52 protein-coding genes, 1 tRNA gene and 1 pseudogene (1 of these 54 only partly in view) are annotated in these 56,967 nt (G+C 68.2%); 33 read left to right on the forward strand and 21 right to left on the reverse strand.

From position 1 onward, the window contains the following. From GOARA_RS20450 to ramB, 5 genes and pseudogenes are all read right to left on the reverse strand, one after another. A pseudogene (locus GOARA_RS20450) lies at positions 1-360 on the reverse strand (hypothetical protein); the annotation flags it as partial. Beyond that, positions 357-707: a hypothetical protein gene (locus GOARA_RS17120; protein ID WP_007323690.1), complete on the reverse strand. Its 351-nt coding sequence runs from the start codon at positions 705-707 to the stop codon at positions 357-359. The pseudogene GOARA_RS20450 and the gene GOARA_RS17120, both read right to left, overlap by 4 nt. Before the next feature lie 27 nt (positions 708-734). Then, entirely contained in the window at positions 735-1,373 is a 639-nt protein-coding gene (locus GOARA_RS17125) for an MspA family porin (protein WP_007323691.1), read from the reverse strand. A 364-nt stretch (positions 1,374-1,737) separates the two neighbouring features. Beyond that, complete coding sequence (locus tag GOARA_RS17130; RefSeq protein ID WP_007323692.1) at positions 1,738-3,033, reverse strand: hemolysin family protein; 1,296 nt, start codon at positions 3,031-3,033, stop codon at positions 1,738-1,740. Positions 3,034-3,190: 157 nt separating this feature from the next. After that, positions 3,191-4,654, reverse strand: a complete 1,464-nt coding sequence (gene ramB / locus GOARA_RS17135; protein ID WP_007323693.1) for an acetate metabolism transcriptional regulator RamB — start codon at positions 4,652-4,654, stop codon at positions 3,191-3,193. 24 nt (positions 4,655-4,678) lie between these two features. Between ramB and GOARA_RS17140 the strand changes: the two genes are divergently transcribed. The 5 genes from GOARA_RS17140 to GOARA_RS17160 all read left to right on the forward strand — a co-directional run bounded on the left by GOARA_RS17140 (position 4,679) and on the right by GOARA_RS17160 (position 11,331). Further along, the gene (locus GOARA_RS17140; protein WP_138947759.1) at positions 4,679-5,461 is read left to right on the forward strand and encodes a hypothetical protein; all 783 of its coding nucleotides are present in this window, start codon (positions 4,679-4,681) and stop codon (positions 5,459-5,461) included. A 349-nt stretch (positions 5,462-5,810) separates the two neighbouring features. Further along, positions 5,811-7,103, forward strand: coding sequence for an isocitrate lyase (gene aceA, locus GOARA_RS17145; protein ID WP_007323695.1), 1,293 nt, complete (start codon positions 5,811-5,813; stop codon positions 7,101-7,103). 208 nt (positions 7,104-7,311) lie between these two features. Continuing rightward, positions 7,312-8,184 (forward strand): 3-hydroxybutyryl-CoA dehydrogenase, encoded by an 873-nt coding sequence (locus tag GOARA_RS17150; protein ID WP_007323696.1) that lies wholly within the window; start codon positions 7,312-7,314, stop codon positions 8,182-8,184. Between the two features lie 12 nt (positions 8,185-8,196). Next, complete coding sequence (gene metE / locus GOARA_RS17155; RefSeq protein ID WP_007323697.1) at positions 8,197-10,500, forward strand: 5-methyltetrahydropteroyltriglutamate--homocysteine S-methyltransferase; 2,304 nt, start codon at positions 8,197-8,199, stop codon at positions 10,498-10,500. Between the two features lie 324 nt (positions 10,501-10,824). Continuing rightward, positions 10,825-11,331, forward strand: coding sequence for a hypothetical protein (locus GOARA_RS17160; RefSeq protein ID WP_040523883.1), 507 nt, complete (start codon positions 10,825-10,827; stop codon positions 11,329-11,331). Between the two features lie 152 nt (positions 11,332-11,483). Here GOARA_RS17160 and GOARA_RS17165 read toward each other — a convergent pair whose 3' ends face one another. Both GOARA_RS17165 and GOARA_RS17170 read right to left on the reverse strand, forming a co-directional pair. Then, positions 11,484-12,350 (reverse strand): polyphosphate kinase 2 family protein, encoded by an 867-nt coding sequence (locus tag GOARA_RS17165; RefSeq protein ID WP_007323699.1) that lies wholly within the window; start codon positions 12,348-12,350, stop codon positions 11,484-11,486. Positions 12,351-12,353: 3 nt separating this feature from the next. Further along, positions 12,354-13,172 (reverse strand): SDR family NAD(P)-dependent oxidoreductase, encoded by an 819-nt coding sequence (locus GOARA_RS17170; RefSeq protein WP_007323700.1) that lies wholly within the window; start codon positions 13,170-13,172, stop codon positions 12,354-12,356. A 198-nt stretch (positions 13,173-13,370) separates the two neighbouring features. Between GOARA_RS17170 and GOARA_RS17175 the strand changes: the two genes are divergently transcribed. From GOARA_RS17175 to GOARA_RS17205, 7 genes are all read left to right on the forward strand, one after another. Further along, positions 13,371-14,546, forward strand: coding sequence for a low temperature requirement protein A (locus GOARA_RS17175; protein ID WP_007323701.1), 1,176 nt, complete (start codon positions 13,371-13,373; stop codon positions 14,544-14,546). 121 nt (positions 14,547-14,667) lie between these two features. Continuing rightward, complete coding sequence (locus GOARA_RS17180; RefSeq protein WP_040523869.1) at positions 14,668-16,005, forward strand: DUF445 domain-containing protein; 1,338 nt, start codon at positions 14,668-14,670, stop codon at positions 16,003-16,005. Positions 16,006-16,157: 152 nt separating this feature from the next. Further along, positions 16,158-16,574: a helix-turn-helix domain-containing protein gene (locus GOARA_RS17185; protein ID WP_007323703.1), complete on the forward strand. Its 417-nt coding sequence runs from the start codon at positions 16,158-16,160 to the stop codon at positions 16,572-16,574. A 47-nt stretch (positions 16,575-16,621) separates the two neighbouring features. Beyond that, positions 16,622-17,314, forward strand: a complete 693-nt coding sequence (locus tag GOARA_RS20320; RefSeq protein ID WP_007323704.1) for a hypothetical protein — start codon at positions 16,622-16,624, stop codon at positions 17,312-17,314. A 56-nt stretch (positions 17,315-17,370) separates the two neighbouring features. After that, the gene (locus GOARA_RS17195) at positions 17,371-17,721 is read left to right on the forward strand and encodes a DUF2516 family protein (RefSeq protein WP_007323705.1); all 351 of its coding nucleotides are present in this window, start codon (positions 17,371-17,373) and stop codon (positions 17,719-17,721) included. 2 nt (positions 17,722-17,723) lie between these two features. Continuing rightward, complete coding sequence (locus GOARA_RS17200; RefSeq protein ID WP_007323706.1) at positions 17,724-18,482, forward strand: MerR family transcriptional regulator; 759 nt, start codon at positions 17,724-17,726, stop codon at positions 18,480-18,482. Between the two features lie 3 nt (positions 18,483-18,485). Further along, a complete protein-coding gene (locus GOARA_RS17205) occupies positions 18,486-19,736 on the forward strand; it encodes an alpha/beta fold hydrolase (protein WP_007323707.1) in 1,251 nt (416 codons plus the stop codon). On the opposite strand, the gene GOARA_RS17210 is transcribed toward GOARA_RS17205, so the two are convergent. Further along, entirely contained in the window at positions 19,720-20,775 is a 1,056-nt protein-coding gene (locus GOARA_RS17210) for a UDP-N-acetylmuramate dehydrogenase (protein ID WP_007323708.1), read from the reverse strand. The two genes, GOARA_RS17205 and GOARA_RS17210, sit on opposite strands and share 17 nt — an antisense overlap. Before the next feature lie 56 nt (positions 20,776-20,831). On the opposite strand from GOARA_RS17210, the gene GOARA_RS17215 reads away from it, so the two are divergent. Genes GOARA_RS17215 through GOARA_RS17230 form a run of 4 tightly spaced genes read left to right on the forward strand, consistent with a single transcriptional unit; the run spans position 20,832 to position 23,702 of the window. Further along, positions 20,832-21,326 carry a DUF2505 domain-containing protein gene (locus GOARA_RS17215; protein WP_007323709.1) on the forward strand — a complete coding sequence of 165 codons (495 nt, stop codon included), beginning with the start codon at positions 20,832-20,834 and terminating at the stop codon, positions 21,324-21,326. A 16-nt stretch (positions 21,327-21,342) separates the two neighbouring features. After that, positions 21,343-21,858, forward strand: a complete 516-nt coding sequence (locus tag GOARA_RS17220; RefSeq protein ID WP_007323710.1) for a DUF2505 domain-containing protein — start codon at positions 21,343-21,345, stop codon at positions 21,856-21,858. A gap of 14 nt (positions 21,859-21,872) precedes the next feature. After that, positions 21,873-22,724 carry a carbon-nitrogen hydrolase family protein gene (locus GOARA_RS17225; protein ID WP_007323711.1) on the forward strand — a complete coding sequence of 284 codons (852 nt, stop codon included), beginning with the start codon at positions 21,873-21,875 and terminating at the stop codon, positions 22,722-22,724. 12 nt (positions 22,725-22,736) lie between these two features. Next, complete coding sequence (locus GOARA_RS17230) at positions 22,737-23,702, forward strand: LmeA family phospholipid-binding protein (RefSeq protein ID WP_007323712.1); 966 nt, start codon at positions 22,737-22,739, stop codon at positions 23,700-23,702. A gap of 405 nt (positions 23,703-24,107) precedes the next feature. On the opposite strand, the gene purU is transcribed toward GOARA_RS17230, so the two are convergent. Continuing rightward, entirely contained in the window at positions 24,108-25,010 is a 903-nt protein-coding gene (purU, locus tag GOARA_RS17235) for a formyltetrahydrofolate deformylase (RefSeq protein ID WP_007323713.1), read from the reverse strand. A gap of 26 nt (positions 25,011-25,036) precedes the next feature. On the opposite strand from purU, the gene deoC reads away from it, so the two are divergent. From deoC to GOARA_RS17250, 3 genes are all read left to right on the forward strand, one after another. Then, complete coding sequence (deoC, locus tag GOARA_RS17240) at positions 25,037-25,708, forward strand: deoxyribose-phosphate aldolase (protein WP_007323714.1); 672 nt, start codon at positions 25,037-25,039, stop codon at positions 25,706-25,708. 63 nt (positions 25,709-25,771) lie between these two features. After that, entirely contained in the window at positions 25,772-27,043 is a 1,272-nt protein-coding gene (locus tag GOARA_RS17245; RefSeq protein WP_050947338.1) for a L,D-transpeptidase, read from the forward strand. A gap of 17 nt (positions 27,044-27,060) precedes the next feature. Continuing rightward, a complete protein-coding gene (locus GOARA_RS17250) occupies positions 27,061-27,534 on the forward strand; it encodes an SRPBCC domain-containing protein (protein WP_007323716.1) in 474 nt (157 codons plus the stop codon). A gap of 18 nt (positions 27,535-27,552) precedes the next feature. Here the strand turns inward: GOARA_RS17250 and GOARA_RS17255 are convergent, their stop codons facing one another. Then, positions 27,553-28,311 (reverse strand): SDR family NAD(P)-dependent oxidoreductase, encoded by a 759-nt coding sequence (locus GOARA_RS17255; RefSeq protein WP_007323717.1) that lies wholly within the window; start codon positions 28,309-28,311, stop codon positions 27,553-27,555. Between the two features lie 107 nt (positions 28,312-28,418). On the opposite strand from GOARA_RS17255, the gene GOARA_RS17260 reads away from it, so the two are divergent. Next, positions 28,419-29,564: an ROK family transcriptional regulator gene (locus GOARA_RS17260; RefSeq protein ID WP_007323718.1), complete on the forward strand. Its 1,146-nt coding sequence runs from the start codon at positions 28,419-28,421 to the stop codon at positions 29,562-29,564. A 45-nt stretch (positions 29,565-29,609) separates the two neighbouring features. On the opposite strand, the gene otsB is transcribed toward GOARA_RS17260, so the two are convergent. The 5 genes from otsB to GOARA_RS17275 form a co-directional block, all read right to left on the reverse strand. Beyond that, complete coding sequence (otsB, locus tag GOARA_RS17265; protein ID WP_007323719.1) at positions 29,610-30,422, reverse strand: trehalose-phosphatase; 813 nt, start codon at positions 30,420-30,422, stop codon at positions 29,610-29,612. Next, entirely contained in the window at positions 30,419-31,849 is a 1,431-nt protein-coding gene (locus GOARA_RS17270) for an alpha,alpha-trehalose-phosphate synthase (UDP-forming) (protein ID WP_007323720.1), read from the reverse strand. Before GOARA_RS17270 ends, otsB begins: the two co-directional genes overlap by 4 nt. A 7-nt stretch (positions 31,850-31,856) precedes the next feature. Continuing rightward, a complete protein-coding gene (locus GOARA_RS20325) occupies positions 31,857-32,018 on the reverse strand; it encodes a hypothetical protein (RefSeq protein ID WP_007323721.1) in 162 nt (53 codons plus the stop codon). An 84-nt stretch (positions 32,019-32,102) separates the two neighbouring features. Beyond that, positions 32,103-32,510, reverse strand: a complete 408-nt coding sequence (locus GOARA_RS19555) for an HNH endonuclease family protein (protein WP_083834911.1) — start codon at positions 32,508-32,510, stop codon at positions 32,103-32,105. A 41-nt stretch (positions 32,511-32,551) separates the two neighbouring features. After that, positions 32,552-32,625, reverse strand: a tRNA-Thr gene (locus tag GOARA_RS17275). A gap of 216 nt (positions 32,626-32,841) precedes the next feature. Here GOARA_RS17275 and GOARA_RS17280 point away from each other — a divergent pair. Further along, positions 32,842-33,684, forward strand: a complete 843-nt coding sequence (locus GOARA_RS17280; protein ID WP_212763330.1) for a formylglycine-generating enzyme family protein — start codon at positions 32,842-32,844, stop codon at positions 33,682-33,684. A gap of 15 nt (positions 33,685-33,699) precedes the next feature. On the opposite strand, the gene GOARA_RS17285 is transcribed toward GOARA_RS17280, so the two are convergent. Together GOARA_RS17285 and GOARA_RS17290 are read right to left on the reverse strand one after the other, a co-directional pair. Beyond that, positions 33,700-36,306 carry a helix-turn-helix transcriptional regulator gene (locus GOARA_RS17285; protein ID WP_040523872.1) on the reverse strand — a complete coding sequence of 869 codons (2,607 nt, stop codon included), beginning with the start codon at positions 36,304-36,306 and terminating at the stop codon, positions 33,700-33,702. 53 nt (positions 36,307-36,359) lie between these two features. Further along, entirely contained in the window at positions 36,360-38,684 is a 2,325-nt protein-coding gene (locus GOARA_RS17290) for an arylsulfatase (RefSeq protein ID WP_007323725.1), read from the reverse strand. A gap of 215 nt (positions 38,685-38,899) precedes the next feature. On the opposite strand from GOARA_RS17290, the gene GOARA_RS17295 reads away from it, so the two are divergent. From GOARA_RS17295 to GOARA_RS17320, 6 genes are all read left to right on the forward strand, one after another. Beyond that, positions 38,900-39,295: a RidA family protein gene (locus GOARA_RS17295; protein WP_007323726.1), complete on the forward strand. Its 396-nt coding sequence runs from the start codon at positions 38,900-38,902 to the stop codon at positions 39,293-39,295. A 154-nt stretch (positions 39,296-39,449) separates the two neighbouring features. Then, positions 39,450-40,697, forward strand: coding sequence for a hypothetical protein (locus GOARA_RS17300; protein WP_007323727.1), 1,248 nt, complete (start codon positions 39,450-39,452; stop codon positions 40,695-40,697). Beyond that, positions 40,694-42,040, forward strand: coding sequence for a lipase family protein (locus GOARA_RS17305; protein WP_007323728.1), 1,347 nt, complete (start codon positions 40,694-40,696; stop codon positions 42,038-42,040). Before GOARA_RS17300 ends, GOARA_RS17305 begins: the two co-directional genes overlap by 4 nt. Positions 42,041-42,097: 57 nt before the next feature. Beyond that, entirely contained in the window at positions 42,098-43,306 is a 1,209-nt protein-coding gene (locus tag GOARA_RS17310; protein WP_007323729.1) for a winged helix DNA-binding domain-containing protein, read from the forward strand. 59 nt (positions 43,307-43,365) lie between these two features. Next, the gene (locus tag GOARA_RS17315) at positions 43,366-44,067 is read left to right on the forward strand and encodes a response regulator transcription factor (RefSeq protein WP_040523874.1); all 702 of its coding nucleotides are present in this window, start codon (positions 43,366-43,368) and stop codon (positions 44,065-44,067) included. Between the two features lie 50 nt (positions 44,068-44,117). After that, complete coding sequence (locus tag GOARA_RS17320) at positions 44,118-45,503, forward strand: sensor histidine kinase (protein ID WP_138947763.1); 1,386 nt, start codon at positions 44,118-44,120, stop codon at positions 45,501-45,503. Here GOARA_RS17320 and GOARA_RS17325 read toward each other — a convergent pair. Next, complete coding sequence (locus GOARA_RS17325) at positions 45,482-46,606, reverse strand: NDMA-dependent alcohol dehydrogenase (protein ID WP_007323732.1); 1,125 nt, start codon at positions 46,604-46,606, stop codon at positions 45,482-45,484. The genes GOARA_RS17320 and GOARA_RS17325 overlap by 22 nt on opposite strands. A 118-nt stretch (positions 46,607-46,724) precedes the next feature. Between GOARA_RS17325 and GOARA_RS17330 the strand changes: the two genes are divergently transcribed. Next, positions 46,725-47,153 carry an HIT family protein gene (locus GOARA_RS17330; protein ID WP_040523876.1) on the forward strand — a complete coding sequence of 143 codons (429 nt, stop codon included), beginning with the start codon at positions 46,725-46,727 and terminating at the stop codon, positions 47,151-47,153. Between the two features lie 87 nt (positions 47,154-47,240). Here the strand turns inward: GOARA_RS17330 and GOARA_RS17335 are convergent, their stop codons facing one another. Then, a complete protein-coding gene (locus tag GOARA_RS17335) occupies positions 47,241-48,041 on the reverse strand; it encodes a type IV toxin-antitoxin system AbiEi family antitoxin domain-containing protein (RefSeq protein ID WP_007323734.1) in 801 nt (266 codons plus the stop codon). Positions 48,042-48,162: 121 nt separating this feature from the next. Continuing rightward, complete coding sequence (locus tag GOARA_RS17340; protein WP_007323735.1) at positions 48,163-50,265, reverse strand: RecQ family ATP-dependent DNA helicase; 2,103 nt, start codon at positions 50,263-50,265, stop codon at positions 48,163-48,165. A gap of 86 nt (positions 50,266-50,351) precedes the next feature. On the opposite strand from GOARA_RS17340, the gene purD reads away from it, so the two are divergent. After that, a complete protein-coding gene (gene purD / locus GOARA_RS17345) occupies positions 50,352-51,605 on the forward strand; it encodes a phosphoribosylamine--glycine ligase (protein WP_007323736.1) in 1,254 nt (417 codons plus the stop codon). A gap of 9 nt (positions 51,606-51,614) precedes the next feature. On the opposite strand, the gene GOARA_RS17350 is transcribed toward purD, so the two are convergent. Continuing rightward, positions 51,615-52,586: an alpha/beta hydrolase gene (locus GOARA_RS17350; RefSeq protein ID WP_007323737.1), complete on the reverse strand. Its 972-nt coding sequence runs from the start codon at positions 52,584-52,586 to the stop codon at positions 51,615-51,617. A gap of 158 nt (positions 52,587-52,744) precedes the next feature. Here GOARA_RS17350 and GOARA_RS17355 point away from each other — a divergent pair, with 158 nt between their 5' ends. The 4 genes from GOARA_RS17355 to purB all read left to right on the forward strand — a co-directional run. Next, a complete protein-coding gene (locus GOARA_RS17355) occupies positions 52,745-54,409 on the forward strand; it encodes an acyl-CoA dehydrogenase family protein (RefSeq protein ID WP_007323738.1) in 1,665 nt (554 codons plus the stop codon). Positions 54,410-54,454: 45 nt separating this feature from the next. Next, a complete protein-coding gene (locus tag GOARA_RS17360) occupies positions 54,455-54,862 on the forward strand; it encodes a hypothetical protein (RefSeq protein WP_050947340.1) in 408 nt (135 codons plus the stop codon). 85 nt (positions 54,863-54,947) lie between these two features. Further along, positions 54,948-55,622 (forward strand): TetR/AcrR family transcriptional regulator, encoded by a 675-nt coding sequence (locus GOARA_RS17365; protein ID WP_007323740.1) that lies wholly within the window; start codon positions 54,948-54,950, stop codon positions 55,620-55,622. A 10-nt stretch (positions 55,623-55,632) separates the two neighbouring features. Then, a protein-coding gene (purB, locus tag GOARA_RS17370; protein ID WP_007323741.1) for an adenylosuccinate lyase crosses the window boundary here: on the forward strand, positions 55,633-56,967 show its 5' portion. 93 nt of this gene lie beyond the right edge of the window; only the first 1,335 of its 1,428 coding nucleotides appear in the window; it begins with the start codon at positions 55,633-55,635; its stop codon lies off the right edge, out of view.

Genomic DNA, 56,967 nt, shown 5'->3' on the forward strand with positions numbered 1-56,967 from the left:
GCCCGTGCCGGGACCCGGGCCCGGTGAACCACCCGCATTCGGACCGTTACCGGGTGCGCCCGGAGTGGAACCCGTCGGTGGGGGCGTGTTCTGCGTCGGCTGAGGCGTGTAGGTCGGCACGTTGATGCACGGCCAATGCGGGCCGTGTTCGAGACGCATCTGATCGCACAGCGCATCCGCGTGGGCGGTACCCGAACCACCGGACACGACCGCAAGAACGACACCGATCGCGGTCCCAGCCGTGAGGAGCAGGGCGGCGAGCCCGGCGGCCCACCGCCAGCGGCGCGGAGATACGGCCGCAGGGGTGCTGGCCACGGCGGTTGTGTCGTCCGATCCGGCCGTGGCCGCACTGGTGGTCATGCTTTGCCTCGGATCGCCGAGATGATGGCGTCGGTGCCGGCCCAGAACCAGCGCCCGGCCAGCGACATGACCAGGAAGAACCCGAGGAACACGGGGATGCTCCCGTAGCGGCCGGCCCACTCAGACAAACGCGGCAATGCGACGGCGGAGACAACGAGCAAGACACACCCGGCCAGCCAGGCCACCAGGGTGGCGGTTGGAACACCACTGTTAGCCGCGGGTTCAGCAGATCCCCCCGGCGTCACCGGCGTGGCCGGCTCGACCGGTGACTGCGGCTCGGGAATCGTCGCTCGATCATCAGGACCGACGACGGTGATCACGTCAGTGTCGGTGTTCGGCGTGCTCATGTGGTGGTCCCTTCTCGCATCCGGTGTCTAGAGGTAGTGGGGTTTGCCGTAGAGGTGGTAGGTGTCATCGTTGGTGGGGGTGGACAACGCGACACGCACGTAGGCACGCACCGAGACTGGGCCTAGGCAGCTCGACACTTTGGCGTGTACCCCTTCCAACCCGAGTCCTGCTTTCGGGCCGGCGAGTGGTTTGGTACCGAAGGAGATGTCGTAGATCGCCCCCGGTCGGATCGTGGTGGAAATGTTGCCCAGAGCTTGACCGCCGATAATCGCCGCCGGCGGATACGAGATCGACATCTGCGCGGTCGGACCGGCAATCACCCCTAAGGTCAGACCGGAGGAAATGTCGGTGTTGCAGGCGATCTGAAACCCACTACTGACCGTGCCCGCGTTCACCGGGATGCGACTGGCCCCGGTGATCGACACACTGCCCCGCAACGTCAGGAAACTCTCGCGGGTCCACGGGCTCTGATCCAACGGCGGGACACTCCGAACCCGCTCCCGCTTCTTCGACAGTTTGATCCGCCACCCGTCCTCAGTCACCCGCACAATCGAACGATCAGCAAACGAATTGGCGGCGCTCGCCGACGCCGGCGTCGCGAGACCGGCCAGGGTGGTGACCGCGAGCAGGCCGACGACTGCGGCAGCCCCTTGCTTCCCCCTCATCAACACATTCTCTCTTTGTGTTATCAAATGTCCAGTTGTGTCTGATCATTGCACACACTTCACTATCTTGCACAACAATCAAGGCGACGAGCCGGGGTGACGTAGCGAACTTTGCTTCAACCGCGGCGTGTCGCCACGTCGAGACGCAGGTAACTGGGGACGCGCTTGGGCGCGCACGATCAGCGACGCCCACACCATCGAAGCGGCCGTCCTTCTTTCTTGAGTTCAGAATGACGGCAAGGCCAGGCCCGACTCATCGCAGCGTTCACTCGCCGACAAGCGGGCACTCTGCGCGGGGCTCGTTGATACACGGAGTCCGCGCATAGTTGACGGCATACGAATAGGGCGACTCGGCGAGTGACGGTTACGGCTCCTCGGATGGTTCGCCCACCGCGGTGATCCGCACGGTCCGCACGCGCAGCCCGTCCATCGCGACGACTTCCAGAAGGTGACCCGGAACCGGTACGGCATCCCCGACGCGCGGCACCCGCTCCAGCTCGTGCTGAAGGAAACCGCCAATCGTCTCGTAGGGGCCGTCGGGCAGGTGGGCACCGGCGTCCGCGGCGACCTCCTCGAGCGTGCGCGCACCGTCAACCGTCACGCCGATCCCGTCGTCGGTGACGGCCTCGTCGGTCGGGTCGTACTCGTCCTCGATCTCACCGACCAGTTCTTCGACGAGATCTTCGAGGGTGACGATGCCGTCGGTCCCGCCGTATTCGTCGATGACGACGGCGATGTGGATGCGCTCGCGGCGCATCGTGGTGATCGCCCCGAGGACGGCGTTGGTGCCCGGCAGCACGACGATCTCGCGGACCAGTTCCGCGACCAGCCGGGTGTCGTCGGCGGCGGCGGCGAGCAGCAGGTCGCGCACGTGCACGAATCCCTGGACGTCGTCGAAGTCGTCACCGATCACCGGATAGCGGGAGAACGGATGGGCGGCGATCTCGGGCACCACGTCGGCGAGGGTCCGTTCGGCATGCAGGAAGGCCACCTCGTGCCGGGGCCGCATGACCTCGCTGACCGACCGCTCCGTGGCGCCGAAGACATCGCGCAGAATCTGCCGCTCGTCCTCCGGCAGGCCCTCGTGAGCGATGACCAGGTCCCTCAGCTCCTCTTCGGACATCTCCTCGCCCGCCTGCTTCGGGTCGACGCGCAGCAGGCGCAGCACCGCGTTCGTCGTCACCGACAGCAGCCAGATGACCGGGCGCATCAGAGTCGCGAACCGGGCGAGGGGCGGTCCCGCGGCGAGGGCCACGGCGGACGATTTCTGCAGTGCGAGCCGTTTCGGGACGAGCTCACCGAGGACCAGCGAGCCGAACGCGATGAACAACGTCATGACCAGCAGCGCGACGGTGTCGGCGACCTGTGGGCCGAGCCCGACGGCCTCGAACGCCGGCACGATGTCGGGCGCGATCGTCGAAGCGCCGTAGGCCGCCGAGAAGAAGCCGGTCACGGTCACGCCGATCTGCACCGCGGACAGGAAGGTGTTCGGATCGCGCGCGATCCCGGCGACCCGCTCGCCGCGCCGCCCGCGCGTCGCGAGCCGGTCGATCTGCGATTCCCGCAGCGAGACGAGTGCTATCTCCGTTCCGGCGAACAAGCCGCCGACGAGGATGAAGAAGAGGACGAGCCCGATGTTCATCCAGGTTCCCGCGTCCATCAGCCGTGCACCGCCGGCTCGATCGGACGCGGGCAGGGACTTCGATATTCGTCCATGCATCCATGGAATCGGACATTCGGCACGATGTCTAGCGCGATACGCGTCGACGTCGTCGATCGCGGTTCGCCGGGTCGTCGCCCGGTCGCGTCTCGACCGATCACGCTCCGTAAGGGGAGATGCTGCTGCGGTGCTCGTCGATGTGGAGCGGCACGCCCAGCGGCGGGAAGGCCCGCTGCGGGCATCTCTCCCGCTCACACACACGGCACCCCGAGCCGATCAGCGTGACCTTGGCTTGCGGACCGATCTCCAGGCCGTCGGAGTAGATGACGCGCCCGGCGTGCCGCAGCTCGCAGCCCAGGCCGATCGCGAAGGTCTTGCCCGGTTGCCCGAACCGCGCCGCGCGGCGCTCCACCGTGCGCGCCACCCAGAAGTAGTCCCGTCCGTCGGGCATCTGGGCGACCTGCGTGAGGATCTTGCCCGGCGAGCCGAAGGTCTCGTACACGTTCCACAGCGGGCAGGTGCCCCCGCTGGCGGAGAAGTGAAAACCGGTGGCGGACTGTCGTTTCGACATGTTGCCCGCCCGGTCGACGCGGACAAACGACCACGGGATGCCGCGCAGGTTGGGGCGCTGCAGCGTCGAGAGGCGATGGCAGATCGTCTCGTAGGAGAGCGAGTAGAACGCGGAGAGGCGCTCGATGTCGTAGCGGAAATCCTCGGCGGCGCCGTGGAACTGCTCGTAGGGCATCGCGGCCGCCGCGGCGAAGTAGTTCGCCAGCCCGGACATCGCCAGCGCACGGGCGTCCGCCGAGGTGAAGTTGGCCTCGTCGACGAGCTGCGTCATCAGATCGCCGTATTCCAGGTAGGCCAGCTCCGAGGCCAGCTTGAACGTCCGCTGTCCGGGGCCGAGTGCCCCGGAGATCTCCAGCCTGCGCGACTGCGGGTCGAATCGGTGGAGCAGGTCGTCGCCGAGATCGACGCGGCGAACGATCTGGACGCCGTGCACGGTTTCGAGCCGGTGGGCGATCTCCGCGCGCACGTCCCCGGAATGCATGCGCATGCGGGTGACCATCTCCTCGGCCGCGACGTCGAGGTCGTGCAGATAGTTGTGGTGGGCGGAGAAGAAGTCGCGGACCTCCTCGTGGGGGGCGCTGATGGAACCGCGCATGCTGCGGTCCCCGCGCTCGTCGGTGGCCGCGGCGAGCTGGTCGGTCGCGACGCGGTACCGCCGGTGCAGGTTGACGACGGCCTCGGCGATCGCCGGGTGATTGGCCACCATGTCGGCGAGCTGCTGCGGGTCGGTGGCCGAGTCGGGTGCCTCGACATGCTCCTCGATCAGCGCCTCGCGCAGCTCGGCGACGAGGCGGATGTTGTCCTGCGGGTCGAAGAATTCGGCGTCGACGCCGAACACCTCGGAGATGCGGGCCAGCACCGGTGCCGTGAGCGGGCGCGTGTCGTGCTCGATCTGGTTCAGGTACGACGGCGAGATGCCCAGTTCGCCGGCGAGACGGACCTGGGACAGCCCGCGCTCCGAACGGAGCTGCCGCAGCCGAGACCCGACGTAGTGCGCCGTGCCGCGACGTGTGTCCGCGTCGGGTTTGGAGCGCGCCGATGTGCTGGTCATGGCGTCCCCGGTACGGTGTCGCGCATGGGTTCTCCAAGAACGTGGTCGGCGGTCGTCGCGCTGCTGGCGGCCGTCGGGCTGGTGGGCTGTTCCTCCACGGTAGACCTGGCCCCACCGGAACCGGGGTCCATGCTGTTGGCCCCGTCGGCCCTGCCGTCGGGATTCAGCCCGGTCACCACGACGGTGGACGAGTTGGTGAGGGCGAATGCCGGACCGTTGGATGCGGTCGCCCGGATGAGGTTCGCCCCCCCTGATTGCCGGCCGACCGCCGACGCCGAACTCAACAACCGCATGTCGGACGAGAACGCCGCCGTGCTGGCCGCGCGCAGTCTGGATGCGTCGCTGACGAACATCGTCGTCGCGGGAACCCGCGATATCGACGCCGACGTGCGGGAGCGAACCGGCAACTGTGCCACGACGCGCACGACGATCACCGAGGGAACGCGCACCGGTGCGGTCATCACCGCGGAACACCGCAAGCTGACTCCGCCGAAGCTCACCGGCGAGCGCGCCGGCCGGCTGGGGTTGCTGGGTCGGCTGGAGGTGACCCAGATGTTCGTGTTTCGCACCGATACGACGACGACGATGCCCGACGGCGCGACATCGCGCTCGGTGTCCTTCGCCGGGTACGCGGCGGCGCACACCCCGGGCCCGGACGACGGCAAGAATCGGTTCACCGTCGCGGTCACCGTCGCCGGAGCCGCGACGCCGTTCGCCAAGCCGTTCCCCGAGGTGTCCGAGCCGGTCACCGACAAGGAATTCGTCGAGTTGTTCGGCCGGGCGCTGTCGGCGGCCGGGCGGCTGTAACCGGACCGGATCGCCGCGGAGCCGCGCTGTGACTCCGCACACAAGGCGCGCGCGGCCGGGCGGCCACGGCGGGCGCGAGACGCCGAACCGGGCCCGAGCGCGGCTCGCCGTCGCCGCCGCGAAATCCCAGTACGCGCGTACTTTTTTCTGCGGCGCACGGCGACTTTCACATCCCCAGTTTCGCAAACTTTGCAAAAATGCGCGTCGAGATGGTCTGAATTTGCAGGTCGCAACGATTGGACCTGCGGGTTTGTACTGTGGCACCCTTGCATCAGGCACCGCCTAGAGGCAGCGGATTCTTCGCAATCCGCAGACGCCTTTTCGTAAGTAGAAGAAAGCGAATGCACTAATGAGCAACGTCGGAAAGCCACGTACCGCCGCCGAGATCCAGCAGGACTGGGACACCAACCCGCGCTGGAAGGGCATCACCCGCGACTACACCGCCGAGCAGGTCGCCGAGCTGCAGGGCACCGTCCTCGAGGACCACACCCTCGCGCGTCGCGGCGCCGAGATCCTGTGGGAAGGCGTGACCAAGGGCGACGACAGCTACATCAACGCGCTGGGCGCCCTGACCGGCAACATGGCCGTGCAGCAGGTTCGCGCCGGCCTCAAGGCCATCTACCTCTCGGGCTGGCAGGTCGCCGGTGACGCGAACCTGTCGGGCCACACCTACCCCGACCAGTCGCTGTACCCGGCCAACTCGGTGCCGGCCGTCGTGCGCCGCATCAACAACGCGCTGCTGCGCGCCGACGAGATCGCCGCGGTCGAGGGCGACAAGGCCGTCGACAACTGGCTCGTCCCCATCGTCGCCGACGGTGAGGCCGGCTTCGGTGGCGCGCTCAACGTCTACGAGCTGCAGAAGGCCATGATCGCCGCCGGCGCCGCTGGCACCCACTGGGAGGACCAGCTCGCGTCGGAGAAGAAGTGCGGCCACCTCGGTGGCAAGGTGCTGATCCCGACCCAGCAGCACATCCGCACCCTGACCTCGGCCCGTCTGGCCGCCGACGTCGCCAACACCTCGACCGTCGTGATCGCCCGTACCGACGCCGAGGCCGCGACGCTGCTGACCTCCGACGTCGACGAGCGCGACCGCCCGTTCCTGGACGGCACCCGTACCTCGGAGGGCTTCTACGGCATCAAGAACGGCATCGAGCCCTGCATCGCCCGCGCCAAGGCCTACGCGCCCTACGCGGACCTGATCTGGATGGAGACCGGCAAGCCGGACCTCGAGGTCGCCAAGCAGTTCGCCGAGGCCGTCAAGAGCGAGTTCCCCGACCAGCTGCTGGCCTACAACTGCAGCCCGTCCTTCAACTGGAAGCAGCACCTGGACGACGACACCATCGCCAAGTTCCAGAACGAGCTGGGCGCCATGGGCTTCAAGTTCCAGTTCATCACGCTGGCCGGCTTCCACGCCCTCAACTACTCGATGTTCGACCTGGCTCACGGCTACGCCCGCGAGCAGATGAAGGCCTACGTCGACCTGCAGGAGCGCGAGTTCGCCGCCGAGGAGCGCGGTTACACCGCCACCAAGCACCAGCGTGAGGTCGGTGCCGGCTACTTCGATCAGATCGCCACCACCGTCGACCCGAACACGTCGACCGCGGCGCTGAAGGGCTCGACCGAAGAGGGCCAGTTCCACTAGGAACCCCCCCCAGCCGACGAATGTGGGCTCGCCTCCATTCGTCGAAGGCAGTGCTCAAGGAGCCGGGGCGGTGACGGTCCGCCGTCACCGCCCCGGCTCTCGCGCATCTCGCCCGACCTTGACCGCTTCCCTAGTCTTGAAGCATTAGTTTTCACCACCCGTAGAACCCACAATCCGTAGCCGTTAACCAGCTTTGAGGAGCCGTCCCATGGCAAGCCAGAAGATCACGCGAGTCGGTGTCATCGGTGCCGGCCAGATGGGCGCCGGTATTGCCGAGGTGTGTGCGCGCGCTTCGGTCGACGTTCTCGTGTACGAGTCCACCCGCGAATTGGCCGCCGCCGGTCGCGCCCGCGTCATGCGGTCGCTGGATCGCGGCGTCTCCAGCGGAAAGCTGACCGAGCGGGAACGCGAGCAGGCGGCCTGGCGGCTGCGCTTCACCTCCGATCTCGGCGACTTCGCCGACCGGCAACTCGTCGTCGAAGCGGTCGTCGAGGACGAGGCCGTCAAGACTGCGATCTTCGCCGAACTGGACAAGGTCGTCACCGACCCCAACGCCGTGCTCGCGTCGAACACCTCGTCGATCCCGATCATGAAACTGGGCATGGCCACCCAGAACGCGGCGCGCGTCGTCGGCATGCACTTCTTCAACCCGGTTCCGGTGCTTCCGCTCGTCGAACTGGTGACGACGCTGATGACCAGCCCGGAGGTCTCCGAGCGCGCCGAGTCCTTCGCCCGCGACGTGCTGGGCAAGCAGGTCGTCCGCTCCGCAGACCGCTCCGGGTTCGTGGTCAACGCCCTGCTGGTGCCGTATCTGCTCTCCGCGATCCGCATGGTCGAGTCCGGCTTCGCCACCGTCGAGGACATCGACAAGGCCATGGTTCTGGGTTGTGCGCACCCGATGGGGCCGCTCAAGCTGACCGACCTCGTCGGCCTCGACACCGTGAAGGCGATCGCCGACAAGATGTACGAGGAGTTCAAGGAACCCCTGTACTCGCCGCCGCCGCTGCTGTTGCGCATGGTCGAGGCCGGGCGCATCGGCAAGAAGGCCGGTCACGGGTTCTACCAATACGACGCGAAGTAGCGGGCCTGCGCCATGACTAGCCCGGACGGCATCGAATACGGTTCGTCGATCCTGGGGTACCCCCGAATCGGCGCCCGCCGCGAGCTCAAGTTCGCCCTCGAGGGGTATTGGCGGGGGAGCATCGGCCGCGACGAATTGCTGGCCACCGGCCGGGAACTCGCCGACAGCGTCTGGCTCGAACTCGCCGCGACCGGGCTCGAGCAGGTGCCGGGCAACACGTTCTCGTTCTACGACCATGTTCTCGACACCGCGGTGCTGTTCGGCGCGACGCCTCCGCGTTTCGCCGACCTCGCCGACGAGCTGGAGCCGATCGACTACTACTTCGCGATGGCGCGAGGCAAGCCGGGCCATCCGCCGCTGGAGCTGATCAAGTACTTCAACACCAACTATTTCTATCGGCAGCCCGAGATCGATCCGGCAACGGCGTTCTCGCTGCACGCGGAGACCCTGCTCGACGAGCATCGTCGCGCCAAGGCCGAAGGCATCGAGCTGCGCCCCGTCGTCGTCGGTCCCGTCTCGTTCCTGCTCCTCTCGAAAGCGGCACCCGGCTCGCCGGAGGGTTTCGCGCCGATCGACCGGCTCGACGATCTGCTGCCGGTCTACGCCGAGCTGATGGAGAAGCTCGCCAAGCAGGGCTGCAAGTGCATTCAGTTCGACGAGCCGTGCTTCACCAGCGACCGCACCGACGCCGACCTCGCCGCGCTGCGTCGTGCCTACACGGCGCTGAGCGGCGTGCCGACCGCGTCACGCACCCGGATCCTCGTCACCGGACCGTATGGCGATCTCGGTGAGGCGCTGCCGATCCTGGCCTCGACGAACGTCGAAGCGATCGGGGTCGATCTGGTGAGCGAGCCGATGACCGCCGCCGAGCTGGCCGCGGTGCCCGGGCTGAAGCGCAAGCGCCTCTATGCCGGTGTGATCGACGGCCGCAACGTGTGGAAGGCGGCGAAGGGAGGCAAGCTCGACTTCCTGCTGGAGATCAAGGAGCAGATTCCCGACCTGGTCGTCTCGACGTCGTGTTCGCTCATGCACGTTCCGGTCGACGTCCTCATCGAACCGGACCTGCCGGGCGATGTCGCCGACCGGTTGTCGTTCGCCAAGCAGAAGGTCGCCGAGGTGGTCGCCCTGGCGAAGGCGATCACGCACGGCGCACCCGAACACTGGTACACACGTCCGGCGACCGTGCACTTCAAACTCAAGCACGACGTGCGGCAGCGGGTCGCCAACATCCGCCCGGATCAGCGGCAGCGCTTGCCGTACGACCAGCGGAAGCCGCTGCAGGACAAGGCACTGGGTCTGCCTCCGGTGCCGACGACGACGCTCGGGTCGTTCCCGCAGACCGGTGAAGTGCGCCAGGCCCGCTACTACTACGGGCAGGGGCGGCTGACGTGGGAGGAGTACGCCCAGCGACTGCGCGACGAGATCAAGCGCGTGATCGAGCTGCAGGAGGACATCGGGCTCGATGTGCTGGTGCACGGCGAGGCCGAGCGCAACGACATGGTGCAGTACTTCGCCGAGCTGATGGAGGGTTATGTCGCTACCCACCAGGGGTGGGTGCAGGTCTACGGATCGCGTTGCGTGCGGCCGCCGATCATCTACGGCGACATCAAGCGCAAGCATCCGATGACCATCGAATGGACGTCGTACGCGCAGTCGTTGACCGACAAGCCGGTCAAGGGCATTCTGACCGGTCCGGTCACGATGCTGGCGCGGTCGTTCGTGCGTCAGGACCAGCCGATGTACGAGACCGCCGAGCAACTGGCGCTCGCGGTGCGCGACGAGATCGCCGACCTGGAGAAGGCCGGCATCAAGATCATCCAGGTCGACGAACCGTCGATCCGTGAGCTGTTGCCGTTGCGGGAGCGCGGTCGAGACGGTTACCTCGACTGGGCCGTCAACGCGTTCCGGCTCGCCGTCGGCGGTGCGAAGCCGGAAACGCAGATCCACACGCATCTCGGGTACTCGTCGATCGCCCGCGTCGTCGAAGCGTTCGAGGCGATGGACGCCGACGTCGTCTCTATCGTCGCGACCCGCAACATCGAGTGGGTCTTCACCCAGCTCGCGAAGGGGACGGCCCTGTCGCACGGCGTCGGGCCGGGGGTCTACGAGAGCCGCAGCGCGCTGATCCCGGAGATCGACGAGATCGACGAGCGGATCCAGCGGGCGACCAGGGCGATCGATCCGGAGCGACTGTGGGTCAACCCCGACGGCGGTCTGAAGACGCGCCACTATTGGCAGCTCGAGCCGTCGTTGCGCAACATGGTCGCCGCGGCGCGGCGGGAGCGTCGCCGGGTCGAGTCGGGCGACGACGACTGACCTCTCGCAGTAGTCGCCGAGTGGGCACCTCACCCCCGCCGAGTGGGCACCTGACCTCCGCCGAGTGGGCACCTGACCTCCGCCGACTGGGCACCTCACCTCCGTCGACTGGACCCTCACCCCCGTCGAGTGGGGAGTTACTGGGCGGATAAGACCGGCTTGCGATGGTCTCGATACACCCGACTCGGCTGGCGCCTCGTCGGGCACTCGACCACCATTCAACGCCGAGTGGGCACCTCACCTGCATCGAGTGGGCAGCGAGTCCCCGGGTGTACGGATGAAAACCGGTTGCGAATCGTGGGCGACGGTCTGAATCTGGATCGCGTGGATGTCACCTTCGTCAAGCGCCGAAACGGATACGACGTGCGGATCAGCCGCGCGGCGGGTCCGGAGCTTGCGCCGCGCGGAGGACCGGGCGGCCGACCACCGGTTCCGCATGACGCGGCGCATCTGATCGTCGAGACCGAGGCGGGCCTGCGGGGCGGGGTCTTCGGTCGGCTGGCCGACGCCAACGGTCTTGACGGATTGTTCTGGCCGGTCGATCCCGTGGAGCGGCGCAAGGCCTCTCGGCGGAATAGGAAGCCGACAGCGGCGCAGTCGGCCGATATGGCGCGGTCGGAGTATCTGGCCTCGATGACGGCGGCGCTGTGGGAGGTCGAGCGCGGGCATCGGAAGCCCGATCCTGCGTGGCCTGGACCTCGCCCCGACGCCGAGATCCCACCCGAACTGCGTGAGCGCATCTTCGCGCGATACGACGACTTCGCTTCGCGCTGGGCCGCACTGCCCGAGGGCGGCGCGTTGACGCTGACGTGGATACATCCCACACGCTGACGCCATCCGCGCTGGCACGGGTTGGATGCCCAGTCGGCGCCGGTGAGGTGCCCAGTCGGCGGGGTTGAGGTGCCCAGTCGGCGGGGGTGAGGTGCCCACTCGGCGGGGTTGAGGTGCCCACTCGGCAGGGGTGGGGTGCCCACTCGGCGGATCTACAGGGCGGCTACGCGCGCCTTCTCCTTCTCGACGTCGAAGGTCGCCTTCGGCCACCCCAGATCGAGGCCATCGAGCGCATCGATCAGCAACTCGCACACCGCCAATCGCGAGAACCATTTGCGGTCGGCGCCGAGGACATACCAGGGCGCGTGTGGGGTGTCGGTGCGGTCGAAGATGGCCTGGTAGGCCTCCAGATAGTCGTCCCAATGGCCGCGTTCGTCGACGTCGGACGGGTTGTACTTCCAATGCTTGTTCGGGTCGTCCAGACGATCGCTGAGTCGCTGCTTCTGTTCCTCCTTCGACACCACCAGCGCGACCTTGACGATCGTCGTGCCCGCATCGGCGACCTCGCGCTCGAACTGGTTGATCGCGTCGTAGCGCTGCGACCACACCGACTCGGGCACCAGGTTGTGAACCCGCACGGGCAGGACATCCTCGTAGTGGCTGCGGTCGAAGATCCCGATCCGCCCGGCCGGCGGCAGCTCGCGGTGGATGCGCCACAGGAAGTCGTGCGCGAGTTCCTCCTTGGTCGGCGGGCCGAATCCTTTGATCCGCAGTCCCTGCGGGTCGCATAGGCCGCCGACGTGGCGGACGATGCCGCCCTTGCCCGCGGTGTCCATGCCCTGGATGACCAGCAGCACGCTGCGATGATCGCCGCTGCGCCCGTTCGCGAACAGCATCTCCTGCAGGTCGGCCAGCAGCTCGCCGCGCGCCGCCAGGGCGGCCGTCCCAGTCTCCTTGTCGCCGCTGTAGCCCGGTGTCGACGACGGATCGTAGGCGGCGATCGGTCCCGCATTCGCCGCGCGCAAGGTCTCGCGGGGTGCTGCCGACCATCCGTCGGGCAGTTGCTCCGACTTGCCCATGGCTTACTCCTTCGGGGATTCGGCCGGCGGCGGGAACAGGGGTCCGCCGCCGAATACCGCTCGATGCGAGTCTGGCACGGTTGTGCCGTCGTTGTTCGTGATCCCGTGCCGTGCGCCGTACTCGGCGGTGACGACGGTGTGGCCGTTCAGCGCCCCGAGTTCGGGATCGTCGGCCAGGGCGGCGACGACCCGGCCGACGAACTCCGGGTCTTCTGCCCGGTCCACCGAGAACCCCGCGAAGTCGGTGAGCCCGCTTCCCAGGAGCAGCGGCGTGCGGATGAGCCCCAGCCACAGCGAGACGGCGGTGACCCCGGTTCCGTCCAGTTCGGCGCCCATGTCGAAGGCCATCTTGTCCAGCGCGGTCTTGCCCATCCCGTACAGCACGGAGTGGAGGTGACCGCGACTCCCGAACGACGACGTCGACGCGATCAGGCCGCTGCCCTGGGGGACCATGATCTGCGCGGCGTGGACCGCGGCGACGTAGTGGGCCCGTACGCCGATCCCGATCAGCGAGTCCCAGTCCGAAACCGGCCGTTCGTAGAACTTGGCCGTGAACCCGGCGAAGCCGGGCGGGGAGGCCCACGCGTTGTTCACCAGGAGATCGAGCCGACCGGCCTCGTCGGCGACGCGGGCGAAAGCGGCGGCGACGGGCTCGTCGTCGGCGTGGTCGACGGCCAGCGCGACGGTCCCGTCCGGGCCGGTACCGCGCCGGGACGTGCCGTAGACGCGCCAGCCGGCGTCGCGCAGCGCACTCGCCACACCCCATCCGACTCCGCGGCTCGCTCCGGTAATGAGGGCGATTCGTTGTTCGACAGCGGGCACTCGCCCAGCCTAGTGCCGCGCGCATCGCGGTTGTCGCGCGGACAGCCTAGATCCTCGTGGGGGGGAATCAGCCGCGCGCACGTGGTCGGTCACACCGCGACACCCGTCGTTCTAGCGGAGGGGCTCGGTGTGCCGGATAGAGTCGACTCAGATGAGTTACCCAGTCCACATTGTTTCGAACTGAAGTAGCGACACCCTATGCACGTGAACACAACAAGCATCGCCAGGCGAGAGAGGCTCCACCGATCTGAGGTGGGACCGATTGAACTGTTCTTCGATCTGGTCTATGTCTTTGCAATAATTCAACTCTCACACCTGCTCCTTCATCATCTGACCTGGTTGGGTGCGTTGCAGACCGCCGTCTTGTTCTTCGCGGTGTGGTGGGCATGGAACTACTCGGCGTGGGCGATGAACTGGCTGAACCCAGGCAATGGTGCCGTGCGCATTCTGAACGCATCGCTTATGCTGCTAGGCCTCGGCATGGCGATCGTGCTTCCAGATGCCTTCGGTGACAAGGGGCTTCTCTTCGCATGTTTCTACGTGGCGGCCCAGGTCATCCGGCCGCTATTTATGATGTTCGCTTTTCGCGGTGAGCAGTTGGCGGCTAACTATCGCAACCTCCTGGCCTGGTCGGCGAGTGCCGGGTTGCTCTGGTTGTTCGGCGGTCTTCTCGAACCGGATCTCCGGCTAGTCGTCTGGATCTCCGCGCTCTTCATCGACTATTTCGCACCTCGCGCCGGTTACCGGTTCCCGTTACTGGGATCGGCGCCTATGCGCATGTGGGATGTCGACGCCGAACACCTTGCTGAACGCAATCGACTCGTCTTCATCATTGCTCTCGGAGAGTCCATCTTGGTGATGGGCTTCACGCTCAGTGGGCTCTCCGTATTCACTCCTGTGGTCATCGTGTCGGCGATTGTGGGCTTTGGATGCCTCTATGTCCTGTGGTGGAACTATTTCGCACTCGACGAGGGAGACACTCGTCACGGCGGGAAGGCGGACACTGGCGTGCTGCGCTCGGCGTACGCCTACGCCCACTCCCTCATGGTCGCCGGGGCGATCGTATTGGCGGTCTCCATCGAGATGCTTTTGACGCGAGAGCAGACCGACCGGGCTTTTCTTGTTGTCAGCGTGGCCGGTCCGATGCTCTATCTGATGGGCAACGTGCTATTCCTACGCTCGCGATCTGATGCCCTTGCCTGTTCGCGTTATGGCGCCATGGGAGTGCTCCTGCTGACCGTCGCTACGTCAGCCTTATTCGGGGAGGACATGTCGCCGCTCGTTCCCGCCGCCGCGATCTTCGTGGTCATGGCGGCACTCGGCATCTACACGCAGTATGTGGGAGCACGGACGAACGGTGCCGAGGCGGTGTAGCCCGCCGACCGTAGTCCTGATCGGCGGAACCTGATTCGTTGCGAACAAGTTGGGCATGCGTATGGAACCGAATTTCCCGGCCAGTGGCATGCCCGCAGGTAAGTAGGAAAGACTGGACGCTATGTCTTCGCCAGTAATGTCACCGGGTTCGGCACCGGACGCGTCGAGTCCGCCGTCGTCGCCGGCGTTGAGCGCGCTCGGCGCGCAGGCCGACGAACAGCGCCGCCGCGACCTGCGGAAGATGAAGCTCGTCGCGACCGGGTTTCTGGTCTTCGCCGCGTGCGTCTACTTGTTCACCCGTTACCTGGAGGCGCGCGACGGGGCGAACCTCGCCGGCTGGGTTCCCTACGTGCGCGCCGCGTCGGAAGCCGGAATGGTGGGTGCGCTCGCCGACTGGTTCGCGGTCACCGCGCTGTTCCGCCACCCGCTCGGCCTGCCGATTCCGCACACCGCGCTCATCAAGCGCAAGAAGGACCAGATCGGTGACCAGCTCGGCGGGTTCATCGAGGAGAACTTCATGGTGCCCGAGCTCATCGAGCAGCGGGCCGCCAGTCTCGAGCTGCCGCGTCGGGTGTCGACCTGGCTCGCCGACCCGGTCAACGCGCCGCGGGTGGCCGACGAGGCGTCCCGGCTGCTGTCGCTGGCCGCGGAGATGCTGGAGGACGAAGACGTCGAACGGTTCCTGATGGCGGCGGTGAAGTGGGCGGCCGAACCGCAGTGGTCTCAGCCGATGGGGCGGATCCTGGAGCAGCTCGTCGAGGAGAAGCGGCTCGAACCGATGCTGCAACTGGGGTGCGACCGGGCGCACGAGTGGGCGCTGGGCAGCCTCGACCTGATCGACCGGTTGATCGACCGCGACGGGCCGCAGTGGATGCCGAAGTTCGCCGCGAACTTCGTCGGCGACAAGATCTACAAGGAACTCGTCGAGTTCACCGCGAAGGTGGCCGCCGATCCGGATCACGAACTGCGCCGCGCGATGCTCGGCGCGATCACCCAGTTCTCCCACGACCTCCAGTACGACCCGGAGACCATCGCCAAGTTCGAGAACCTGAAGACCGAGCTGGTGGGGCGCGACGAGGTGACCGGCGCGGCGTCGACGGCCTGGAAGGCGGGCAAGGCGGTCATCGAGAAGATGCTCGACGACCCGAACGACACGTTGCGCAACACCATCACCAACTCGGTGATCCAGGTGGCCGAGCGCATCCGTTCCGACGAGCAGTTGCAGCAGAAGATGAACGGCTGGGTGGCGCGCGGCGCCCACCACGTCGCGTCGAACTACGCCAACGAGATCATCTCGGTCATCACCGAAACCGTCCGCGGGTGGGATGCGCAGGAGACCAGCGACAAGATCGAGTTGCAGGTCGGCCGCGACCTCCAGTTCATCCGGATCAACGGCACCGTCGTGGGCGCCCTGGCGGGCCTGGCGATTTACACCGTCTCGGTTCTTATCTTCCATTAGCCGGTCCCGGCCGGAATCCTTGTTGCCGTCGACGACGGTTCGTCAAAGACGCTTCTGAGCAGCGGGATGTGGCATTGCTAACAGGGCGCTTGCTTTTGCTAGCACGGGCGGTGATACTGAGTCGGTCGACCGACAACCCAAGGTGGATCGCAATGACCAACGACACGGCTCAAACGCCCCCGGCCTCGCCGGACGGCTCGGCCACGACGATCGACGCGGTGACCAATGCCGCATCGGACATCGGGGCTTTCATCCGGTCGCAGCGCGTCGCCGCCAAGGTGTCGCTGCGGCAACTCGCCGAGCGTGCCGGAGTCAGTAACCCGTATTTGAGTCAGATCGAACGCGGGCTGCGGAAACCGTCGGCCGATGTGCTCGCACAGATCGCCAAGGGGCTTCGCGTCTCGGCGGAGGTCCTCTACGTGCGGGCGGGAATCCTCGAAGAGCGCCCCGCCTCCCCGGTGCGTGACGCGTTGATTGCCGACGAGTCGATCAGCGAACGACAGCGGCAGATGCTGCTGGAGATCTACGAGTCGTTCCGCAACGAGAATCAGGCCAACCACGCCGAGTAGCACCCACGTTTCCCTCGAAACACCGACCTCAGAAATAGGAGACCCGCATGACCGAGAACCCCTTCAACAACGCCGTCGCGCAGGCGACTGCCGTGCTCAACCAGCTTCGCGAGCGCAGCGAGGCCACCATCGAGCAGGCCCAGAGCCGCTTCGAGGACACCCGCGACACCGCGCAGGGCCGTTTCGACGAGACCTGGGAGCAGGCCGTCGCCCGCTTCAACGAGGCCAAGGAGCGTCTCTCGGCGCTGCCCGTCGAACTCCCCACCGACCTGGACGAGCTGCGCGCCAAGTTCAGCCCCGAAGAACTGCGCAAGGTCGCCGAGAGCTACCTGGCCGTCGCCGCCGGCGTGCTGAGCTCGCTCAGCGAGCGTCGCGACGAGGTCGTCGAGAAGCTCAAGGAGTACCCGCTGGTCGAGGAGAACCTGCCCAAGCTGGAGAAGGTGTACAACGATGCCCGCGGCCTGACCGAGGAGGCGCTGGGCACTATCTCCGACCAGTCGCTGAGCGTCGGCGAGCGCGCCGCCGCGCTGGTCAACCTGCCTGCTGACCAGGCCAAGAAGGCCCCGGCGAAGAAGGCTCCGGCCAAGAAGGCCGCCGCCAAGAAGGCTCCCGCCAAGAAGGCCGCCGCCAAGAAGACTCCGGCGAAGAAGGCTCCGGCCAAGACCGCTGCGAAGTCGACCGCGGCCAAGAAGGCCCCGGCGAAGAAGGCTCCTGCTAAGAAGGCCGCGCCGAAGAAGTAGTCCGCGCAGACCGCGTCTGACGAAGTCCACGCCCCGCTCTCGCATAGAGTTGGGGCGTGGATTTCGTTAGCGCCGTCGATTTTGTTGGTTCGCTGGGTCTCGCCCAGGTCTACGTCATACGCACGCTGGGCATCGTCGCGGGGCTGGCCGGCATCGTGACGGTCGTGCATGCCGCACTCCAGCGCCCCGACGCCTTCACCGCGGTCGACCGCCAGACCAAGGGCTTCTGGGTCGGCATTCTGGCGTTGTCGACGCTGTTTCTCGCCTTGTTCGGTGTCGCAGCGGGCGGCGGGCCGATCATCGGCATGATCTGCCTCCTCGGCCTCGTAGCGGTCATCGTCTATCTCGTGGACGTCCGCCCGAAGGTCGACGAGGTCCAGGGCAAGCGCTGGTTCCGGAAACTCTGACCGTGGCCGAGTACCGAATCAACGACCTCGCCCAAGTCTCGGGCGTGTCGGTTCGCAACATCCGCGTCTACCAGGACCGCGGATTGTTGCCGCCTCCGGTCATCAAGGGCCGCACCGGCTGGTACTACGACGAGCATCTCATCCGGCTGAATCTGATCTCGCGGATGCTTGAGCGCGGCTACACCTTCGCCACGATCAGCGAGCTGCTGGCGGCCGCGCACCACGGTATGACCGTCGAGCACGTGCTGCGCGGGAGCACCAAGCGGAGCCGGTTCCAGACGTTCAAACGCGCCGCGACGATCACCATCGCCGAGCTGCGCAAGTCGCTGGGCGCCAGCGACAAGACCATCGCGCTCAGCCAGAAGCTCGGCCTGCTGGCCAAAGAGGGCGCCGGCTTCGCGGTGACCAACCCCGAACTCCTCGAAGGTGCCGAGGCGCTCGTGAAGGGCGGCGTCGACATCGACGTTCTGCTGGACCGGTGGCTGCGCGTGCAGGGGGATCTCGAGGACGTCGCCCACAGCTTCGTTTCGATCATCACCGAACGGTTCGTCGACGAGCGCCTGCTCGGGCTCGACGACGTGCAGGTCGGTCAGATTTCCGAGCTGATCCGCCGGGTACGACCCCTTGCCCACGAGATCGTGGACAGCACCTTCACCAAGGCGCTGGACCGCGAGATCTCCAACGCGCTGGCCGAGGTCACCAAGATCCTCGAATCCGATACCCCCGGTGGTTCGGCCCAATCGGGCGCAGAGCAGGATTGAGGCATGAAGTTCTCCCGTGTAATCGCTGCGGCCGCACTCATCGGCGGCGGTGGCGTGGCAGCCGGCGTCACCCGTCTTCTCGGCGGCACGATCGTCGAGGCGCTCCGCGGGGCGCCGGTTCCGCACGACGTACCCGACCCGGCCCTGGCCACCCCGCCCGCCGCCCCCTACCGCAGTCACGTGCACACCGCCGACGGGGCGGAGCTGAACGTGCTGACCTACCCGGCGAGCGACCCGGGGGACACCTCCGACATCGTGGTGCTCGTCCACGGCTGGACCTGCAACACCGCCTACTGGAATCCGCAGATCAACCATCTCCTCGGCAAGCGCACCATCGTCGCCTACGACCAGCGCGGGCATGGCGAGTCCAGGCTGGGCAGCGCCCGGCCGACGGCGGCGCTTCTCGGGTCGGACCTCGAGGCGGTTCTCGCCGCTTCGGTCCCGCCCGGCCGCAAGGCGGTCCTGATCGGTCACAGCCTCGGCGGCATCACGATCCAGGCGTGGGCCGACCAGCATGCCGACGAGGTGAACGAGCGCATCTCCGCCGTCGTCCTCCAGTCCACCGCCGCGACCGACATCCTCGGCCGCCACCGGCTGTTCCAGGACGACCGCCCGGCCTACACCAAGCCGTTCGAGCACATCACCGGCGTCCTGTTCGCCAGCACGCCGCTGCCGCTGCCGGCGACCAAGGAAGGCCCGCGCGTCGCGCGCTACATCACCATGTCGGAGAACGCGCGTGGCGCACACGTCGCCTTCGTCGACGAGATGGTGCGCGCCTGCTCGCCGCTGGCCCGCGGCCTGCTGGGCAGCGGCATGGTCGGCTTCGACGTGCGTACCGGCACGGCGGCGCTGACCGTTCCGACGACCGTGATCGTCGGGACCGAGGACAGGCTGCTGCCCCCGGTCCACTCGCAGGAGATCGCCGACATCCTCGAGCGGGTCGGCGCGCTGCGGCGCCACGTCGTCCTCGACGACATCGGGCACATGTTGAGCATCGAGGCCTCTGACGCCTTCAACGAGGTCGTCGACGAAGCGGTCGGCCTGGGTGCCCAGGCCCCGGCGAAGAAGGCTCCCGCCAAGAAGGCTCCCGCGAAGAAGGCCGCGGCGACCAAGACGCCCGCGAAGAAGGCGGCGACCAAGACGCCCGCGAAGAAGGCGGCTGCCAAGAAGCCGGCGGCCAAGCCGGCCGTCGCGCAGGCTCCTGCCGAGCAGGCGCAGGCGAAGCCCGCCGACAGCGCTACAGACGGCAGTTGACGAAGACCGGTTCCGGGGTCAGCGCGACCCCGAACCGGGCATGCACGCCGTCGCGGACTTCGCGCGCCAGCGCCAGCAGGTCGGCGGTCGTCGCCGAGCCCCGATTGGTCAGTGCGAGCGTGTGTTTGGTCGACAGGCGGACGGGCGCGTCCGGACCGGGGTAGCCCTTGGTGAAACCGGCGCGCTCGATCAGCCATCCGGCCGAAAGCTTGGTGTCCTCACCGGACGCGAACTGGGGAATGACGACCTCGGGTCCGACGACGACGGCGATCTGTGCGATCACAGCCGCGATCTCGCGGGCCGAGACGATGGGGTTCGTGAAGAAGGATCCGGCGCTGTAGGTGTCCGGATCGTCGGCGTCGAGGACCATGCCTTTCGACCGGCGCAGGCGCAGAACGGCCTCGCGCACGTCGTCGGCGGCCGCGGTCTGGCCGTCGTCGCGGCGCAGTTCTCGCGCCAGCTCCCGGTAGGTCAACGGCGCCGACACCCCGCCGGGCCGCAGCCACAGCGAGACGCGGGTGACGATGCGGTCGTCGCGGAACTTCAGGTTGGAGTGCCGGTAGCGCAGGTCCAGGTCCCGCGGTTCGTGCCAAACGAGGCTGCGGGCCGCGCGGTCGTAGATCTCGACGGCACGCAGCGCGTCGGCGATCTCCACGCCGTACGCGCCGACGTTCTGCACGGGGGTCGCGCCCGTCGATCCCGGAATCCCCGACAGGCACTCCAACCCGCCGAAACCCTCGGCGATGGTGCGCGCGACCAACGCGTCCCACGTGACCCCGGCGTCGGCGGTCACGAACGGCCGGTCGTCGTCGGTACCGAACTCCACCGTGTCCGACCCGATTCGCACGACTACACCGTCGAATCCCTCGTCGGCGACGACGAGGTTGGACCCGCCACCGACGACCAGCACCGCGTCACCGGCATCGTCGGCGCGCGTCAGCGCCTCCTCCATGGCTTCGGTGGTGGTTGTTTCGATGACTTCGCGGGCGGGTCCGCCGAGTCGCAGCGTCGTCAGGTCGGCGATGATCGGGGAGCTCACGGATAAGACGCTAGCGCACACGGTGAACCGGTCCCGGTTGTGATGGGATAGAGCCCATGGCAACGAATCTGGAGCACACCGTCTCCTTCCCGTTCGGCACCGAACGTCTGTGGGAGGTCGTCACCAGCGAGAAGTATTGGCGCGACCTGCTCACCGCGATCAATCGCGACAAGGGCGTGCTGGAATCCTTCGACGTTACCGGCGACACCGTGACGGTCGTGTGTAAGCAGGTCGTCGACGAGGGGAAGCTGCCGTCGATCGTCACCAAGATCCGCTCGGGCGACCTGGTCATTCCGCGCCGGACGGTCCTGCGGCGCGTGGGCAACGAGATCACCGGCGATCTGGAGGCCACCGTCGAGGGTGCGCCGGCCAAGGTGAGCGGAACCCAGGTGAGCAGCGGTGATCCGTCCACCACTCGCTACACCGCGTCGGTGTCCGTCGGCATTCCGCTGGTGGGCGGAAAGATCGAGAAGGCGATCGGCGAGCAGCTCATCGCGCTGCTCGACGCGGAGCGCGACGAGACGCTCAATTGGGAAGCGGGCAACCGCTAACGGTAGCCTGACCGTCATGGCACGACGGCTCAGCTATTCGGCCCGCTACCCGCAGCCCGCCGAAAAGCTCTACCAGGCACAGATGGAACGGCAGTACTGGGACGACATGATGGCGGGGTTCCAGATGCTCTCGCCGCACTGCGAGGTCGCCGACTTCACCGCCGACCCCTCCGTCGGGATGCGCGTGGTGCTCAAGCAGACCATCGGTCGCGACCAACTGCCCCCGCTCGCGCAGACCGTGATGATGAAAGACATGATCATCACCCGCGAAGAGTCGTTCGGCGTCTTCCACCCCGACGATGTCACGTCCGGCAGCTACAACGCGTCGATCCCCGCGGGTCCGGGCAGCCTCAACGGCGTGCAGGAACTCTTCGCCACCGACACCGGCTGCACCATTCGCAAAACCACCGAGGTCAAGGTCTTCGTCCCGTTCGTCAACAGCAAGCTCGAGCAGCTCATGCTGGTGAATCTCGTCGACCTTTTCCGCGCCGAGGCGGAGTACGCGAAGGACTGGATCGACAAGAACCTCTGACTAGGCTGGTCGCCATGCGCGTAGCGATGGCACAGATCACGGCCGGGACCGACCCGGCCGCGAACCTGGAATTGCTCGCCGAGCGGGTCGCGCTCGCCGCCGACGGCGGAGCCGACCTCGTCGTGTTCCCGGAGGCGACCATGTGCCGGTTCGGAGTGCCGCTGCGCGGCATCGCCCAACCGCTCGACGGCCCGTGGGCGGCCGGTGTGCGGGACGTGGCCCGCCAGCACGGGATCGCCGTCGTCGCCGGCATGTTCACGCCCGGCTCGGACGATACCGCGAACGCGCGCGTGCGCAACACCGTCGTCGTCGCCGACCGCGAGGGCGCATTGAGCGGCTACGACAAGATCCATCTCTACGACGCGTTCGGTTTCGCCGAATCCGCGACGGTCGAGGCGGGATCGTCCGCGCTCGTCGTCGACCTGCCGCTGGCGGACGGCACGTCGACGAGGCTGGGCGTGGCGACCTGCTACGACATCCGGTTCCCGGAACTGTTCGGCGTGCTGGCCGACGCGGGCGCCGAGGTGATCGCCGTTCCGACGTCGTGGGGCGCCGGTCCGGGGAAGGTCGAGCAGTGGCGCACGCTGACCGCAGCGAGGGCACTCGATTCGGGAGCCTACGTCGTCGCGGTCGACCAGGCGCCGCCCCCCGACGGCGGACAACAGGCGCCGACGGGAATCGGTCGCAGCCGCCTGATCGATCCGTTCGGTAGCGTGGTGGACGACGAATACGGCGAGTCGCCGGCACTGGGGGTCCATACCATCGACCCGGCCAGGGTGGCGACGGCTCGTGAAGCGCTGGGAATGCGGGCGAACCGACGCGACTTCGCCCATCCCGGCGGACCGACGACCCCGAGCGATCGATAGGAGACGGGGCCAGTGACCAATGACGACGAATGGACCGCTGCAGGCGAACCGCCGAGCGAATGGCCGACGAAGGCGAGGGGATCGGAGGCGCCCACCGAGTCGGTGGCTTCGCAGGATCCGACGCCGGCACCCGATTCGGGTCCAGCCGTGCGACCGCACAAATCCGCGGTCACCAAGGAGGCTCCCTCGCGACGCAACACCAAGCGCTGGGTGACGATCGGCCTGGTCGCGGCGCTCGTGCTGGCCGTCGTGGGACTGGGTGGTTCGGAGTTGTATCTGCGCCACCAGGTGACCAGCTGTCTCAGCAAGGCGTTCGCCTCGATCACCGGAGCGCCGACGAAGGTCAGTCTCAGCGGCAAGCCGATGCTGCTGCAGGCCTGGAGCAAGGAGATCCCGTTCGTCCAGGTCAACTCGACCGGCGACGGCGACTCGGAGGGCGAGCTGGATCTGCGCGTCGAGGACATCCGCAGCACCGGTGAGGCCTCGACGATCGGAAAGATCACCGGGACGGGGTACGTGCCCTTCGACCAGGTCGTGAAATCGGCCCAGGAGGGCGGCGGCATGCTGGGTTCACCCCCGGGCGGTGCCGGCGGCGCTGGCGGACCCGGACAGATCGAACGGATCAGCGGCAACGCCGACGGCACCTTCGATGTCGCCACGACCGTGACCGCCGTGATCATCCCGGTACCGGTGACGGTGACCCTGCGTCCCGGCGTCCGTGACGGGAAGGCCTACTTCGAGGTCGTCCGGGCCGACGTCGTCGGCTTCGGCATCCCGCCGGACTTCGCACAGAACATCGTCGACGAAGTCACGACCGCCACCTTCGGGTCGACGATGCGGAACCTGTCGCTGTCGAAGCTGGGCATGCGCGGCAGCGGAGGCATCGAATTCGCGGTCAACGGCTCCGACATCACCGTCGACGAGAATCTTGTCCGCCCGCGCACCGACTGCGCCGAAGTCACGACAGCGGCTGGCTGATTCACGCGGCGTTGAATGGTGGTCGAGTGCCCGGCGAGGCGCTAGCCGAGTGGGCGTATCGAGACCATCGCAGGCCGGTCTTGCTGGGTGAGTAGCTGCCCACTCGGCAAGGGTAGGGTGCCCAGTCGACGAAGGTGTGGTGCCCACTCGGCGTCTATTCGGTGGTCGAGTGCCCGGCGAGGCGCTAGCCGAGTGGGCGTATCGAGACCATCGCAGGCCGGTCTTGCTGGGTGAGTAGCTGCCCACTCGGCAAGGGTGGGGTGCCCAGTCGGCGTCTATTCGGTGGTCGAGTGCCCGGCGAGGCGCTAGCCGAGCGGGCGTATCGAGACCATCGCAGGCCGGTCTTGCTGGGTGAGTAGCTGCCCACTCGGCAAAGGTGAGGTGCCCACTCGGCGAATCGGTGGCCTAGTCGAAGACGACGGTCTTGTCGCCGTGCACCAGCACGCGGTCCTCGAGGTGCCAGCGCACGCCGCGGGCCAGCACCAGCGTCTCGATGTCGCGCCCTTGCCGCACCATGTCGGCGACATTATCGCTGTGGTCGACGCGGATGACGTCCTGCTCGATGATGGGCCCGGCGTCCAGGTCGGCGGTGACGTAGTGGCAGGTTGCGCCGATGAGCTTCACGCCGCGCGCGAAGGCCTGATGGTAGGGGCGGGCCCCGACGAAACTGGGCAGGAAACTGTGGTGGATGTTGATCGCGCGGCGCGCCCAGCGCTCGCACAGCTCGGCGGGCAGGATCTGCATGAACCGCGCCAGGACGATCGCATCCGGGTCGTGCTCGTCGACGATCGCCGCGACGCGCTCGAAGGCCTCGGCCTTCACCGAATCCCGCGAGGCGCCGGCTCCGTCGAAGGGGACCAGGTGGAACGGCACGCCGAACCGCTCGGTCAGATCGCCGAGAGCCGAGTGGTTGCCGATGACGGCGGCGATCTCACCGGGGAACTCGCCGCGACTCGCCCGTCCGAGCAGGTCGATCAGGCAGTGGCTCTCCTTACTCACCAGGAGCACCACCTTCTTCCGTGTGCCGGAATCGGTGAGACGCCATTCGGTGTCCGGGTGGAACTGCTCGGCGGCCAGGGCGGCGAACCGCTGGCGCAACTCGTCGATACCGCAGCCGACGGAATCGGCGCGCACGGCCTGCCTGGTGAAGAACCAGTTGGAGTCGGCGTCGGAGTGGTAGGCGGCCTCGGTGATCCATGCGCCGGCGTCGGCGAGGAACCCGGCGATCCGCGCCACGATGCCCGTCTCGTCCGGGCATCCGAGGGTCAGGATGAAACGGCGGTCGTCGGCGGCGGTGTCAGGATGCACCCGTCCAGTGTGTCAAGCTGGCCAGCATGACCGCACACGACCTCACCCGGGCGCATGTCGCGCAGCTCGTCGACCACACGTTGCTCAAGCCGGAGGCGACCCGCTCCGACGCGGAAGCGACGGTCGCCGAAGCCGCGGACCTGGGCGTCTATGCAGTATGCCTGTCGCCGTCGATGTTGCCGATCAGTACCGGCGACCAGCGACTGGCCGTGGTCGCCGGCTTCCCGTCGGGCAAGCACCACGCCCTTGTCAAAGCCGCCGAAGCCCGCATGGCGGTTGACCACGGCGCACAGGAGGTCGACATGGTGATCGACATCGGTGCAGCAGTCGACGGCCGCTACGACGAGGTGTTCGCCGATGTCGTGACCGTCGCGCAGGCCATCGGCGACGACGCGCTGCTGAAGGTGATCGTCGAGTCGGCCGTGCTGCTGCGCGACGCCGGCCCGGACGCACTGCAGCGCGTTTGCGAGCAGGCGGTGGCGGCCGGGGCGGGGATGGTCAAGACGTCCACCGGTTTCCACCCGGCGGGCGGGGCCAGCGTGGAGGCCGTCGCGCTGATGGCCGACGCGGTCGGCGGCAGCGCCGGAATCAAGGCGAGCGGCGGGATCCGCGACGCCGCCTTCGCCGCCGAACTGATCGCGGCCGGTGCGACGCGGCTGGGTCTGTCGCAGACGGCAGCGGTGCTCGACGGCTTCTGATCGCCCGGCCGTGACAGGCGATGTTCAGAAACCGTCACTACGCTGGCGTCAGTGAGCCAGTCAATGTCTGATCCAGGTCGCCGGCCGACCGGGCGGCAACCGAATCGCCGCACCGTGCTCGCCGCGGCCGGAGTGGGAGTGGTCGGAGCGGCCGTCGCCGCCTGCACGCGGTCCGATGATCGGCCGGAGGGTCCGCGGGAGCCGACCGTCAAGGTCGACTACTCGGCCGGAAAAGAACCGATCAACCCGACCGAGAAAGTGGCCGTCACGGTTCGCGACGGTGTGCTGAATCCCGATGTGAAGCTCCTGCGCCCGGACGGCAAAGCGGTGACGGGCAGTATGTCCGACGACCGGTCGACGTTCACCGTCGCGGGGCCGCTGGGCTACGGCAAGACGTACACCTGGTCGGGCAGCGCCACCGGGTACGACCGGGTCGGCGTCGAGCTGAGCGGAACCGTCGTCACGCTGACGCCCAAGGCGATCGCCGAGATGACCGTGAACATCGGCGACGGCCAGGAGGTGGGGATCGCCGCGCCTGTCATCCTCAAGTTCAACCGGACCGTCACCGACAAGGAGACCGTCGAGAAGGCCCTGACCGTCACGACGGATCCGCCGACCGAGGGCGCGTGGGGCTGGCTCGGAGAGGACAACGGGTCGCGGGTGCACTGGCGTCCGCGCGAATACTTCAAGCCGGGTACCAAGGTGCACGTCTCGGCGAAGCTCTACGGCGTCGACTGCGGCGACGGGGTCTTCGGCGACAGCGACGTCACCGTCGATTTCGCGATCGCGCGCTCGCAGATCGTCAAGGCGGATGCGAACTCGCACCAGATCGTCGTCGTGCGGGACGGCGCACCGATCATGACGCTCCCGTGCAGCTACGGCACCGGCGATCTGGATCGCAACGTGACCCGCTCCGGCATCCACGTCGTCACCGAGAAGTGGGCGGACTTCTACATGACCAACCCGGCCGCCGGGTACTTCCGGATCCGCGAACGCTGGGCCGTGCGCATCTCCAACAACGGCGAGTTCATCCACGCCAATCCGGAGACGGTCGGCGTGCAGGGGTCGTCGAACGTGACCAACGGATGCATCAACCTGTCGCTGGCGAACGCCGAACGGTACTTCCACACCGCGCTGTACGGCGATCCGGTCGAGGTCACCGGAACCCGGATACCGCTTTCGGAGAGCGACGGGGACATCTTCGACTGGACCTACAGCTGGCCGCAGTGGCAGCGGCTGTCGGCGATCCGCAACGACGTGCCGGTGCGGTCGGCCCCGGCCACGCCCTCCGGCGCTCCCGCGGTCCCGTCGAGGGCTCCCGCGCAACCGCGGTAGCGGGCTACGCTTGGACGGTGAGCTTCGTCCTCGAACATTCAGTGGAGATCGCCGCCCCCGCGGCGACGGTGTGGGCCGTACTCACCGACTTCGACAACTACGGCCAGTGGAATCCGTTCGTCCCCCGCGCCTCGTCCCGGCTGGAACCGGGCGCGCCGATCGACATGGATGTCGCACTGCGCGGCGGCAAGCTGCGCCGCCAGCGCGAGTTCATCAATCGCGTCGACCCCGGCCGTGCGTTCAGCTACTCGATGAAGCCGGCGCCGCTCGGTCTGCTGCGCAGTGTGCGCGAGCAGAGCGTCACGCCGTCGGGTCCGGGGACCTGCCACTACGCATCGCACTTCCAGATCGACGGCCCGTTGTCGCCGGTCGTCTCGGCGTTGCTCGGCAAGGATCTGCGACGCGGATTCGACGAGATGGCCGCGAGCCTCAAATCGCACGCCGAGCATCTAGCCGGCGGCGCGAAACACACCCCGCTGATCGGGCGCTGACCCGACGGGTGCGGCGCGCTAGCCCGTCTTGATGTTGCGGCGGGCGGTGGCCTGGTCGCGCGGCTTGATGACGATCTGGTCGAGGTTCACGTGCGGTGGGCGGGAGGCCGCGAACGCGATCACCTCGGCGACGTCGTCGGCCACCAACGGGGTCAAGCCCTCGTAGACGGCATCGGCGCGCTCTTGATCGCCGTCGAACCGCACCACCGAGAACTCGGTCTCCACCAGACCCGGTGCGATCTCGGTCAGCCGGATCGGCTTGCCCAGCAATTCCAGGCGCAACGTCCGGTGTACGAGCGCCTGCGCATGCTTGGCCGCGGTGTACCCGGCACCGTTGTCATAGGCTTCGAGCGCGGCGACCGACGTCACCGTCACGACGAGTCCGTCGCCGGACGCCTCCAGCGCGGGTAGCAGGGCCTTGGTGATCCGCATCGTCCCGATGACGTTGGTCTCCCACATCCATCGCCAGTCCTCTTCGACCGCCTCGGCGACCGGCGCCAGCCCCTTGGCGCCGCCGGCGTTGTTGACCAGCACGTCGACCCGGTCGAGGTCGGCGACGAACGCGGCGACCGATTCCGGGTCCGTCACGTCGAGGGCGCGGCCGATGCCGCCGATCTCCTCGGCGAGGGCGGTGATGCGATCGAGGCGGCGGGCGCCGACGACGACCAGGTAGCCGTCCGCGGCCAGGGCGCGGGCGGTGGCCTCACCGATGCCGGAGCTTGCTCCGGTGACGACGGCGACGCGGCGTTGGGCGGCTGTTTCCTGGGTAGCAGTCATGGTTTCGGTCTATGCCATGGACTGCGGGGCGCGCAACTCACGAGTGTTTGCGATCCGTGTGCGTGCTATCCCGCGCCGAGCGTGTCGGCGCTGCTAAGTTCAGCCCCATGGGACCGACCACCGGGGTGGTGCCGGCGGCGTTGCGCGTGGGCACGTCGCCGGCGGCGGTGGTATTCGCGCGCGTCCGAAACGCGGGTCCCGTCACGCGCGACCGCCTCGCGAGCAGCACCGACCTCTCCACGGCGACGGTCAACCGCCAGGTCCACGCGCTCACCCAGGCGGGTCTGGTCGTCGAGCGGCCGGATCTCGTCGACGGCGGCGGCATCGGCCGCCCCAAGGTGCCGCTGGCCCTCAATCACGACGGGCTGGCGGTCGCGGCCATGCACATCGGTGCCCGCCGCACCCTGCTGGCCGTCGCCGATCTGTCCGGCCGGACGCTGTACAGCCATGCGGTCCTGACTCCCGCGGGTGGTGCCGAAGAGGCCGTGGCCGAGCTGGCCGGCGCGCTGCGCGAGCTGGTCGGCCGGTTCTCCGGTCGACGATTCTGTTGGGCCGGCGTCGCGGTGGGCGGTGACGTCGACGAGACGACCGGGACCGTTGACCACCCGGTCCGGGGCTGGCGCTCCGCGCCCGTCGGGAAGATCGTGCACGAAGTGCTGGGGCTGCCGGTTTCGGTGTGCGAGCACGTGCAGGCGATGGCGGCGGCCGAGCTGGTGCTGGCGCCGTCGGCCTCTCCAGACCTGCGGGCACCCGGGCGGTCGTCGGTCTACTGGTACGCGCGCGAGACCGTCGGCATGGCGCTGACCGTCGACGGTCACGTCCACGTTCCGCGCACGGGGGCGGGCACCGTCGCCCACATTCCCGTGCGCGCCCCGCGGTTCGCCGGCGATACCGACGGCGTCGGGTTGCAGCAGGTCATCGGCAGTGCAGTGCTCCACGAGGCCGCGCAGCGCCACGGGCTCGCGGTCGATTCCTCCGAACTCCTCGACGAGCGGGCCCGTGCGCTGGGGGAGGCGATCGCGACCATCGGCGACGCCCTCAACCCCGACGCGATCATCGTCGCGGGTGATGCCTTCGCCGAGCACCCACGAGGGCTGGCACCCGTCCAGGCGGCGTTCGACGAGGCGCGACACCTGCCGCACCGACTGGAGCTGACCCCGACGCAGTTCGGGCTGGGCGTCCAGGAGGCGGCGGCGGTCGTCGTCGCTCTGTCGGTGATCTACGCCGACCCGATCACCTCGCTCGCCGAATAATCCTGTGCGTGCCGGTCGCGCGAGCGGCTGGTCGATACGGGGCGGCTAGGCCCGGCGGAAGTCCGCTACGGCGCGCAGCACCGCCCCGACCAGTTCTGGCCCGGCGATGCGGTAGCGCGCCAGCGTCGCGCCGTCGCCGACTTTGATGGCGACGTCGTCGGCGCCGCGAAGGTGGCCGAAGGCCTTCTCATCGGTCACGTCGTCGCCGAGGTACAGCACGGCGTCGGCCCCGGTCCGCTCGCGCAGCAGATCGAGCGCGTGGCCTTTGCTCGTCTCGATGACGGCCAGTTCCAGCACCGCCTTGCCCTCGGTGGCGTGCACCCCAGGGCGGGCGGCGGGTCCTCGGCGGGCTTCCTCCAGCGCCGATTCGGCGTCGGCCGCCGCGTCCACATTGCGGACGTGCAGCACCGTGCTGGCCGGTTTCGTTTCCACCATGGCGCCGGGGAAGCGGGCCGCGATCGCTTCCAGCTCCGTTACCAGGCCGGCCAGCAGCTTCTGCTGCTCGTCGGTGATCGGCGACGAGAATCCGTTGTCGAATTCGGAGCCGTGGCTGCCGACGAGGGTGGCCGACGCCGGGTCCGGCAGCGCGGCCAGGCGGGCGAGAGCAGCGGGGGTGAGCCGTTCGGCGAGATCGTCGCGCGCGCGCCCGGAGACGACGGCGATGGCGGTATCCGGCAGCGCGGCCAGGTCGACGAGGGCGTCGACCGCGGCGGGGTCCGGTCGCGCGTCGGCGGGGTGGGAGACGATCGGGGCCAGGCAGCCGTCGAAATCGGAGCCGACCACGACGCTCGGCAGCGCGGCGAAGGCGCGCAGCGCCGCGGTCAACTCGTCGGGTAGTCCGGCCATGCCGTGCGTCATCGGCCGTCGGTGTCGCGCAGCGTGTCGAGGAAGCTCTTCGCCCACTTCTCCACGTCGTGGGTGAGGACTTGCCGCCGCAGCGCGCGCATCCGGGCGCGACCGTCGGCTTCGGGCTGCTTCACCGCGGCTTCGATCGCGGCTTTCACACCCTCCATGTCGTACGGATTGGCCTGATAGGCCTGCTTGAGTTCGGCCGCTGCGCCGGTGAACTCCGACAGCACCAGGGCACCGCCCAGGTCGCTGCGGCAGGCGACGTACTCCTTGGCGACGAGGTTCATGCCGTCGCGCAGCGGCGTCACGAGCATGACGTCGGCGGCGACGAAGAAGGCGAGGAGTTCGTCGCGGGGGATCGGCCGGTTCAGGTACTGGACCACCGGCTGGCCGACCTCGGCGAACGTGCCGTTGATGTGACCGACGAGCTGCTCGATCTCCGAACGCATCGCCACGTACGACTCGACGCGTTCGCGGCTGGGGGTGGCCAGCTGCACCATCACCGTCTCATGCGGATCGAGCCGGTTCTCGGCCAACAGTTCCGATACGGCCTTGAGGCGGACGTCGATGCCCTTCGTGTAGTCGAGGCGGTCGACGCCGAGCAGGATCGTGGTGGGACTGCCGAGTTCTTTGCGGATTTCGCGCGCGCGTTTGCGGATCTCCTGCGACTTCGACGCGGCGTCGATCTCTCCGGACGCGATGGAGATGGGGAAGGCCCCGACCTTGGCCACCCGGCCGTCGACCTCGACCGAGCCGAAGCGCGATCGCACGCCCACCGACCGTCGGGACGCGTCGTGGCCGCCCAGCCGATTCGCGAGGTAGAGGAAGTTCTCCGCGCCGTCGGGCAGATGGAAGCCGATGAGGTCGGCGCCGAGCAGGCCATCGACGATCTCCGCCCGCCACGGTAGCTGCATGAACAGCTCGACCGGCGGAAACGGGATGTGCAGGAAGAACCCGATCTTCAGGTCGGGGCGCAATTCGCGCAGCATCTTTGGCACGAGTTGCAGCTGATAATCCTGGACCCAGACGAGTGCCCCGCGCCCAGCCGTCTCAGCGGTGGCCTTCGCGAACCGTTCGTTGATGGCGACGTAGGTGTTCCACCACTCGCGGTGGTACTCGGGCTTGGCGATGACGTCGTGATACAGCGGCCACAGGGTCGCGTTGGAGAAACCCTCGTAGTACTCGGCGATCTCGGTGCTGCTCAACGGGACAGCGCGGACGGTGAGCCCCTCGATGTCGGGGTTGTCGTCGGAGTCGGGCACTCCCGACCACCCGACCCATGCGCCGGTGTGGTTGCGCAGAATCGGTTCGAGAGCGGTGACCAGCCCGCCGGGGCTGCGCTTCCAGCGCACCGAGCCGTCGGGAAGGACTTCTTTGTCGACGGGCAGTCGATTGGCGACCACCACGAACTCGGCTTGCGGCGTTGGGGCGGTCATGACCGGCTCAGGCGGTTTCGCCCGGTGCGATCCCCAGCATCGACAACAGCATCCGGCATTCGTCGGCATCGGTCGCGTACGCCGCGACGACTCGGCGGGCGGAGGTGGCGGTCTCGTCGGCCACGGGCTCCAACTCGTCGTCGTTCAGATCGGCGGTCTTCGGGGGCATGATGTCCTCTTCATTTCTCCCTGGATGATTCGACGACGATTCTACCCATCGGGTGCGCAACCGGCGTGCCCGGTGGTGCCGCAGTCAGTAGGACTTCCCATCGGCATACCGACGGCGACGCCAGGCGCGGCCGTTGCCACGGTTTCTGGACTTATAGGTCGGCAACTGCGAGTCACAGTTGGGGCACACCAGACGTAGGTTCTCGCGCCGATTGTTCGTGGAGTCCCCATCGACGTGGTCGAGTACGAAGATAAGTTCGCTCCCGTTCCAATGGTTGGTGATGCCGCATTGCGCGCAGCGACCACTCTGCGCGTCCAGCAGATGCAGCCGAATGAAGTGACGTCTCCGGGAATCCGGTTGCGTCGTGAGGTCCCCGGCGAGCCACAGTTCGGTCTTTCTGCGACGGTCGAGCTCTCGCTGGCACGCGTTGCTGCAGAACTTCGTCTGGTGGCGCCGTACCAATTCGGCTCCACAGCATTGGCAGTGTCCCATGCCGACAGGCTAGGGGTGGCAACCGACAGTTCGTGATCGAGAGCCCCCTGTCGGGATCGAACCGACGACGTTCCGCTTACAAGGCGGACCCTCTAGCCAACTGAGGTAAGGGGGCGTTGCGGGCCGTGCGACCCGCAAACGTGATGGTATCGCGGTGGCGTACCGGAGTAGAAACGCGCCGCCTCCTGGCCGTCGGCGTCGAGGTACGGCACGGGGTGGGCGTGACTCACCCCGGACTGATGATGTTTGCGCCGTGCGCCGTCGTTTCGCCACTAGCCTTGGGCGCGTGAACCTCACCGAACTCGTCGAGATCCCCGGCGGCACTTTTCACATGGGCTCCGACGCCCACTACCCGGAAGAGCGCCCGGTACACGAGCGCACGGTCGAGCCCTTCAGCATCGAGCGCCACCTGGTGACCAACGACCAGTTCGCCGAGTTCGTCGCCGACACCGGCTACGTCACGGTGGCCGAGGAGGAAGTGGATCCGGCTCAGTTCCCCGGTGCCGACCCCGCCGACCTGGTGCCCGGTGCGCTGGTGTTCACGAAGACGGCCGGGCCGGTGAACCTCGGCGACTGGCGTCAATGGTGGCGCTGGGAGCCCGGAGCCAGTTGGCGCAACCCGGAAGGCCCGGACTCGTCGATCGAGGGCCGCGGCGATCACCCGGTCGTCCAGGTCGCCTACCGCGATGCCGCCGCCTACGCCGAGTGGGCCGGCCGGCGGCTGCCCACCGAGACCGAGTGGGAGTTCGCCGCTCGTGGCGGAGTGGACGGCCTCGAATTCGCTTGGGGCGACGACCTGTTCCCGGACGGGAAGGTCATGGCCAACACCTGGCTGGGCAACTTCCCCTACGAGTCCACCGGCTGGGGAGGCACCTCGCCGGTCGGGGCGTACCCGGCCAACGGATACGGGCTCTACGACATGATCGGCAACGTGTGGGAGCGGACCTCCGACGCCTACGCGCCGCGTCACGTCGTCCCGGGCGATCAGCACGTCAGCGCCGACGGCCGGCCCGACCTGCTGGCCCCGACCGTCGACCCGCAGGTCATGCGGGTGACCAAAGGCGGGTCCTTCATCTGCGCGCCGGAATACTGCCGACGATATCGGCCGGCGGCACGCTCGGCGCAGTCGGACGATTCGGCGACCTCGCACCTCGGTTTTCGCTGCGCGCTCTAGTGTATGCCGACCCGGCTACCTGCGGTTCGCCACCGCGGCCACCGCGTCGCGGCGATTGCCGACGCCGAGCTTGCGGTACAGCATCCGGGTATGGGTCTTGATCGTGTTGACCGACAGTCCGAGTTCGGCGGCGATCTCGGTCATCGTCATCGAGGTGCGGAGGAAGCCGACGATCTGCTGCTCGCGCAGGGTCAGGCCGTCGACGGCGTGGGCCGGCGCGCGCAGGTCGGCGATGAACGACGTGTGGTTGGTGCCCCACCGGCTGTGCTCGGCGAGCAGATCGGCCAAGGCCGGATCCGGTTCGAGGAACGGCCTGGTCACCCCGGTGGGCGCGGCGACGTCCAGTGCTCGCTCCAGCACCTCGTGCGCCGCACCGTAGTCGCCGTCGGAGCGGTGGATCAGCGCGGACGTGACCAGCAGCGAGGCTCGTACGTAGTGGGCCATGGGCAGCGGTGCCAACTGCTTCACGATGGCGGCAGCTGCGTGCTTGCCGACGTGGCGGCGGATCAGCTCGACCGCGGCGGTCGCCGCCGCCGGGGCCTCACGGAGATCGTTGCGAATGCTCCGGACCAGCGATCCGGCGCGTTCGTGATCACCGTCGGCCTCGGCGAGCTTAGCGAAGGCCACGGTCCGGTACAGCTCCCACGGAACCCCGCGCACTTCCCGATCCGGTATCTGGCGTACCACCGCCACCGCGTCGCGCCGGTCGCGGGGCCCGCCGTCGATCGCCGCGATGGTCGCGAGGTACTGCCGGGCGATGCTGCTGAAACCCGCGGCCTCGGTGCGGGAATCGATCGCCTTGCCGAATGCTTCGCGGGCGGTGGCGAAGTCGCCGGTCCAATAGGCGATCCATCCGCGCGCCGTGACTTCTGGGACGCCGAGCTGGGTCGACCAATCGTCGGTCGTGCCCTCCACACTCTGGATACGGGCCAGCACCTCGCGCGCCGCCTCGAAGTCGCCGGTGAACGCATAGCAAAAGGAGAGCAGGCCGGCCGCGCGTCGGCAGAGCGTCGGTTCGCCCGCTTCCTTGGCGTGCCATTCGGCCGATTTCAGCAACGAGATGCCTTCGGGGACTTCGTATCTGAGCGTCAGGTGAATTCGTCCCAGCAGCAGCTGGACGGCCGCGTACCGCGCCGGGCCGAGGCTGCGGGCATGGGCCAGGTGTTCGTGGGCTGCGCCCAGTGCTTCGATCAGCTCGGTGCGCTTGTCGCAGAGGAAGAGGCGGGCGCACGCGTTGGTCAACGCGCCGCGCCAGGAATCGCCGGCGTCCTCGTGGGATCGGGGGCCGGTCCGTTCGATCGAGTCGAGAAGGGCCTGTCCTTCGGTGCGGCGGCCGGCCATGTCGACCGCGCATGCGGTGACGGCGAGAACATCGGGCCGGGTGGCGAACGGCTCGGGGAGTCGCGCGATCACCCGGTCCGGTGACTCCTCGGCCCGTCCGGCGAGCAGCAGCACCCACGAGTCGACGAGTATCCGGCACGCCAGTTCGGGGTCGCCGGCCACGAGTGCCTCGTCGACGGCGCGCAGCGGATCCTTGTCGGCCAGCAGCTCCGCGGCCCGGCGATGGAGTCCGCGGGAATGTCCGGCGTCGCGCAGGGCGACGAGCTGGCGGCACCGGCTCGCGAAGACGTCGTGCCACCGGTACTGCTGGACGGCGCCGTCGCCGAATCGCTCGAGGAACAGTCCTCGCCGACGGCACCGCTCGAGCACCGTCAGGGCGTCGTCGCGCCCGGTGAGGCCGATGGCCAGGTGCTCGTCGATGTCGGAGACGGTCGTGGCGTCGAGGACGAACGCGGCGAGATCCTTGGGCAGGCTGTCCAGGACATCGTCGGCGATGATCGACAGCAACAGGTCGTCCGTGCGGGCCGGCGGCCGGGAGCTGAGCGAGTTCGCCTCCGAGGTCGACATCAGCATGGCGAGACGGACCGCAGCGGCCCACCCGCCCGTGCGTTCGGCGACGGCCTCGGTGTCCACGGTCGTCCAGCCGAAATCCTGTGCGACGGCACCGATCTCCTCGGGCGTGAAAAGGAGGCTGGAGCTGTCGAGGCGGATCGCGTCGCCGGCGAGGACCTGCGACGAGATCCGCAGCTGGTCCGGGTCGCGGCCCAGCAACACGAGTCGCAGGTTCTGCGGACCCTGTTCGACGAGCGCACCCAGCACGCTGTCGATGACCCCTCCGCCGGCGAGATGCATGTCGTCGACGACGAGGACCAGGCGCACCTCGGCGAGCCGGACGGCCGAGCAGATGGCCGCGTGCAGTGCGGCGACGCTGGCCTCGTTGACGACGGCGAGCTCGGCGAGGACGTCGTCGCGGTCCATGCCCCACGCGGTGCGTCGCAGCGTGGTCGCGATCCCTTCCGAAAGCGCTGCGGGGTCGTCGTCGTAGCGATTCAACGACACCCAGGCGACGACGTCACCGCTTCGGCGGGCCCACTCGGCTGCGGCAACGGTCTTTCCGTAGCCGCTCGGAGCCGTCAGAGTCGTCACGCGATGGTTCTCCACCGCATCGGCCAGCGTGTCGTCCAGGCGATTCCGGTGCAGCAGACCGGCGAATTCCGGGACGGCGAAGCGAACGTCGAGACCACCGAGCGTCTGAGGGCCTACGCCGAGCACCCGATCCATTGCACGAGTGTATTCCCCGGGGAGTGGATCGGGTGCCGACGGATCGTACGCGGTCAATCGAGTGCGAAGGCGGCTGCCGCCTCCTTCTCCAGGTCGAGATACTGCTCTTCGGACACGTCGACGCCGACACCCAGCAGCTCGCCCCCGGTGAAGGGGAAGTTGCCCTCGTCCTTGTAGAGGCTGCTGACCGGATCCGCGCTGTCGAAGCCGACGCACAGCCCGTCGCCGGAGAGGGTGAACTTGCCGACCTGGACGCGGAGGTCCTTCGAGTCGACGGCCTCGGTTCCCACGTAAAGCGTTGCCGTTCCGAGGGATTCCCCGTATTCGCCGGCCTTCTCCCGCTTGAACTCCACGCCGAGGGTCAAGTCGCCGGTCGGCAGTTCCTTCGATTCGAGGATCTGTTCGTCGACGCCGAGGAAGTTGTACACGTAGTACAGCTTGTGGTCTTTGATGAACAACGAGTGCCCGCCGAACCGGGAGCCGTGGGCGAACAGGACGCCCTCGGAGTCCTCGGTGGCCCGCACGTCCGCGAGGATCTTGTAGTCACGACCGCGGATGTTGGCCGCGACGCCCTCGGGCACCGGCGAGGTGTCCGGATAGTAGACGTAGCGGGTGCGGGGCGGCTCGGACTGCGGGCGCGGTTCGGCGAGCATTTCGACGGCCGACCGGTCGTCGAGGGGCAGCACGTCGTTCTTCTCTGCCTCGGCGAACCACACCTGGATCAGCTTTTCCAGCTTGTCGGGGTGCTCGGCCGAGAGGTCCTTGGACTCCGAGCGGTCCGCATCGACGTGGTAGAGCTCCCAGCGGTCCTTGTCGAAGTGTCCCTTGTTGGAGATCGGCGCGTGGACCGCAGCGGCCTTCCAGCCGTCCTCCCAGATGCCGCGAGTGCCGAGCATGGCGTAGTACTGGCGCTTCTTCTTCGTCGGGGCGTCACCCTCTTCGAAGCTGTAGCGCATCGAGACGCCGGCCACCGGAATCTGCTTGACGCCGCGGTAGGTGTCGGGCATTTCCAGGCCGACGACGTCGAGGATCGTCGGCACGATGTCAGTCGCGTGGTGGTACTGGTTGCGGATCTCGCCCTTGGCCTTGATCCCCTTGGGCCAGCTGATCACCAGCGGGTCGCAGGTACCGCCCGAGTACTGCGAGTAGCGCTTGAACATCTGGAACGGCGTGGAGAAGGCGACTGCCCACCCGGTGGGGTAGTGGTTGTAGGTCGCCGCGCTCCCGAGGTCGTCGAGGTGGCTCATGTTCACCTCGAGCGAGTCGGGGTAGCCGTTGAAGAAGTTGTTCTCGTTGACCGATCCGTTCGGCGAACCTTCGCCGGAGGCGCCGTTGTCCGCGGCGTAGATGATCAGCGTGTTGTCGAGCTGACCGGACTCCTCCAGGTAGTCGATGATCCGGCCGGCCTGCGCGTCGGTGTATTCGGAGAACCCGGCGTACACCTCGGCCATCCGGGAGAAGAGCTTCTTCTCGTCGTCGTTCAGGGTGTCCCACGGGCGTACCGCATCGCCGGGGTTGGCCTGGTCCTCGGGCATCGGGTTGAGCGGGGTCAGCGCGGTGCCCTCGGGGACGATGCCCTTGTCGATCATCTTCGCCAGCACATGCTCGCGGTAGGCCTCGTAGCCGTCGTCGAACTTGCCCTTGTACTTCTCGATGTAGTCCTGCGGGGAGTGGTGCGGCGCGTGGTTCGCGCCGGGGCACCACCACATGTACCAGGGCTTGGACGGATTCGACGAGTTCTGGTCGCGCAGCATGCGGATGGCCTGGTCGGCGAGGTCCTTGGACAGGTGGTAGCCGTCTTCGGGGCCGTACGGCTGCTGGATGAAGCGGTTGTCCTCGACGAGGTCGGGGTACCACTGGTTGGTCTCGCCGCCGATGAACCCGTAGAAGCGGTCGAAGCCCTTGGCGAGCGGCCACTCGCTCTTCGACCCGCCGGAGCACACGTCCTCCTCGGGCACGTTGTGGTTCTTGCCGACCCAGAAGGTGCTGTAGCCGTTGTCCTGCAGTACCTGCCCGATCGTCGCGCATTCGGCGGGCAACCGGCCGGAGGCGCCGGGGAAGCCCATGGTGCCCTCGGTGATCGAGGCGCAGCGGTTCTGGTGGTGGTTGCGCCCGGTCAGGAACATCGACCGGGTAGGCGAGCACAGCGCGGCGGTGTGCCACTGGGTGTAGGTGAGACCGTTGTCGGCCAGCTTCTGCATCGTTGGCATCTCGATGCGGCCGCCGTAGGGCGACCAGGCGGCCAGACCGGTGTCGTCGTACAAGATCACGAGGACGTTCGGTGCGCCCTCGGGAGCCTCTTTGAGCTTGTACGGCTCCCAGTCCGGGGTGGAATCGCGGACGTCGAGTTTGATGACTCCGTTGAACGGCTTGGTCATTCGATGCTCCTCAGGATCGGTCGGGCGGGCGGTGAATCTGACGCTGCCACCGGGATCACCCGTGCCCGCGCCGAGTTCACCCACCAAGGGTGAGCCACTTCACCGCCGGCGACCGGGATTCGGGCGAATCGTCGATGACGCAGACGGGTGACGCGCATGCGTTCGCGTAGGTCGGCGGCCACACCGACGCGGTCATCTGCCATAGACTCGACGTCATGCCGGTACGTCGAGATCGCTCCGAGTCGCTGCCCGACCAGGGCTTCCCCCACACCGCAACGGTCACCGCCGGATCGTTGTTGTTCACCGCGGGCATCGCCGCCATCGACGCCGACGGGAACGTGGCACCGGAGGGTGACGTCGTGGGCCAGACCAAGGCCTGCCTGGCGAATCTCGAGCGCGTCCTGGACGAGCGCGGCGCGGGCCTGCCGGATGTCGCGAAGCTGACCGTGCACGTCGCCGAGCGGCTGGCCGTCGACCTGGCCGTCGCGTGGGACGCCGTCGTCGAGGCATTCGGCGGCGACGTTCCGCCGGCCAGTGTCGTGGGGGTGACGGTGCTCCCGCTGGACAATCAGCTCGTCGAAATCGAGGCCGTCGCCTCGTTGGAGGAATAGGGCGTAAAACACGTCGTGAGACGGATCTAGTGATTCGTCCCACGTTATTGCGAACTTTATTCGCTTGGTCACACATCGGGTCGGGGCCTTGGTTGCGTCGGAAACTTCTGCATAGGTTGAGCACGTTTGTTTCCGCCAACCGATGGAGAGTCCCGTGCGCTTGTCTCTGCGCCGAATCGCGGTCGGTGTCCTCGTTGCCTGTTCGGCGACGACGGCACTGGCCACCGCCCCAGCCGACGCCGCGCCGGTCGACCGCTACCTCGACCTTCCGCTGATCAACCGTGACGCGTCGCGCGGACCCGGCGGTGTGCACCCGGTACTGCCGACCGACCCGAAGAAGCTGCGGGCGCTCCTGGGACAGGCACGGGCCTCGGGTGTCGCCCCGACGCGCTATCAGGCACTTCTCTGGCAATACTGGCTCGCCGACACGACGACCGCCGCCGGGATCAATCTCGCCGCGTGGAATCCGCGAGCGGGGGTCAGCGCGAACCGCGCGAATCTGGTGAAGTCCTACCGGTTCTACGAGAACCTCCAGCTCAAGCACCGGGAACTGCAGTGGGCCGGAATGGGCGGTCTCGTCGGCGCCGACTTCGGCGGCGGCCTACTCGACTTCGAGCTCGCGACCAACGTCTACGACTTCGCCCGCCTCGCCCCGGTCGCCAACGCGATCGTCGGCCAGACCAACCAGGTCCTCGGCCCGGTCTTCGTCGACCGGTTGCCGCGCGGGCTGCGCGCGCTGGCACGCGTCGGCGCGACGATCACCGCCGCCGACCTGCGCAAGATCCAGGGCGACATCCTGGTCATGCAGAAGAACATCTTCTCCGACCTCATGCCGATGCACCGCGCCTACGTGGTCGGCGGACTGCCCGCGCTGACCGAGATGAACCGGGCGGGACTCTTCTCCGACGAGATCCTCGCCGCGTGGACCGGCATCGCCGGAAAGACGCCCGACGGGGTGGCCGCGGGCAACGCCCGGCTGCTGCGCCGCGAACAGGGCGAGATCATCAAGAAGCAGTGGGATGCCACTCGCGCCTACAAGGGCGACGTCGGCGAGGCCATGACCTACGCCAGCACCGCGGCGGGATCGCCGTCGGTCGCCGGCGTCGTCGCCCCCCGCTCGTTCCGTCCGATCCAGATCCACGGAACCGCGCCCGACGGCCGTCGCGCGATCCTGACCGTGCCGCTGCCCAGCTGGAACTGGTCCGTTTTCGACGGCCGCTGGGCCTACATCACCGAACAGCTGCTGCCGAAGTACCGGTTCCAGGTGGAGCAGCGCTGGCCGGCGCTGCGCGCCGAGCTGCTGCGCCCCTATGACCAACAGATCGAGTCGCACCGCCCCATGTGGAACATCCTTCCCACGATGCAGTCGGCGCTGGAGACCCTTGAGGTGAAGTACCAATGACCCGCCGTATCTCTCTGTTCGCCGCCGCTCTGGCCGCTCTCGTCGGCCTCGGTGCGATCGCCGCGCCGGCCACCGCGGCGCCGCGCACGCCGCCCAACCGGACGCCGCAGATCGGCGAAGTGTTCAACGGCTACGTGATCGGCACCTTCCAGAAGGGGCGACTCGCCAGCCCCGAGGAGATCATCAAGCCGCTGACCTCCGGCGACTCGTTCTATCGCGAGCCGAAGCTCACCGGGCACGAGAAGCCGGGCACGCTGCTGAAGGCCAAGAAGGTCGACGTCCAGTTCACCGGCTTCCGCCCGGGGAACGTCGACGCGTTCAAGCTGATGTACGTCACCACCGGGCTGCGCGGCGAACGCGAGATCAGTACCGGCATCGTGATGATCCCGCGCGACGGTCGCCGCAACAGCGAGCGCAAGGTCGTCGGCTACCAGTTCGCCAACGACAGTGTCGGCGCCTACTGCCACCCGTCGACGATGTGGACCGGCGGCGACCCGCTCGACGGTGCGTCCTGGTCGGCGCTGGGCCCCCTGGCGCAGATGTTCGCCAAGGGGTACGCCGTGGCGATCAGCGATGTCGGCAACGACGGCGATCCCAAGCCGCACGGCGTCTTCGCCGGCAAATACGCGGGCAACGCCATGTCGGACATGCTGCGCGCCACCCTCGGCTATCAGCGGCTCGGCCTGGACAAGCAGGCCCCGATCGGGCTGTTCGGCGTCGCCGGCGGCGGCGTGGGTGCTGCCTTCGCGGCCGAGAACGCCGCCGACTATGCGCCGGAGCTGAACATCGCCTCGACCGTCCTCGAAGGCATGGTCATCAACCAGCGCAACTTCATCCGCACGGCCAGCGGGTCGGTCGGATCCGGTTTCGCGTTCGCGACGCTGCTCGGCCTGGAGCCCAAGTACCCGGAGATGCGCGTCGACGACCACCTCACTCCGGTGGGCAAGGCCCTCGCCGACGTCTACCGCACGCAGTGTCAGACGCCCGCGTACTTCACGCTGCCGTTCGTCCCGCTGCAGACGTTGTTCAAGAACAACCAGCACCCGGCCGACATCAAGGCCTTCCAGCGTGTCTACGACGACAACCTGCTGGGCCGCAAGGCTCCCAAGGCGCGCGTGCTGATCGCCTCCTGCGTCGCCGACGACTCGCCGATGTCGCTGGTGCCGGCCGAGGACTCGCGCCGACTGGCCCGCCAATACCGCAGGGGCGGAACCAAGGTGTCCTACCACCCGACCGACTGCAGCATGGTCAAGTTCCTCACCGACATGTACGGCTGGGGCACCGACCTGTTCGGGATGCAGACGATCGACTGGCTGGACTGGTCCCTGCGCGCACCGCGCTGACGCTTCCCGGGGTGTAGGGCGGCGTCCGGTGTCGGGGCGCTGCCCTACACTGGCCGCGTGCCAGCCCGACCGAGGATCACCGACGCGCAGCGCCGCGCCCGGCAGTGGCACCGGCAGCTGCTCGGCCGACACGAGTCGCCGCCGACCGTCGCGGACGTCGCCGACCGACTCGTCGCGCTGCACGCCACCACCGCGTCGACGGTCTATCTCTCGACGTGGGCGCGAACCCCGGCGCTGAAGATCGCCGATGTCGACGCCGCGCTCTACGCCGAGCGCAGCGTCGTGAAACACCTCGGCATGCGACGAACGCTGTTCGTGACGTCGCATCCCGTGCTCGACGAAGTGCTGGGCGCGGTGAGCGAACGCGTCGCGGCGTCGGAGCGGACCAATATGCTGCGCGACTTGCGGCGCAGTCCGGACGTCGACGATCCGGTGGCGTGGATCGACGAGGCGTGTGCCGCGGCCCTGGCGCAGTTGGCGAACGGGGAACCGCAGTCCACGGCACAGTTGCGCGATGCCGTGCCGATCCTCGGGCAGCGGATCGTCGTGTCCCCGGAGAAGTCGTGGGGCGGCCCGGTCGCCATGGCGCCTCGTGTCATGAACTATCTCTCGGCATCCGGTCGCGTCGTCCGCGGTCCCGACGACGCGGCCTGGTACAGCTCGCGGATCACCTGGCTGCCGATGGACCGATGGCTCGGGCGGAGCCCGCGCGAGCTGTCGGTCGACGACGGGCACGCCGGGCTGATCCGACGCTGGTTGCGGGTGTTCGGTCCCGGCACCGAGACCGACATCGTGTGGTGGCTCGGGTCGACCAAATCGGCCGTGCGACGCGCCCTGGCGGCGATCGACGCCGTCGAGGTCGACCTCGACGACGGTCAGGTCGGCTACGTGCTGCCCGATGACGTCGACACGAACGACCCGGATCCCGACGACGACGCGGTCGCGCTGCTGCCGGAACTGGACCCGACGACGATGGGCCACAAGCAGCGCGGGTTCTACCTCGGCGAGCTGGAGAAGCAACTGTTCGACAGCAACGGCAACGGCGGTACGACGGCCTGGTGGCGGGGGCGCGTCGTCGGCGGCTGGTACCCGCACGAGAACGGCGTGGAACTCGCCCTGTGCGAGGACGTTCCGGCGCGGGTCGAGCGCGAGCTGCGCGCCCGCGGCGAGGAGCTGGTGGCCTGGTGCGCACCGTCGCCGGTGCCGCGCGGAATCTACCTCGGCCCGATCCAGAAGCGGGGCGTCGCATCGGGCCGAGCGGGCTGACAGGTTTCTCACAGCTTATTCGCAGGCGAGGGTTGCCGGGGCGGTTCACACTGGGACCCATGAATGCTGCGAAGGATGCCCGGGTGCTGGTCGTCGACGACGAGGAGAACATCCGCGAACTGCTCAGCGTCTCGCTCAAATTCCAGGGGTACGACGTGCAGACCGCGGCGAACGGGCCCGAGGCGCTCGACCTGTGCCGCACGAACCGTCCCGACTTGCTCGTGCTCGACGTCATGATGCCGGGCATGGACGGGTTCGGGTTGCTCAAGCGGTTGCGCGACGACGGTATCGAGGCACCCGCGCTGTTCCTCTCGGCCCGCGACTCGGTGGCCGACAAGGTGAACGGACTGACCATCGGCGGCGACGACTACGTCACCAAGCCGTTCAGCCTGGAGGAGGTGGTGGCGCGCCTGGAGGTAATGCTGCGGCGCTCCGGTTTCGTCGACCCCGCCGAGCGGTCGACGCGCATCGTCTTCTCCGACATCGAACTCGACGACGAGACGCACGAGGTCTGGAAGAACGGTGAACTGGTCGCGCTGTCGCCGACCGAGTTCACGCTCCTGCGGTACTTCATGGTGAACGCGGGCACCGTGCTGTCCAAGCCGCGCATCCTCGACCACGTCTGGAACTACGATTTCGGCGGCGACGTCAACGTGGTCGAGTCCTACGTCTCCTACCTGCGCCGCAAGGTCGACACCGGCGAGAAGCGGCTCATCCACACGTTGCGCGGCGTCGGGTACGTCATGCGCGAGCCCCGCTGAGGCGCGCCGTGTCCCGCCTTCCGCTCCGCGTCTCGCTGGTGGCCCTGACGATGCTGCTCGTCATCGCGGGCCTGACGGTGTCGGGTTTCCTGGTGAGCCGCGCCATGAGCGACGACCTCTACCGCCGCGTCGATTCCCAGCTGACGCAGGCCGTCGAAACCTGGGCCCGGCCGCGCGACCCCAACGTCGGCAACCAGCGGGGGCCGGCGAACGCCCGGCGCCCACCGTCGCAGTACTACGTGCGCATCGCGCTGGGCGACGGCGTGATGGTGCGCAACAACGACTCCGGCTATGAGCCGGACGTCTCGATGGTCGAGGACAACGCCGCCGAGCGCTTCGGCCCGGTCACCGTTCCCTCGGTGGAGCCGGGCGGACCGGATTGGCGAGTCGTCAAGTCCAGCAACCCCGACGGCGAATCCATCGTGGCGATGCCGCTGACGATGCTCGACACCACCCTGTCGAGGCTGGTCCGTCTCCAGATGCTCGTCGGCGCGATCGTCGTGCTTATTCTCGGTGTGCTGGGTTACCTGCTGGTGCGGACCAGTCTCCGGCCGCTGCGCCGCGTCGAGGAGACGGCGCAGGCGATCGCCGACGGCGACCTGCACGAGCGCATCCCGGAATCACCATCGAACACCGAGGTCGGGAGTCTGTCGAACTCGCTCAACCAGATGCTCGCGCAGATCCAGCACGCCTTCGCCGCGACCGAAGCCTCCGAACGGCAGGCGCGTGCGTCGGAGGAAAAGATGCGGCGGTTCGTCGCCGACGCCGGCCACGAACTGCGCACCCCGCTGACGTCGATCAAGGGTTTCGCCGAGCTGTACCAGCAGGGCGCGGTGACCGACGCCGACGACGCTTTCCGACGGGTCAACGACGAGGCGACGCGGATGAGCCTGCTCGTCTCGGATCTGCTGATGCTCGCGCATCTGGATGCGGCGCGGCCCGTCGAGAAGGCGACGGTGAAGGTCGGCGACCTGGTGGCCGAGGCGGTTCTCTCCGCACAGGCCGCGGCACCCGACCGGGTCATCGACGTCGAAGTCCCCGAGGTGTCGCCCGTCGTCCTCGGCGATCACCCGCGCCTGATGCAGGTGGTGCGCAACCTGATCAACAACGCGGTCGCCCACACCCCGCCGTCGGCGACGGTGACGGTGACGGTCGCGCAGACGGCCGGAAAGGTGCGCATCGAGGTGCGCGACACCGGGCAGGGGCTGACCGCCGACGAGGCGGCGCAGGTGTTCGACCGGTTCTACCGCGGCGACACGTCACGGCACCGCGGCTCGTCGGGCGGCGGCAACGGACTCGGGCTGTCGATCGTGTCGGCGCTGGTCGCCGCGCACGGCGGCGAGGTCGGCGTCGAGTCGGAACCCGGGCAGGGCGCGACCTTCTGGGTCGAGCTACCCGCCATCGACGCGCAAGTTCACCAGTCGCTCTCGTCGTAGACGACCATGCCGCGGATGTTGTTGCCCTCCAGCATGTCGTCGTAGGCCTTGTTGATGTCTTCGAGACGGTAGGTCTGGGTCACCAGATCGGCCAGGTTCAGCATCCCCGCGCGGTACTCGTTGAGGAGTTTGGGCACCTGGGTGCGCGGCCCGGCGCCCCCGAAGATCGCGCCCTGCACCTTCTTCTGCATCAGCGTGAGGTCGAAGAGGTTCAGCTTGACGTCCATCGCCTGGAAGTCGCCCATGCCGACGACGACGGTCTGCCCGCCCTTCGCGACCATGGCCATCGCCTGGGCGACGTGCTCGCCCTTGATCTCGCCGACGGTGAGGATGACGGTGTTCGCCATCTGACCCCAGGTCATCTCGCCGACGGCGGGGAGGGCCGCTTCCATGCTCTCGAACGTGTGCGTCGCGCCGAGCTTCTCGGCCATGTCCCGTTTGAACTTCACCGGGTCGACGGCCACCACGTGCCGCGCGCCGGCCGCCTTCGCGCCCTGCACGGAGTTGATGCCGACGCCGCCGATGCCGACGATGACCACGGTGTCCCCGGGTCGGGTGCCGCCGATCTCGGTGGCCGAACCCCAGCCGGTAGCGACCCCGCAGCCCAGGAGCGCGGCCTCTTTGAGTGGGATGTCGTCCTCGATCTTCACCAGCGATGCCTGGTTGACCGTGATGTAGGGCGAGAAAGTGCCGAGCAGACACATCTGGGTCAGCCCCTCGCCGTTGAGGGTGACGCGGTGAGTCTTGTCCGAGATCGATAGCCCGGTCAGCAGTCCGGCGCCCTCGTCGCAGATGTTCTGCGCGCCCCGGGAACACGGCCCGCACACGCCGCAGGCGGGGATGAAGGCGGTGACCACGTGGTCGCCCTCCTGGAAGCGGGTGACACCGGCACCGACCTTGACGACGGTGCCCGCGCCCTCGTGGCCGCCGACGACGGGCATCGGTGCCGGGCTCTGACCCGTCCTCAGGTGGTGGTCGGAGTGGCAGAGACCGGAACTGACGAGTTTCACCTGCACCTCGCCGTCCACCGGGTCGCCCAGCTCGACTTCTTCGATCTTCCATTCTTCGTTGACGCCGTGGAGTACCGCTGCTTTCGTCTTCATAGCCGTAGTGTGCTCCGGCGCGTGGCGACTCATGGCCGGTTCGGCATAAGTCGTGCAAGGTTGCCCTTACCCGGTGCGGTGATTGACATCGCGGGCGTTGTCGGTTGGCATGGGGGCCATGCCTTCAGTCTTCTCGATGATCATCAACGGTGACCTGCCCGGCCGGTTCGTGTGGCGCGACGAGCGCGCCGTGGTCTTCCTGACCATCAACCCGGTGACCACCGGGCACGTGCTCGTCGTACCCGTCGACGAGGTCGACCATTGGGAGTCGGTCGAGGCCGGATTGTTCGATCACCTCACCGATGTCGCGCGCACGCTGGGGCAGGCGGTGAAGCAGGGTTTCGACGCTCCGCGCGCCGGTCTGATCATCGCGGGGATGGAAGTGCCGCACCTGCACCTGCACGTCTTCCCGGCGTGGAAGCTCGAAGACTTCTCGTTCGCCGCGGCGGACCCGGACCCCGATCCCGCCGACCTCGACCGGGCCGCCGAGACGATCCGGCAGACCCTGCGCGAGATGGGGCACGGCGAGTTCGTCCCCGACGCCTGAGTTCGCCGACAATTTTGTCGTCTCAGCGAGGGCTCGTGGACATAGTGACCACCAGGTGCCGGAGCGACGACAAAGTTGTGCGGGTCGCTATCGGATCCGATGTCGGCGGGGACGGGTGACGGCCCGGATGTCGGCGAGTACGGCCGGCCAGTCGTAGAGGATGTCGTCGTAGGTGAGGCGCATCGTCAGCCAACCGTTGACCAGGGCGGTCCGGTCGCGCCGCCGGTCGTTGCGATAGTTCCGCAAGCTCGTGTGGTGCAGCTTGCTGTCGCACTCGATCAGTAGCCGTCCGATGCGCAGGTCGACTCGGCCCACCCCGCGGATCTGTGGCTGCACGACGACGTCGTAGTGGAGTGACCGCAGACGCACACGCGCGATGGACTCCGTGCCCGATTGTGCGCGTCCGTCGCATCGGTCGAGCAGACGCCGGTTGGGTGGGCTGACCGTTTCGCCCAGAATCGCCCGCAGCTCGTCGACCGACTTTCCGCGCTGGTTGAGATACGAGTCGGCGGCGGCGATCCAGTCCTCGTCCGACATGCAGCGTGTGGCGCAGGCGAGGGCGAGTTCGGCCGAGTCGACGGCGGTGTCAACCGGGTACGGCCCGCCCGCGGGATGGCAGAAGTCGTGCCGCTGCAGGTGCTTCGACCCCCGCACGTGCAGCGAGCCGTATCCGGGGGCGACCCAGAGGCCGTGGTGGTCGAGCGCGCTCACGCAACTCATCGCTCCGCCTCGAATCACCGCCTCCACGACGTCGGTCCGGGCGCCGTCGTTCGCGTACCAGCCATGCCGCAGCCGACGCAGGTCGCCGTGCTGGACAGCGAGCCGGATCGAGCGATTGGTCTCGCCGGATCGAAGCAGTTGTTTGCGGGTGTAGACGCCGGTGTCCATGCCCACTTAGACGCACGGGCGCCGCGGGCGGATCCCTGGCGACCAATTTCGTCGTCCCAGCGGCGGCGCGTGGACATAGTGACCGCGCCGCCGTCCTCCGACGACGAAATTGTTCGGCGACCTAGACGCTGCGGTGGATGACCAACGGCAATACTGCTGCGGCACCGGCGTCGCGGAGCTGTTGGGCGGCAATAGTCACCGGCCAGCCCGAGCGCGTGTCGTCGACGACGAGCAGCACCGCTCCCGACGGTGCCTCTTGCTCGTCGAGAAGGCTGATGGCATCGCGCCAGTGAGCGGCCTCGGCCGCCGAATTGGCCTCGTCGGACGGACCGCCGGGACGCACCGCGACGGTCCCACCCGTCCGCTTGCCGATACGGCGCAACTCCTCGGCGAGGTCGGCGGCCAGCGTGTGCCCGGTCAGCCGCAGCGACCAAATCTGGTCGGGCCGGATGCCCGACTCCCGGCCCCACGGCCCGAGCGTCGCGACGGCCGCATCGGACAACTCGCGCAATGCCTGTTCGTCCCCGTGCTGCGCGGCGATCAGCACCTCCTGCCACTCCGGCGCATCGGCGTGAGCGAGGACGCGACCGGGTTCGGCCATCTGTGCCGGCTGGATGCGTCCGCGGGTGCCGAACGCGCCGCCCGGCCACATCTTGCGCGGCTCCAGCACCGTCGATGCGCCGCGAAGCTCACGCGTGATCGTCCGTACCGAGTCGTCGCTGACCGTCGTGCTCAAGTCGGCCGATTCCCCCGTGCCGGCCCGGCACACGCTGCACCGCCCGCACGGTTCGGTCAGCGGATCGTCGAGCGAGGCGGTGAGCAACTGCATGAGGCAGCGCTCGCCGCGGATGTAGGACCGCATGATGTCCGCCTCGCGGCGGCGGACGGCGAGGATGCCGTCGTAGTGCGCGGCGTCGTAGGTCCACGGCTTGCCGGTGCGAGACCAGCCCTCGGTTCCGCGTTCGGCGGCACCGTCGACGGCGAGCTGCTTGAGCATCAGGTCGATCTTGGTGCGGCGCAGTCCCGTCTGGGCTTCCAGGGCGACGACCGACGTCGGCTCGCTCTCGTCGGGCAGCGCGTCGAGCAGCGCCGACATCTGCCGCGGGTCGGGGATCGACGCCGTCGCGAAGTACTCCCAGATGCGGTCGTCGGTGCCGGAGGCGAGCAGCATCACGACGGCGGCGTCCAGGGCGCGGCCGGCGCGACCGACCTGCTGGTAGTAGGAGACCGGCGACGGCGGCGAGCCGACGTGCACCACGAATCCCAGGTCGGGTTTGTCGTATCCCATGCCGAGGGCCGAGGTGGCGACCAGCGCCTTGATCTCGTTGCGGCCGAGGGCGTCTTCGAGGCGCTGGCGCGAGGCGGCGTCGAGCTGGCCCGTGTAGGCGGCGACCGGGTAGTCCGGTCCCCTCACGGCCTTGATCGCGGCCACGAGGCGGTCGGTGTCGGCGACGGTGAGCGCGTAGACGATGCCCGAACCGGGCAGGGCCTCGATGTTCTCGGCCACCCACGCGTATCGCTGGATCGGCGAGAGATCGCTGATGACGTTGAGGTACAGCGACTTTCGGGCCAGCGGTCCGCGCAGAACGGTGGTGTCCGCGCCCAGTTGCACCGCCACGTCGGCGGTGACGCGTTCGTTGGCCGTCGCCGTCGTCGCGAGAACCGGGGAGTCGGGGTGGAGCTCGCGCAGCACGTCGGCGACCCGGCGGTAGTCGGGGCGGAAGTCGTGGCCCCAATCGGAGATCGCGTGCGCCTCGTCGATCACCAGCAGACCGAGCCCGGGGCTGTCGGGCCCGGCGAGCGCCGACAGCACGCGCCGCCCGAACCCGGGGTTGGCCAGGCGCTCCGGCGAGACGAGGAGGACGTCGAGGTCGCCGGCCCGAACAGCGTCCTCGATGGCCGACCAGTCGTCGAAGTTGGACGAGTTGATCGTGGCCGCGCGCAGGCCGGCGCGCGCGGCGGCCTCGACCTGGTCGCGCATGAGGGCCAGCAGCGGCGACACGACCAGCGTCGGGCCGGCGCCCGCAGCCCGGGTCAGTGCGGTCGTGACCCAGTACACCGCCGATTTTCCCCAGCCGGTCGCTTGTACGACGAGCACGCGGGCACCGGGCTCGACCAGCTTCTCGACGGCGGTGAGCTGATCGTCGCGCAGGCGGGCGTCCGGTCCGGCGAGGGCCCGGACCACGCCGTCGGCCTTTTCCCGTTGCGCTTCGTCGAGGGCCATGGCGTCGACCCTAGCGAGGTCTCCCGACACATCGTCGGCGACGCGGGATGGGCAGTCCGCAACCCGGCCCAGTAAGGTCAGCAGACGTGCGCGTACTCGTCATCGGCTCGGGCGGCCGTGAACACGCCCTGCTCCTCGGACTTGCGGCCGATCCGTCGGTCACCGAACTCTTCGCCGCACCGGGCAACGCCGGGACGGAGGCCATCGCGGCCAGCCACCCGGTCGACATCGCCTCCGGCGAGGCGGTCGCCGCGCTGGCGCGCAAGCTCGACGTCGACCTGGTCGTCATCGGACCCGAGGTGCCCCTGGTGCTCGGTGTCGCCGATGCCCTGCGCGACGCCGGGATCGCCACCTTCGGTCCAGGCGCCGCGGCCGCGCAGATCGAAGGTTCCAAGGCGTTCGCCAAGGAGGTGATGGCCGCCGCGGGCGTGCGCACCGCACACGCCGAGGTCGTCGACAACCCGGCCAATCTCGATGCGGCGCTCGACCGTTTCGGACCGACCTGGGTCGTCAAGGACGACGGTCTCGCCGCCGGCAAGGGCGTCGTCGTCACCACCGACCGGGCCAAAGCGCGCGACCACGCAGCCGAATGCCTGGAATCGGGCCACCCGGTCCTCCTCGAGTCCTTCCTCGACGGGCCGGAGGTGTCGTTGTTCTGCCTGGTCGACGGGGAGACGGTGGTGCCGCTCATTCCCGCGCAGGACCACAAGCGCGTCGGCAACGGCGACACCGGACCCAACACGGGAGGCATGGGTGCGTACACGCCGTTGCCGTGGCTGCCCGACGAGACCGTTGCGCAGATCGTCGAGGAAATCGTGAAGCCGGTCGCGGCCGAACTGGTCGCGCGCGGTACCCCGTTCAACGGCCTGTTGTACGCCGGCCTGGCGATCGGCGCCGACGGTCCGGCCGTCGTCGAGTTCAACGCCCGATTCGGCGACCCGGAGACGCAGGCGGTGCTAGCGCTGCTGAAGTCGCCGCTGGGGCAGGCGCTCTACGCCACGGCGACGGGCGCCCTCGCCGATCTGCCGCCGCTCGAATGGGACGAGGGCGCGGCCGTCACCGTCGTGCTCGCCGCGGAGAACTATCCCGCACGTCCGCGCACCGGCGATGTCATCACCGGTTCGGAGGGGGAGGGGATCCGGCACGCCGGAACCGCGCGCAACAGCGACGGGCAGGTCGTGTCCGCCGGCGGTCGCGTGCTCGCCGTCGTCGGGACGGGTCCCGACCTCGCCGCCGCGCGCGAACAGGCCTATTCGCGGCTCGCCGGCGTCAAGCTGCCCGGCGGGCATTACCGCGACGACATCGGCCAGGCGGCGCTGGAAGGCCGCATCACCGTGTGATGCCGCTGGTCAGCGGGTGAGGTTGCGCCCGAGGAACATCACGTGGTCGGGGAGCACGCTGCGCCAGTAGCGATTGCCGTGGCCGCCAGCCGTTGCGGCGAAGGCGGCGGGCGGATGTAGATCCGCCGCCCACTGGCGGGTGTAGGTAAAGAACTGGTCGCTGGTGCCGATCGTGATCATCAGCGGGATCTTGGCGAAGGCCTTCTGCTGGCCGAACAGCGAATTCGCCTGGTAGTCCTCGAAGGAGTCGAAGGCACGCGGCGGGAAGTTGTGCGGGTCGGCCCAGAGCGCGGGTGAACTCACCGAGATCGCGGCGACCCGGGGCGCTCCGACGAGGGCGCCGAGACGCAGCGCCCCGTAGCCGCCCATCGACCAGCCGTGCAGGCCGATCCGTTCGGTGGACAGGTTGAGTTCGGGGTTGCTCGCGAGCATCGGCAAGAACTCGTCGAGGACCATCGCGCCGGCGTCGGCCCCGGTGACGCGCCGGTGCCAATAGTTCTCGGCGCCGTCGACGGCGGCCAGCGCGAATGGCGGATTGCCCTCGTCGACGTAGGACTGCAGCACGTTCTGCATCTGCAGCTTCCGCCCGAAGATCGAGCGCTCGTTGGTATTGAGCGCGTGCAGCACGACGACGACGGGCAGCTTGCCGTTGACACCGTTCGGCCGTGCCACCGCCCACCGGGTCGGGCGGCCCAGCATCTTCGCGGACACGAAGCTGCCGGTGATGACCGGTGGACCGGGGACCGGCCGGGCGTCCTGGGTCTCCGACGGCAGCACGTCGTCGGCCTGGGCCTGTTCGTCGAGGTCCTGTTCGGCGGCGGCGGGTCTGGTCGCCTCGGACGACGAGCAGGCGGTGATGCCGGCCAGCGCGGCGGCACTCAGGCCGGCGATCAGCGCGTTGCGCCGCGACAGGACGAAGGCGCCGGAGTCGTCGGGCGCGGGGGCGGCCGACGGTTCGGGGAGGGGGGAAGTCGCAGTCATATCGAGATCAAAGAATACGCAGCCTTGCTGACAGCTAGATGAGCACGCGCCGCGCCGGTAAAGAAGTGACAGATGGTGATTGGCGTCGGGTCCCGCGATACCCGCGCCGTAAACTGTGAGCCAAGTCGCAAACATCTCGCCAGGAAGTCAGGTGCGCCGTGAAAGCGAACCATGTGGTCACCAACCAGGTACCCCCGCTCGAGGGAGACGACGTCGCCAACTACCCGCCGATCACCGAGTACCTCGACCGCGTCGGTGCCGGTGATTCGTTGCCGGAGGTACACGAGATCGGCCAGATGGCCGGGTCGGGCGAGTGGATCACCGTCGGCGATCTCGCCGAGGAACACTCGCCGATCCTGGAGACGCACGACCGGTACGGCAACCGCGTCGACCTGGTGCGCTACGACCCGTCGTATCACCGGCTGATGGACACCGCCGTGTCGTACGGCATGGCCGGGCGTCCCTGGGCCGTCGACGATCCGCACGCTCACCTGGTCCGATCCGCCAAGTTCAGCGTGTGGGCCTCGGTCGACGCCGGCCACGGATGCCCGATCTCGATGACCTACGCGGTGGTCCCCGCGCTGCGGCACAATCCGGAGCTGGCCGCGCAGTACGAGCCGGGTCTCACCTCGCTGGTGTACCAGCCCGAACTCTCGGTCCCCACGGCCAAGGCGGGGCTCATCGCGGGCATGTCGATGACCGAGAAGCAGGGCGGTTCGGATGTGCGCGCGAACACGACGACCGCGGTAGCCCAGTCCGACGGCAGCTATCTGATCACCGGGCACAAGTGGTTCACCTCGGCGCCCAACTCGGACCTGTTGCTCGTCCTGGCGCAAACGCCGGGTGCCGGGAGCGGCGCGAGCGGGCCCAACGTAGCGGAGGGATTGTCCTGTTTCTTCGTTCCGCGCATCCTGCCCGACGGTTCGCGCAACAACATCTTCCTGCAGCGCCTGAAGAACAAGCTGGGCAACCACTCGAACGCCAGCAGCGAGGTCGAATACCACGACGCCGTCGGCTGGATGGTCGGCGAGCCGGGCCGTGGCGTGCGCACGATCATCGAAATGGTCAACATGACCAGGCTCGACTGCGCGACCGCCTCGGCCGCTGTCATGCGCAACGGTACGACCGCCGCCGCACATCACGCCGCGTATCGCAGCGCGTTCGGCAAGCGGCTCGTCGACCAGCCGCTCATGGCCAACGTCCTCGCCGATCTGCACACCGAGGCCGAGGCGGCGACCCTCACCGCGCTGTGGCTCGCCGACCTCACCGATCGCGCGCTCCATGACGAGCAGGCCGCCCAGCTGCGCCGGATCAGTCTCGCCGTCAGCAAGTACTTCATCTGCAAACGTGCGCCCATGCATGCCGCGGAGGCGCTCGAATGCCTCGGCGGCAACGGCTACGTCGAGGATTCGCGGATGCCCAAACTGTTCCGCGAGTCACCCCTCATGTCGATCTGGGAGGGGTCGGGCAACGTCGCCGCCCTCGACACGCTCCGTGCCATCGGCCGCGAACCGCAGACTTTGGCCGTCCTGTTCGACGAGTTCGATTCGGCAGCCGGGTCCGACCGGGTCTACGACGACGCCCTGCGAACGTTGAAGGACGCGTTCACCGACCCGGAGTCCCTCGAGTACCGCGCTCGGCACCTCGTCGGACAGATGGCGACGTTGCTCTCCGCGTCGCTGCTGATCCGCCACGGTCATCCGGCGGTGGCCGACGCCTACGTCCGCAGCCGCCTCGACGGGTCGTGGGGTGCGGTGTACGGAACGCTCGGCGACGGCGTCGATACCGCCGCCATCATTGCCCGGGCCACTCCGAAGGTCTGAGTCATCCCGGCTCGCGACACCTCGCGGTGCGTTAGCCTGACTGCCATGTGGGGAAATACGACAACGAGGATTTCGGCGGCCGCTGCGGCGGTGATCGCCGCGGGTGCGCTGGCCGCCGTCGGCGCCACGGAGGCTGCCGCGGTGCCGTCCGGGCGCGTCGACCCGGGCGTCGGCTTCTCGTCGAACGCCTACGGCACCGGCTGCAGCTATTCGATGACCGTTCCGGTCGACTCGTCCGGCAAGGTCACCTTCTGGGAGAAGAAGCCCGGCCGGTTCCCGCCGCTCTACATCGGTACGGCCTACCCGGCCGGTGCCACGGCCGCGGTGACGTGGGTGCCGCAGCGCGAGGGCGTCCGTCAGGTCTACGCGGTCCAGCGCGGCAAGCGATCCAACTACACGATCGCGCGGGTGCACCGCGGTTACGGCGCCGGCGGCTTCTGCTTCGCCCTCTGACGCCTCGCGGATGGCCACTTATGGTCGCCTGAGCGGCTGGTCGAAACCGCCACGGAGCAGCGCGGCGCTTGGCACGATGTCATCCATGGCTGCCGCGACTCCCAAGGGGATGGCACGCCGGCAACTCCTCGCCGAGGCGGCCGGCGCTCTCTTGATGCAGCACGGCCAGGACGCCGTGCGGCACCGGGCGGTGGCCGAGCGTGCGGGGTTGCCGCTCGCGTCGACGACCTACTACTTCAACTCTCTCGACGATTTGCTCGCCGCCGCCGTCGAGTACACGTGCGAAGTCGACGCGCGGGAGATGACCGATCGCTGCGCCGCACTGCCGGAGCGGTCCCGAGGGGCGCGCGACACCGCCGCTGCGCTCGCGCAGGTGTTCGTCGGCGACGGGTCGTCGGAGCGCCTGGCCGCCCGCTACGAACTGTTCGTGCTGGCGGCCCGCCACCCGGAGCTGGCGAGCATGATCAACCAGCGCCAGCACCAGGTCGAGAAGATCGCCGCGGAGGTCCTGGCGAAGTCGGCGCGACACAGCGCCCCCGGCGGCGTGCACAAGCTCATCGCGTTCGAGAACGGCGCGCTGCTGGAGTCGATCTCGGTCGACGCCGAGCGGCGTGCGGATCCGGTCGGGGCCATTACCGATGCGATCGTCGACGTCGTGGACATGTTCGCACCGGCCTTGGCCGACGGCGGCTTCGCGTCGGCGCTCGGCGACGACGGGCTCGCGGGCCCACCGCCGCTGGGCAGGGACTCCGGCCACTAAACTGGGCGACGTGGGAAAACCCGAGATCGCCAATGTCCTCGCCGGTCGCTACGCGTCGGCAGAGCTCGCCGACATCTGGTCGCCGCGCACCAAGATCGCCGCCGAGCGCCAACTGTGGATCGCGGTGATGGCGGCACAGCGCGAGCTGGGCATCGACATCCCCGATGGCGTCATCGAAGACTACGAGCGGGTCGTCGACGAGATCGACCTCGATTCGATCGCCGACCGGGAGAAGGTCACCCGTCACGACGTGAAGGCGCGCATCGAGGAATTCAACGCGCTCGCCGGCCACGAGCACATCCACAAGGGGATGACCAGCCGCGACCTCACCGAGAACGTCGAGCAGTTGCAGATCCTGCAGTCGCTGCGCCACGTCCACGCGCACGGCGTCGCCATGCTGGCCCGGATCACCGATCGCGCGGTCCAGTACTCGTCCCTCGTCATGGCCGGCCGCAGCCACAACGTCGCCGCCCAGGCCACGACGCTGGGCAAGCGCTTCGCCAGCGCCGCCGACGAACTGATGATCGCGCTGCAGCGCCTAGAGGAACTCGTCGCGCGCTATCCGCTGCGCGGCATCAAGGGGCCGATGGGAACCGCCCAGGACATGCTCGACCTGCTCGACGGGGACGCGGGCAAGCTGTCGCGGCTCGAAGACCTCGTCGCCGGTCACCTCGGCTTCTCGTCGTCGTTGACCTCGGTGGGCCAGATCTACCCGCGCTCGCTGGACCACGACGTGGTGTCGGCGCTGGTGCAGACCGCGGCGGCGCCGTCGTCGCTGGCGACCACGATCCGGCTGATGGCCGGCCACGAACTGGTGACCGAGGGCTTCCAGCCGGGTCAGGTCGGTTCTTCTGCGATGCCGCACAAGATGAATACCCGCAGCTGTGAACGGGTCAACGGACTCGCCGTCGTACTGCGCGGATACGGGTCGATGGCCGCCGAACTGGCCGGCGCCCAGTGGAACGAGGGCGACGTGTTCTGCTCGGTGGTGCGTCGCGTCGCGCTGCCCGACGCTTTCTTCGCCATCGACGGGCTGATGGAGACCTTCCTGACCGTGCTCGCCGAGTTCGGCGCCTATCCGGCGGTGATCAACAACGAGCTGGACCGGTACCTGCCGTTCCTCGCGACGACGAAGGTGCTCATGGCCTCGGTCCGCGCCGGCGTCGGGCGGGAGACCGCGCACGAGGCGATCAAGGAGAACGCCGTGGCCGTCGCACTGGCCATGCGCGAACAGGGAGCCGCGCCCGATCTGCTCGACCGTCTCGCCGCCGACGAGCGAATCCCGCTGGATCGTGCCGGGCTCGACGAGGCGCTGGCGGACAAGACGGCCTTCATCGGTGCGGCG

Origin of the sequence: Gordonia araii NBRC 100433 (assembly GCF_000241265.1) — a bacterium.
Classification (GTDB): domain Bacteria; phylum Actinomycetota; class Actinomycetes; order Mycobacteriales; family Mycobacteriaceae; genus Gordonia; species Gordonia araii.

Excerpts from the sequence above, each read along its gene's own strand:
- GOARA_RS17120 (WP_007323690.1), bottom strand. The coding sequence starts at position 707 with ATGAGCACGCCGAACACCGACACTGACGTGATCACCGTCGTCGGTCCT.
- GOARA_RS17125 (WP_007323691.1), bottom strand. The coding sequence starts at position 1,373 with ATGAGGGGGAAGCAAGGGGCTGCCGCAGTCGTCGGCCTGCTCGCGGTC.
- GOARA_RS17130 (WP_007323692.1), bottom strand. The coding sequence starts at position 3,033 with ATGGACGCGGGAACCTGGATGAACATCGGGCTCGTCCTCTTCTTCATC.
- ramB (WP_007323693.1), bottom strand. The coding sequence starts at position 4,654 with ATGACCAGCACATCGGCGCGCTCCAAACCCGACGCGGACACACGTCGC.
- GOARA_RS17140 (WP_138947759.1), top strand. The coding sequence starts at position 4,679 with ATGGGTTCTCCAAGAACGTGGTCGGCGGTCGTCGCGCTGCTGGCGGCC.
- aceA (WP_007323695.1), top strand. The coding sequence starts at position 5,811 with ATGAGCAACGTCGGAAAGCCACGTACCGCCGCCGAGATCCAGCAGGAC.
- GOARA_RS17150 (WP_007323696.1), top strand. The coding sequence starts at position 7,312 with ATGGCAAGCCAGAAGATCACGCGAGTCGGTGTCATCGGTGCCGGCCAG.
- metE (WP_007323697.1), top strand. The coding sequence starts at position 8,197 with ATGACTAGCCCGGACGGCATCGAATACGGTTCGTCGATCCTGGGGTAC.
- GOARA_RS17165 (WP_007323699.1), bottom strand. The coding sequence starts at position 12,350 with ATGGGCAAGTCGGAGCAACTGCCCGACGGATGGTCGGCAGCACCCCGC.
- GOARA_RS17175 (WP_007323701.1), top strand. The coding sequence starts at position 13,371 with ATGCACGTGAACACAACAAGCATCGCCAGGCGAGAGAGGCTCCACCGA.
- GOARA_RS17180 (WP_040523869.1), top strand. The coding sequence starts at position 14,668 with ATGTCTTCGCCAGTAATGTCACCGGGTTCGGCACCGGACGCGTCGAGT.
- GOARA_RS17185 (WP_007323703.1), top strand. The coding sequence starts at position 16,158 with ATGACCAACGACACGGCTCAAACGCCCCCGGCCTCGCCGGACGGCTCG.
- GOARA_RS20320 (WP_007323704.1), top strand. The coding sequence starts at position 16,622 with ATGACCGAGAACCCCTTCAACAACGCCGTCGCGCAGGCGACTGCCGTG.
- GOARA_RS17205 (WP_007323707.1), top strand. The coding sequence starts at position 18,486 with ATGAAGTTCTCCCGTGTAATCGCTGCGGCCGCACTCATCGGCGGCGGT.
- GOARA_RS17215 (WP_007323709.1), top strand. The coding sequence starts at position 20,832 with ATGGCAACGAATCTGGAGCACACCGTCTCCTTCCCGTTCGGCACCGAA.
- GOARA_RS17220 (WP_007323710.1), top strand. The coding sequence starts at position 21,343 with ATGGCACGACGGCTCAGCTATTCGGCCCGCTACCCGCAGCCCGCCGAA.
- GOARA_RS17225 (WP_007323711.1), top strand. The coding sequence starts at position 21,873 with ATGCGCGTAGCGATGGCACAGATCACGGCCGGGACCGACCCGGCCGCG.
- deoC (WP_007323714.1), top strand. The coding sequence starts at position 25,037 with ATGACCGCACACGACCTCACCCGGGCGCATGTCGCGCAGCTCGTCGAC.
- GOARA_RS17245 (WP_050947338.1), top strand. The coding sequence starts at position 25,772 with ATGTCTGATCCAGGTCGCCGGCCGACCGGGCGGCAACCGAATCGCCGC.
- GOARA_RS17255 (WP_007323717.1), bottom strand. The coding sequence starts at position 28,311 with ATGACTGCTACCCAGGAAACAGCCGCCCAACGCCGCGTCGCCGTCGTC.
- GOARA_RS17260 (WP_007323718.1), top strand. The coding sequence starts at position 28,419 with ATGGGACCGACCACCGGGGTGGTGCCGGCGGCGTTGCGCGTGGGCACG.
- otsB (WP_007323719.1), bottom strand. The coding sequence starts at position 30,422 with ATGACGCACGGCATGGCCGGACTACCCGACGAGTTGACCGCGGCGCTG.
- GOARA_RS17270 (WP_007323720.1), bottom strand. The coding sequence starts at position 31,849 with ATGACCGCCCCAACGCCGCAAGCCGAGTTCGTGGTGGTCGCCAATCGA.
- GOARA_RS20325 (WP_007323721.1), bottom strand. The coding sequence starts at position 32,018 with ATGCCCCCGAAGACCGCCGATCTGAACGACGACGAGTTGGAGCCCGTG.
- GOARA_RS19555 (WP_083834911.1), bottom strand. The coding sequence starts at position 32,510 with ATGGGACACTGCCAATGCTGTGGAGCCGAATTGGTACGGCGCCACCAG.
- GOARA_RS17280 (WP_212763330.1), top strand. The coding sequence starts at position 32,842 with ATGGGCTCCGACGCCCACTACCCGGAAGAGCGCCCGGTACACGAGCGC.
- GOARA_RS17285 (WP_040523872.1), bottom strand. The coding sequence starts at position 36,306 with ATGGATCGGGTGCTCGGCGTAGGCCCTCAGACGCTCGGTGGTCTCGAC.
- GOARA_RS17290 (WP_007323725.1), bottom strand. The coding sequence starts at position 38,684 with ATGACCAAGCCGTTCAACGGAGTCATCAAACTCGACGTCCGCGATTCC.
- GOARA_RS17295 (WP_007323726.1), top strand. The coding sequence starts at position 38,900 with ATGCCGGTACGTCGAGATCGCTCCGAGTCGCTGCCCGACCAGGGCTTC.
- GOARA_RS17305 (WP_007323728.1), top strand. The coding sequence starts at position 40,694 with ATGACCCGCCGTATCTCTCTGTTCGCCGCCGCTCTGGCCGCTCTCGTC.
- GOARA_RS17315 (WP_040523874.1), top strand. The coding sequence starts at position 43,366 with ATGAATGCTGCGAAGGATGCCCGGGTGCTGGTCGTCGACGACGAGGAG.
- GOARA_RS17320 (WP_138947763.1), top strand. The coding sequence starts at position 44,118 with ATGCTGCTCGTCATCGCGGGCCTGACGGTGTCGGGTTTCCTGGTGAGC.
- GOARA_RS17325 (WP_007323732.1), bottom strand. The coding sequence starts at position 46,606 with ATGAAGACGAAAGCAGCGGTACTCCACGGCGTCAACGAAGAATGGAAG.
- GOARA_RS17330 (WP_040523876.1), top strand. The coding sequence starts at position 46,725 with ATGCCTTCAGTCTTCTCGATGATCATCAACGGTGACCTGCCCGGCCGG.
- GOARA_RS17335 (WP_007323734.1), bottom strand. The coding sequence starts at position 48,041 with ATGGACACCGGCGTCTACACCCGCAAACAACTGCTTCGATCCGGCGAG.
- GOARA_RS17340 (WP_007323735.1), bottom strand. The coding sequence starts at position 50,265 with ATGGCCCTCGACGAAGCGCAACGGGAAAAGGCCGACGGCGTGGTCCGG.
- GOARA_RS17350 (WP_007323737.1), bottom strand. The coding sequence starts at position 52,586 with ATGACTGCGACTTCCCCCCTCCCCGAACCGTCGGCCGCCCCCGCGCCC.
- GOARA_RS17360 (WP_050947340.1), top strand. The coding sequence starts at position 54,455 with ATGTGGGGAAATACGACAACGAGGATTTCGGCGGCCGCTGCGGCGGTG.
- GOARA_RS17365 (WP_007323740.1), top strand. The coding sequence starts at position 54,948 with ATGGCTGCCGCGACTCCCAAGGGGATGGCACGCCGGCAACTCCTCGCC.